This window comes from Pararhizobium sp. PWRC1-1 (genome assembly GCF_049897905.1).
In the GTDB taxonomy this organism is placed as follows: Bacteria; Pseudomonadota; Alphaproteobacteria; order Rhizobiales; family Rhizobiaceae; genus Pararhizobium.
Genome location: NZ_JAFCXE010000015.1, coordinates 1 through 55510 on the forward strand (window position 1 = coordinate 1; position 55510 = coordinate 55510).

The window sequence follows — 55510 nt, forward strand, 5'->3', positions numbered from 1 at the left end:
AACTAGTGTCCATCGTCGGTTCCTATGTTCAATCTAGCGTGAATAGAACGCGCCGGAGTTTGTTCCCCGGGATGGCTTGCGATCCACGTTTACTGTGGTGATACAGGACTTTAGCCCTAACAGTTCCGGGCGTTCGTCGTAGAGAAACCGGACTGTAGCCCTAGGCGGGAACAGCTTTCCACGGATGGCGTTGTACAGCTGCAAAAAGAAAAGGAGCCTGTAATGAAAACGAAAATCATTCTCGCATCAACCCTCGTCACACTCACGCTCGCAGGCACGGCCCTAGCCGATGACGCAAGCGGAACAGTCACTGGCGCCGCCGGTGGTGCCGTCACTGGTGCAATCGTCGGCGGTCCCGTGGGCGCTGCCGTTGGCGGCGTTGCCGGTGCTATCGCTGGCACGGCAATCGATCCTCCGCCAGCACGCGTGGTCACCTATGTTCAGCAGCAGCCGGTGCAAAATTCGGTCGTGGTCGAACAACCGATCGTTGTTGGCAAGCCTGTCCCCCAAGAGGTGGTTTTGATGCCGATCACGGACGATCCCCGTTATTCCTACACCATTGTCAATGAGCAGCGCGTTATCGTCGATCCGCAGACACGCACCGTCGTTCAGGTGATCCAGTAACGGGAGCTACCCCAGCAACACAGTCGCCGCGAAGGAGAAAACAATGAACAGTTTGATCTGGCTCGTTGGAGCAATTGTCATTATCGGCGCAATCCTGTCGTTTGTTGGGTTCGCCTGAATTTTACGGCAGGGCGGTACGCGACGTACCGCCCTGCCTCGTCTCGCCTGCCACTGAATGAGATCAACAAATGTCATATCAACAAGCGCCAAAGTCCAGTTCCTCACTAAGCGGGGTTTTTTTCTTTGTTTTTCTGGCGATGGCTGGACTGACCCTTGCAGTGGTCTCCACGAGCATGGCGGGACCGCCTAAACGACAGGTAACGGTGGTCTTGCCGGTTGGCAGCACTCAATTGGACCAGAAGAAATAGCCTGCCGTTCACAGCTGGCCCTCGCGCAGTCCGGGGCCCGCGTCGACAGTGGTTTCAACGACCCGACCCAGGAGCGCTGCCATGTGGCTTGAGCTGACATCTGAAACCGATGAAAAAATATACGTGAACGTTAATCAGCTCATCGTCATTTATCCGGTGGATGAGCACAAACTTACGCGGATTTTAACCTCTGGAACGCCGATCACGATCAAGGAGCCGATGGCATTTCACCAATCAAAACTTGAAGGCCCGATCGGCAAACTTGCTGCAATTGCCCGCGTTCGAGATCGCCGAATGTGTTTGAGACGCCCGTCATCAGATTCTAATGCAAAAATCTCAGACGGATCTCATCTGCGAAGGTGGCCTGACGGTTCACGATGGTGCGACCTTTGGAATCCTTCATGATATATCGCCCATTGCGCACAACCTCGCTGATCCCATCGCTATGGCGAACAGATAGTCCTGCAGAACCGATCTTCCCTTTCGAACCCTGATCCTTTGCGCCTTGAGAGTTTCCTCGCGTCTCGCTTTTGCCCGCGCCCTGATTGCCATTCCCGCCGCCGTTCCCGTTGCCCCCACCGTTCCCATTGCCGCCGCCATTTCCATTTCCGTTATTGCCATCTTTTGCAAAAACAGAATGGGGGGCAAGCTCAAGGGTAAAACCCGAAACCTTCATTGTGTATGGGGTTGCCGCAATCAATACGCTCAAAATAATGCCGAGTTGAGACTGAACAATTTTTCGGCCCGTCGTCATGTGGGACTCCTTGCGAGCGAAGCTATCCAGCACGCAGGCATGGCATGCGGTGCGATAGCGCTTTATACTCTGAATTTGACCGCGCCGATCGTCAACGGGACCTGATCGTATTACCCTCATCCCGACCTGTTCTCTATCGTCCAGCCATAGCCGTTCTCTGGTGGGGTTGAATCTCGCGCGATAACAAAAGCACCTGTCGTTTACACGGATTTGGGGCCAAAACTTGTTGTTTGCAACCTCGGCAGGACCTTTGCCTTGGTTTCATTCCAAAGGTCTTGGTTCGTTAGAGGGCCGAAGCCGGATGGAGTGATGATCCACAAGAGCTATATTTGATATAAGCCTGTCTCGCGATCAGCCGCTAGCGCTGAACAAAAAGTAGGCTACGTAACACGAGGTCTGAAATGCCCGACGGATTTACGATTTACGCTTACACCTTAGGAGCCGGGACTTCCTTGTCCTATGTGTCGGACGAAGTTCGAGCCTATGAAGAAGCGCGTAGTCATCGTCTCTTCCTCCTCGAGGATCCCACTCGAAAGCTTCCGGAGTATACAATTGTCTATAGGGTTTTGCTTCGCCCGGTGCGAATCGGAGCCCTCGTCGATATCTTGAATGACCGAGGGTGCTCGGTTGAAAGTTTGGTGGAAACCATGGAGCCGATCGGCAAGGTGGTTTGATTATGTATTACGTTTTCGTAGTTGAGCATCATTCGTCCCGAGACCGTCCCACCTAGGGAAGAGAAGGTGGCTGTTTCCAGGGACATGACCGCGAACACCTGCTCTGGCGCATCACGGTCACCAGCAATCAGTGGAAGATCTCTCATCGATAGCATGGCTGATGGTAAGCACTGCCTCGACACGTCTGGAAAGGAAACCGCACGATGACGCATTATGCCTGGACAATCAGAGCTAGCGGTTTGCAGGACGTCCAAAAGGTCACCACGCTCCCGGAGCTTCACGACGTTCTTCAGTTGTTGAAGCTACCCGGAATAGCACCTCCGGCATGGTTGACCATGGATCCCTGGCGCGAAGAGCTCTCCGGGGATGGCCGCTACGTCTATGATGAAGGCGGCTCGGATGAATGGTCCGTTGTCTGGACAAAAGTCTATTACGGGCCCGGTGACGTTACCTGACAGTTACGCAGTTTTATGTTTCCGTTGGAGATCACCCAACGGCCAGTGTCTCGGCTGGTGACGAGGCGGTCCGCTTCGCCTGGGGATCGGCCAGCCCTTTTCGCTGCGCAGTTCGCACTCTCCCATGGCTGCTGGCTGATCACCTATCCATTGGCCGGCTGGCTCGGGGCGACGGCTGGCATCGCGACAACCTACGTGGTTCTGGCTGCGCTCACGGCGCTGGGGGCATTTGCCGCGGCATCTCTTTGGCCGGCCGCCGAAGAGGACGATCGCCATGTCCATGCGGACCTCACTCCGGATCATCCGTATCTATCGGGATCAAAAGTCATACCGGGCGGGTACGAACATTCCCATTCCTCCAGAAAGGACCGGTATCACAGGTGACGGCCTACATCGGCCTTTTCATGACGGCGCTTGCCGCCGCCACGATCCTGCCCGCGCAGTCCGAGGCACATCTCGTGTACCTGATCGTCGATGGCGGCTACTCCATCGCCACCCTGGTCGAGAACGTTCTTGGGGCGGTCATGAACTGGATGCTTGGTCGTTACATCGAGCGATTCCGGTCGCGTCGTTGGTTTCCGGTGTCGCCGCAACGTATCGACAAGGCGCAGGATTGGTATCAACGTTACGGCAAGTGGTCTTTGCTGCGGAGTTGGGTGCCGATTATCGGCGACCCGATCACCATGGTGGCGGGAGTGCTGCGCGAGCCTCTGGCCACCTTCGTCATATTGGTTTCCATCGCGAAGGTCGGCCGCTATGTTGTTCTGGCATTGGCAACGACAGCACTGACCTGAAATGTGGCCGTGGATCATCGATGTTCAGCGGGACATCTATTTAGCGTTCGGGGAACACATAAAAGCATTTGCCAGCGGATCTGGCTGGGGTGCCTTCCTCGCTTTCCTGCCGATGAGTATCGCTTTCGGGGCGGTGCACGCGATGACGCCCGGTCACAGCAAATCGATCCTCGCAACCTATCTGGCGGGATCGTCCCTGAGCATGGTCCGCGGCCTTCTGGTCTCGCTCGCGCTTTCGTTCACGCACGTTGCGATGTCCGTCGTCATCGCGATGTTCTCGCTGCCCCTGGTCTCGATCATGTTCGGCGGCACGGGTGCGGGCTCCTCGCCGATCCTGGAATCCGTCAGCCGTGGGCTGCTCGGGGTTATCGGCATCTGGATGCTGTGGAGCGCCCTGTTCCGAGGACCCCATGGCGATCAGCAAGGCATCGTGGTCGGATTGTCGGCAGGGCTTATTCCGTGCCCGCTGACGCTGTTCGTGATGACCTTCGCAATCTCGCGCGGTGTCCCCGAGGCTGGCATCATGTTCGCGATTGTGATGATGATCGGCGTCGCCCTGACATTGTCGAGCGTGGCGTTGGCCGCGGTCTTCTTCCGGCAGCAGATGGTGCACCTGTTCGAGACGAGGCCGAAACTGATATCGCGGCTGACCAAGGGTCTGCAGGCGGCATCAGGCGCGGTGCTGGTTCTCGTCGCGGTGCACGAACTGTGGTGGCGCTAGGCGTCGTGCATAGCGGAACGGCATGCGGCTGACGTGGTGAGGAACAACAGCCATCTGGCAGACGTTTCCCATGTTACGTCTTCCGCCAGTGCGAGGTCAAAATGTCGACCTGCTTGAAACTCGCCTTGCTTGCTGCGATCTGGCCGACCTCAGTGGCGGCGACCATCGATGCCGACCCGATGTTGGACGTTTTCCAACGAATATGCCTCGCACCAGATTCCGGTTTCGAGGAGATGACGGTATCCGCGGCGACACTGGGATGGCCTCCCATCCCGGCAGGCGACTTTGCCCGTCTCGCTCCGCTCGAACATGCTGAGGCGATGAAGGGGTGGTGGGCCTCCAGCGAGACCGTTGCCGAGAAGATCATGGAGGTGTGACAAAGGCCTGGTTACATGAAACCCCGGTGGAGACATGCACTATCGCTGCGGCGAGTGTCCACATCAATGCATTTCTCAAAGAATTCTTCGTTCGCACAGACGCGGAGAAAATCTCGGAAGAACAAGCCGACAACTGGACGTCCAGGCTCTACATAGTGTTTGCAGGAGGGCGCAAACAGTTCGTCAAGCTGAAGTCTCCACCTCATCCGATGGCAGCGGTCCGATCGCTGCAAGCTCGATCATCGAGAAGTAGCGCAGCAAAGGGGGAACCCACATTTTCGCCGCCTCCGGAAACTCACAGCGCAGAATCCTCCTCGCAAGATGCTTGACAGTTCCCGGAGATCGCTCCAAAACAATTGCCATGGGGTTGCGATCACCCCACGAGGCGACAGCCGAAGTATCGCGTCCAACAACCGATTAACGGAAGGACGCGTCATGTCTTCACTATTGCATATATCTCCCGACAAGCTTGCCCGCCTTATCGGCACCCCCAAAAGCCCGGTGCTCATCGACGTCCGCATTGACGAGGACTTCGATGCCGATCCGAGGTTGATCCCCGGCTCCGTCCGGCGCGACTACCGCACCCTCGACAACTGGATCGGCGACCTCGTGGGAACCTCCGCAATCATCATATGCCAGCGCGGCCAGAAGCTCAGTCATGGCGTGGCTGCGTGGTTACGGCAGGCCGGAATTCCGGCCGACAGCCTGGAAGGCGGCTTCGAGGCGTGGAGCGCCGAGAAGCTTCCTGTCGTTCCCGTCTCCCTGCTGCCGCCGCGCAATGCCGCTGGGCAGACCGTATGGGTGACACGGGCGCGGCCGAAGATCGACCGCATCGCCTGCCCTTGGCTCATCCGCCGTTTCGTCGATCCGAACGCGCTGTTCCTGTTCGTGCCGCCATCGGAGGTCGAACTCGTCGCGGACCGCTTCGGCGGCGCACCCTTTGATATCGAGGCGGACATCCGGTGGAGCCACCGCGGTGAGCTTTGCACCTTCGATGTGATGGTCGAGGAATTCGGTCTTGCATCGGAACCATTGCTTCGGCTGGCGACGATCGTCCGCGGGGCCGACACATCCCGTCTCGATCTGGCCCCCGAGGCCCCCGGCCTGCTGGCGGCCTCGCTCGGACTGTCGCGGATGTTTGCCGACGACCACGAGCAACTGGAGGCAGGCCTCCTGCTTTACGACACCTTCCACCGCTGGTGCCGGGACGCCACCGACGAGACGCATACCTGGCCCGCAGGCAAGAAGGGAGCCTGACATGACCGAAATCATCGATCGGGCCGCCCCGCCTGCGGCCCCGAAAACTTGTGACCACGGCATACCGTTCGGCGAGGCCGTCCGCGTCTGGCTGCGGATCGCGGCGTTGAGCTTCGGCGGCCCGGCCGGGCAGATCGCCGTCATGCACCGCATCCTGGTCGACGAGAAGCGGTGGATCGGGGAACATCGCTTCCTTCATGCCCTCAACTACTGCATGCTGCTGCCAGGCCCCGAAGCGCAGCAGCTCGCCATCTACATCGGCTGGCTTCTGCACCGGACGGCGGGTGGCCTTGTGGCGTGCATCCTGTTCGTGCTTCCCGGCTTTATCGCCATCCTCGGCCTCAGCCACATCTACGCCGCCTTCGGTAACGTCACCGTCGTCGAAGGCCTGTTCTTCGGATTGAAAGCCGCCGTCCTCGCCGTCGTCGTCCAAGCCGTATTCCGGATCGGCAGCCGGGCGCTCAAGAACAGGCTGATGATCGGCATCGCGGCGGCGGCCTTCGTCGCGATCTTCGTGTTTCGGGTGCCCTTCCCGCTGATTATCCTGACGGCAGGCATAATCGGCTACATCGGCGGCCGCTCCGGCTCGCCGCTGTTCCGTGTCGGCGGCGGACATAAGGCCGGATCGGGACCGACATTGAAGGATGAGGACTCCGCGCTCGGCGATGAAACACCACTCCACGCCCGGCCAAACCTTGCCTGGTCGCTCAAGGTTTCGGCCGTCTTCCTCCTGCTCTGGCTCGTTCCGCTCGCGCTGCTCTACGTCTATCTCGGGCCGAACGACGTCTTCACCCAGATCGGCGTCTTCTTTTCGAAGATGGCCGTCGTGACGTTCGGCGGAGCCTACGCGGTTCTCGCCTATGTTGCCCAGGAGGCCGTCCAGCACTTCGGATGGCTCAAGCCCGGCGAGATGCTGGACGGACTTGGCATGGCCGAGACGACGCCGGGGCCGCTGATCATGGTCGTGCAGTTCGTTGGCTTCATGGGAGCCTACCGCGATCCTGGTTCGCTCGATCCGATGACAGCCGCGACGCTTGCGGCGATCCTGACGACATGGGTGACGTTCATCCCATGCTTCCTCTGGATTTTCCTAGGAGCGCCCTTATCGAAAAACTGCGGGGCAACGTCGCTCTGACGGGAGCGATGTCGGCGATTACGGCCGCCGTGGTCGGGGTGATCCTGAATCTCGCCGTCTGGTTCGCCCTCCACACGCTGTTCGCACAAGTCACGACCTGGCACTTCGGCGCGATTTCGATCGACGCTCCCGTCCTCGGATCGATCGTGTTTCCATCTCTCGTCCTCTCGATCGCTGCGGCCGTGACCATCTTCCGCTTCAAGGCATCGGTCATTGCCACGCTCCTGGTCTGCGCGCTCGCGGGAATGGCGTGGACACTCGCCACCGTCGGGGTGTGATTGGAAACGTTCCTCTCGCCGTCGTCTCGACAACGCCATTTTGCTCTGCTCAATTGGCGGCCAGAGAATCTTTGGAATCACCGATGAAAATAGTTGTCGCCTTCTGTGCAATGTCCCTGGCTGCTGCGATGCCCGCGACGGCTGACAACTACGACAGCGTGTATCGGGGTCTCACTACGGCCTCGTTCCGCCATCTGGAAGCGGCTTACCGATGCCGGAGCGCGCTGGGACCATCCGCATACACTCAGGCGCGGGTCGCGGCCGAAAACATCATGAGGCTTTCGGGCGTTCCGACCGACGTCGCGTTGCGGGAAGTGACGCGGATGGTCCGGAAGATCGAGGCGAGACCTGCTGCCAGCGCTGCCGCTATCGAGCTTTATCCCTGCATTGCCGACGTCCGTGACACGCTTTCCGAAATCCATGCCTGGCAGTCACGAGTCGAGGTCTACTGGCGGTAACCGGATCGGTGTCGGCAGAGGGCAATGAACAGCCCGCGCCTTTCAAGTCGCTTGGGCATCTCGGTCATCAAGCGTCGGAAATGCGCTTGGCCAGTATTTTGTCGATCCTACGACCGTCCAAGTCGATGATCTCGAAAGACCATAAGTCGTGCCGGAATGTCTCACCCACCACGGGCAGATGCTTCAACCTGTAGAGGGCGAAGCCAGCGAGAGTGTGGAAGTCGCCGTCGGAGGGACCGTCACCGAGGTTCAGACGCTGGAATGCCTCGTAGGCGGGCATCGATCCTTCCATCAGGAGCGATCCATCCGTTCTCTCCACGACATTGGGCAGCTCTCCTTCGGGACCTGGCAGGTCTCCGGCGATTGCCTCCAGTAGATCGGTCTGCGTAACGATGCCTTCCAGGCTGCCATATTCGTCGATCACGATGGCTAGGCGCACGGGTGACGCCTTGAAGTTGTCGAGGACGCGGAAGACGGGTGTGGATTCGTGCAGGACGAGCGGTTGCTTCAAGACCGCCATCGGATCGATCGTGCCGCCGTTGAGAACTTGGATTAGCAGGTCCTTCTTCAGGACCATGCCGATGGGTTCGTCGATCGTCCCGCGGGAGACGACGAGTTGGTCGTGTTGGGATTCCCGAATGGTGGCGAGCATGTCTTCGAGGCTGTCGTCGGCGTCGATCCAATCAACGTCCAGCCGCGGCGTCATGATGTCGGAGATGTGGCGGTCGCCGATGTTGAACACCCGCTCAACCAGTTGCTGCTGGGCGACGTCGAGCAGACCGCCTTCCTGGCTCTCGGCGACGAGAAGCTTCAGTTCGTCCGCCGAATGCAGCGACGACTCGCCCGTTCCCGGACGAAGTCCGACCAGTCTAAGGACAAGGTTGCCAAGACCGTTGAGCGTCATGATCGCAGGCTTGAGCAACACGAGGAAGAATCCGAGTGGGCGCACGACGGCGAGTGCTGTTCCCTCGCTTCTCTGGAGGGCGAGGCTCTTTGGTGCCAGCTCGCCGAGCACGATATGCAGCGCCGTGATGATGATGAAGGCGATTGCGACCGCGATGGCGTGGGAGCTGGCGGTCGCCCATGTGCCGGGCAGGAACGCCAATAACGGCTCTATGAGATGCGCCAAGGCGGGTTCGCCGACCCAACCCAGAGCAAGCGATGAAATGGTAATGCCGAGCTGGGTGGCGGCGAGATTGGCGTCGAGGTTGTCGACCGCACGCTGGAGTGCTGTTGAATTCATCCGGCCCGCGGCGACGAGTTCGGTCACCCTGCTCCGCCTAACCGAGACCAAGGAGAATTCCGCGGCGACGAAGAAGCCGTTCGCGGCAACGAGAAGAAAAACGGCGATGATGCCGACATAGTCGAATATACTGCCATCCTGGTCGGGCATGCGGTTGTGATGTCCTGTGCTGTTTATGATGGCAAAAGCGTAGCATGGGAAATCGAGACGATGTAACCCGTGGCCAAGCTTATTCGGCCAAGGTCGTCAGGAGTCTTCGGAAAACGCCCTTTGGGGCGCGGCAAAGTTGCGATGCCCATGGCACCGCTATGTCTGAATGCTGCTTGCCCCGCCCTCACCCGGCGAGGTTTCGTTGTGGTGCTGCGGCCGACATAAGCACTAGGATGAGGCGAGGGATTGGGGATTTTCGTTCCCGTTAACTCTTCCATTGGGTCTGAGGACTTAGTAAACCAAGCGCGGCTAGGTTCACCACCATTATGGCGGAACGAATCCTCATAGGCTCAATCGTGCTGTTGACGTCATACGCGATCGGCGGCCTGGTTACTGCGGTGCGGCTCAGCCATGAATAGAGCCTGCATTTATCCAACGGTGTACCCTAAACTTGACTTATGCCCAGCAAGCACCTCAACACCGGTCTCGACGTTCCCGCATAAGTGGTGCAGTCTCCTTCTGTCGATACTAAAATGGGTCAATGACATGATAAAACGCATCACATTCGCGACGAGCATAGTTCTCGTGGCTGCGGTTCTCATTTGGGTAACGTTAAGCTGGATGTGAGCGCGGCTGCAGATATTGAAGCTGCCCGGCATAGTGTGAACCAGAACCGACGGTTGCGCCGCTTGCGGAGCACAACACTTTGATTTTCAAACGGAATTCGACACTAGCTTTTTCAATTTTGGCAGCATTTCAAGATCTTGTCGCGGATCTCAGGGGCAACCGTTGGCACTATGCGACATGCCAAAGAGGAAGGTCGCCAACATTCGGCCTTGAGGCATAGAAGTTGATGCCGCTCATGGCGAAGATCTTGACAAACATTGTGTCTCAGTAACAGCTTAATAAACGGATTCGGCCGCGATCCGCGTCAGGGTCGGTCGCACCAGCAAGGATGGGATAGCATGCTGAACTCAACGGCCCCGAGAATGCCGCACCCCGTCGATGTCCATGTCGGCAGTAGAATCCGTTTCCAGCGCATGATGATGAAAATGAGCCAAACCGATCTTGGCGAGGCCGTTGGAGTGACTTTTCAGCAGATCCAGAAATATGAGAAGGGCACCAACCGCGTCAGCGCCAGCCGTCTGCAGCAGATCGCCGACGTGTTACGCGTTTCTGTTACCTTTTTCTTCGAAGGCAAGGGCGCGCAGGTTACAGTTTCTGGTGAAATATTGGAGAGCGACGAACTTTCACTTTTCCTGTCGACTTCCGAGGGGCTGACCCTCAACCAAGCCTTTGCCAAGATTGCGGATGACCAGGTGCGTCGGAAGATCGTCGGGTTGGTGAAAACAGCGGCGAAAACCAGCGACGGTTGAGGGAGCTTGTTTGCGATCGAAGCGCAGTTCGAGGGGTGGTCTGCCACCTCGTAGTTGCCACTTCCCAATCCAAAGTGATCCGGCAGGCCCGGACTAGGTGTTTGATGTTCTGCAGTTTGGACCAAAGGACCGTCCGAATCCTCCTCGAAGGGAAGGACCCCAATCGCCTCGATGCCCGAACCCGATATTGGGGCTGATTGGTTACTGCTCTGCTCCGTCGCTCTCGTTCGGTGTGCACGGTTCTGGCGTGGAGCGCCGTCGAAACAGGTTGGAGTTGCCCGTAGCCTCATGCCCGGCTTTTTATGCTGCACCGCCATTCCAACTATCTTCTCGCGGCTGTGGTCGTGATGTCGAGACTGGCGCCCAGATCCACGACGGCTTTTACGATAGCGGCGCATTCCTTCGAATTTCCGAGATCGCGAATGAAGGACTGATCAATCTTGATCTTATCGAATGGGAAAAGTCTCAGATAGCTCAACGAGGAATAACCAGTTCCGAAATCGTCCATTGCGATCCGCACACCCAGGCTCTTGATATGGTGCAAGGTTGCCAGGACGGCTTCGCTATCGGTCAGGAGGACGGATTCGATGATCTCAAGTTCAAGCCGGGAGGCTGATGAGCCGGAATCGGCGAGGGCAGAAACAACGGTGTGAGCAAGCGTCTGACTCCTGAACTGGAGAGGAGACAAAATCACGGCGATCCCTATATGGCCGGCGCCGATCTGGTACACGCCCACTCAGGAACTAAGGGCTGCAGCCAACATGGGAACCACCGTCGCCGACCTGAAGCAGAAGGGCGCCACCGCGCTGGACAACACCGCACTCACCGAGCTCATCGTCGGCAAGTCGAGCTGGGTCCGCAACAACGTCACGGGCGAAGTCTTCAGCATAGCGTGGACCACGTCCGGCCAGCGTCTCATCTCAAACAGCAACGGCGCGATCCCCCAGCCGAGTGAGGTTGGTGACATTCTGCATGGCGGCATGATGGGCGCGGGCACCGGCTATGCCATCAAGGATGGTGCCATCGTCACGACGCTCAGCTACGCGCCGTACGAAGCGACCGTCTACAAGCTCGGCGATAAGTACTTCGCGGCGCGGAGCAACGAATTCGGCTACGCAAACTATGAGGTCGTGCCGACACCCAAGATGCTCGACCCGCTCGCCCAGCAGAAATCGCCGTTTTAGGCAGTGTCCGCGAACACCGCGCGTTGGTTCATCCCGGCGCGCGTGCAGCTTGCTGGTGGAGTTCGACCCTGTGGAAACGATACGACCGACCCGACGAACATCGATTGGTGTGCTGCTCAGTTTGGTAATGCTACGGTGGCATTCACGAGCGGGGCCGAGGCCTGCACCATCTGCTTCTCCGGGCTGACGGTAACACCCGGCCAGAAGCTCGACGCGGCCGATCAAGTGGTTCTGGCTGCTCCCCTGCCCGGCGGCCGGCAGTTCCGCGTTATCGAAGTCATCAAAGGTGGCGACTCGGTCGGTGACGTGATCGCGCAGCCTGGTCTGGCGGCCCCGCTCGCCAAGACGGCTATGTCTGTCGATGGCCTGACCGTCGGTGACGACATAGCCGTGGCGCGGGATGAGAACCCACTGCTGATTCTTCGCGACCGGGTCTCCGAGAAGTGGTCGGCCATGGGAATGATGCGCGCCGCTCACGCCGACTGGCTGCGGCAACTGGTGCAGACAAAACGCGGCGGAGGCCTTCGTCCTGCTCGAACTTGGCCGCAGATGAGCCTCACATCCTCATATCTGACTGAATCAGAGTGGCGGGAGCGCATCGCCGTTGTTGGAAGCCAGCTCGAAAGCGCCGACCCACTCGTCGCGGAGATCGCCTATGGTGAGCTGTCACGTGCACCCTACGGCACGATGCGACTGATCCGATCGCAGATCAGCGACGAGAGCGTCCGTGGCTGGTTGGCCGATACCCGCCTCGCCTCCCGGCGTACGGCCTACACATTGCTGCTCGGCATTGTAGGCGGCCCTGGTGACGCTGGAGACCTCGAGTGGCAGATCGATGCCGCGATGAAGAAGCGGGATGCCACCAACCTGTCGGCCATGCTTGCTGCTGATCTGGAGCTGCGTGGAGAAAATCGTCTTGCATGGTTGGAGACCGCCTTTTTCGCCGACCACCAGCGCTCTCTGCAGGAAATCCAGGCAGCGCTGCTGGCGCTCAGCGTCCACGGCGGCGCGGCCGGAACGCTGCCCCGCGCCCGCATCGTCGAATCGTACAGCGCCGTCATCAAAGCGCGGCCCCGGATGGCCGGCTTCGTCGCAATGGTGTTGGCAGACTGGGAAGCGTGGGAGGCAACGCCGGACTTTGTCACCATCATGAGGTCGAACGTCGTCAAGGACCCCGCCGAACAGTTTGCAATCCTCAGTTACCTCAGGCGCAGCCCGCTCACCACCGCTGACGCTGCCGTGCGCGCGTCCGCCACTCAAAAACAGTAGGTGTACTCTATGAAACTTCTCCCGATAGCGCCGGAACCCTCGATGCCTGCGGAACCTGCACCTGTAACGATCTGGAAGCGGTTCCTCGGCGAACCCCTTCTGCACTTCGTCGTGGTGGGTGCGGTCCTGTTCGGTTCCTATTCCTTCCTCGCGCCCAAGACCGTGGAAAGCGTCGATACGCGCAGGGTCGAACTCACCAGGGACGACGTACGACAGCTCGCGAACGGCGCACCTAATAATATGGCACATTTGGTTTGGATTGCAATTCTTGGCTTCATCAACGATAAAGAATAACAGAATAAACTGGTACTTGCGAAAGCGATCAGCGAATCATTCACGAACAATCGATGATTGCGAATGAACCGCGTACCACTTTTGATGTAATGGGTATGTCTATTTTTAAACGTGGAACAAAAGCAATTGCTCGCGTTCTCTGACACACAATCGGGAAAGCGCGCATGCTACGCTTCTATTTTCATCTACGTGACGGCGAGCAATTCGAAGAAGACATTGATGGAATCGAACTACCAGATGTGGACAGCGCCCGAACCGAAGCCGTAGTTGCTGCGCGGGAAATACTGTTTGAACATATTGCACTCGGTGTACCTGTCGGCGGTCAAGTGTTCGAGGTGTGTGACGAAGAAGGCGTCATGTTCTTCAATATGCCATTGAGAAATATACTGCACAGCTGAAAAGCTGGTGTTTATTAGCAATCAGTGGAACATTGCGACCATAGTGGAGTTCTCCGGATACAAACGGAAAAGGACTTCAAGTGCCATTATTCTTCTATAATCTCCGCAGCGGCGACATCCTTGCTGAAGGTACGGTCGGCGTCCATTCACCCGACCTAGAATCAGCCCGAACCAAGGCCAAAGTTGCCGCGCGACACGTGCTAAGCCAAAGGATAGCGTTGCGCGTTCCCATTGAAGGTCAAGTCTTCGAGGTGACAGACGACGAAGGCTATATGCTCTTCAGCGTGAACCTGAGAGATGTAATGCACAGCTAAGGTACAATGCGGTCAGTCGCCTAAACCGTAACCGCCCGATTGTTACCGCGGAGATTTCGCTTTGATGCGAGCAACCAGCTTTTCGTCGTCGACGAAACTGTGGAGGAAGTCGTTCCATTCGTCGGGTGAGCGGCGAGCGTGTGAGAGCATCTGCTCCAGTTCTTCCATGCCATCGTCAGTGAGCGAGGTGACGGATACGTCGTCCCCGGTGTAGACGGTGATGAAGTTACCGTGCCTTAGATTATCGTCGTTGGAGACGATTGCCTGAAGAAGCTCCGGATCCTCCACGAGAACTTGCGCGACAAATTTAATTGTGCGGACGTAGGTAATTGTTGCCATCAGGCTGCCTCAGCGGTGTTTGCGGTCGAGCTCGTCGGCCAAGTAAGCCTGAGGATCGAGGCCATTCATCTTGGCCGTCTCAATGATCGTCATGGCCCGCGCCAAGGTCTCCGCTCCCGTGCCGGCTCCTGCGAAGTGCCAATTCCGTCTTCCGACGCCTATCGGACGCAGAGCCCGCTCGGCAGCATTGTTGTCGATCGCGACACGGCCGTCTTCGAGGAACAGGCATAACGAAGACCAACGGCTCAACCCATACCGAAAGGCTGCCAGATCGCCTTTGCCTGGAATGCGGGTCAGTGGGCTTCGGCCCAGAGACGGAATGCCTCAGCCCTGGGCTTGCTCTGCTTTTGACGCGCGGCGAGACGGATCTCGGGGGCTGACCGTCGATGCTCCGCTCTATATCGTACAGCGCACCGATACGATCGAGAGCTTCCCCCGCGATCTCGGATTTGTTCGATGTCCAGATATCGTGGAAGTCACGTCGCCAATGCGCCCAGCAGGCTGCTTCTTTGAAGCACCAGAGCCCATCCGCTCCAGGGGAGTATAGCTTCCCGTATCCCTTGTAGCCGTCGGCCTGAAGGATGCCGCTTGATCGCTTGAGATGGCGGTGGACGTGCTCCTCTTTCCAGCCAGGAGCAAAATACTAGACGGCACCAGGCCGGAAAGTGCCCGCCCATGGACGTTGATCGCGGACATATTTCCAGATCCTGCCCTTCTTCACACCCTTGCCCAGCCCTTTGTCTCGTAGCGAGCGATCCAACACCCGGATCGGAGTATCGTCCGAATGAAGCAGGTCGCTTGCCATGATCGCAGCTTCGATCCGTTCGATGAGAGGCTGAAGTACCTGCATGGCACGACCACACTAATCGACCATCGTGCTGTCGGGAATGTCGACGCCAATGGATACCAATTTCGCAAAGCAATTACATTGAAGGTTGATCCCGTTGTGCTCGCATCAAAGGTGTTCGTCAACAGGCTGTAGAGCGCCGCACGATTCCGCGCTAACATTGGGAAAGGGATTAAGGGGGAGAGATGCGCGTGGGCCTTTTTAATTTGTTCCGCGAAAAGCCAGCAATGAGACCTGAGATGACACCAGAACGGTTTCTGGAATATGGTATGTTTCTCAGCAAACTGAACAAGCGATGCGACGAACTTCAGATCAACCGCGATCATCCCGTTCTTTCCCGCACAACACAGTTCCTTATGTTCGGTGGCAATCTCGCACGGACCATTGCACGAGCAACCAGCATCACGCCGGAAACTGATCACCTTGAATGCGCCGCCTCTCTCAACCAACTATCGCAAGGTGTCCATCAATTCATGATGCAGAAGAACGGCGAAGAGAACAGAGGAACGCCAACCTTTAAGGGTGAATGGACGTTGTTTGGGAACGAGGATTAGCTCATTTCTTCGGATGGGATGTAAACTATTCCAACGTGCGCGGCGTGGCAATTATGGACTTGGGCGCACGTTTGAGGCGAAAGGCCAATGCGACTAATCCCGATCTACAACAGCGTTCGTGCGATGCATGGGCTGATTTACTCTCCGGAATAACGGATGACACAGCCACAGCGATGGGAAAATCTATTCCGACACATATGAGTGGGCGAAAGCTAATCAACCGCTGTAATCAGAATGAACTTGCGGTGACCACGTTTCCAGCCCGCCGCTCGGATCGCCCCGGAATTCCACCAGAAATGGATTGTTGAACAATAATCGATGTAATACTATTACATTTCGTTGTCGGGACTCCGGACTCGGATCGCTCCACACGCGCGCATAACTGTCGCATGGCTGACACCCATGGTCTTAGCCACCGAACGGAATGACGCCCCTTCCTTGACCGCCTGTCGTGCCTCGTCCTTCTGTCGCTCTGTTAGCCGAGTGTCTTGCCTTGTTCTTTGGCGCGTCTAACCCCTGCCCTCGTTCGTTCCGCGATCAATTCCCGCTCGAACTGCCGACCCAAGATCGAACCCGGCAAGCGGAAGGCAAGAACGTCAACGCCCATTCCTGTCTTCTCGTCAGATAGAAATCTTCAATGTGGTTTGAACATCGATGCTGTTGCGCCCCAGACGATCCAGCTTTGTGACTACGAGGCGATACCCCGTTCAAGCTTTGTGATGAGCTTCAGGAAGCCGGACCCCACGGCACGACTTAACGTTCGAACCGCACGAGCATGGTCTTGGGTTGAGCGTTCTGCACGCGAAGTTTGCCGATAAGCTTGCTGCGCAGGAGCTTTACCTCGTCATCGAGGCTGATGGCCTGAGGGGTGATGGTGCCGAGCTGGCGCCCGGCGACTGCTTCCCCATCTTTCTTCTTCTGTCGCCTTGGCGCAAGGACCGTGGGGGCGGGCGAGGACTGCTCAGTATCGGGATCTGCCGCGACACCATCGCCGCGACCGGAAACGGCAGGAGAAGGCGCATCAGTGGCCGTTGCCGCCGCGGGGCCCACCGCAATGTCGACAGCAGCTATCGCATTGCCAAACTCCCTGGCGACCGCTCCGGCTAGGGGCGGTTCGGTCACGGGAGCCGGGTCGTCAGGGACTACCTCGGCAGCCGGCAGTGTTTCGGCGCTTCGTTGCTCGGCGTTAGCTGTAGGCAGGCTCCGTTGCCGCTCCTGGCGCCGTCGACGTCAGACGCGCAACGAAATTCCATAAGGATGCCATTGTCATTAACCTCGTGTTCTACCCGCCTGCGCAACGCGGGAGCGAACAGGGCCGGCCGCCGCATCGACCACCTGCCTTCGCCGGTCAAGCGAGATTGAGCCGCTTCCGCAGACCTGCATTCTCGGCCCGCAGCTTATCGGAAAGTTGCTTGCGCAGGCTACGGTTTTCTTCTTCCAGCCGCAGGAGATCGGCCATGTCGTCGATGACAGCCATTGACGTGGCGGCCGGCGCTTGTGCCGTCTTTGTTACCCGGTCGACGCCTTGGGTTTTAGCGACGCTCGCCGCTGGGCCCGCCTTGGCTTTGTGGCCACGCCTTTGCGGGCCGGCCGTTGCTTCGGCGCCAGCCGGCGAACCGACGACCTGCTCAGGATCCGCTTCCGCAACAACCTTCTTGGCTCGGGGTTTGCGCTGTTTCACGGGCGCAGGGGTGACCGTCTCGGCGGGGAGTTGCGTGGTCGTTTCGGTCATCGTCTCGTTTTCGTCGGCCATGTCGATCTCCTTGGACACCGATGCATTGTTCTGCTGTGGAATCCCCGCTGTCAACACCGGCTGTACCGGACCATCCGTTCGCGAAAAATGACCGTCGCTAGACATTTTCTCTTTGGCGTTTTCCGGCAACAAAAAGGAGGTTGTCTCTCCATACTCTTGCCGAGCGACCGCCTTGAGATCCAGGTCTCCCCAGATAGAATTCGGCTTGCGATCTATCTTGCGCCGTCCGGTTTTGTACTCGACGGCGAAACTGCGGTTGGTCTTTTTCAAAGAATGACACCTCGATATCTGACGCTGCTTTATCAGCGATCCATGGGTGATCGCAAGACCGCATGGCGAGCACCTGCAGCAACAACCGGCATTCCAGCGTTTTTGTCGATGCCAACACGGTTGCGGCACATGTAAAGTCAGGCGCCATGCGGGAAGTCAGCACCGGTTTCGGCCAGATCGTCGTTCCAATCTTCCAGGCGCGGACGAAGTCGCCGGAAACCGCAATCCGCTCGCCCTGCAATGCGCCGCAACGTGTCGGCATAGGCCTCGCCCTGGCTGTTGTGATCGGTCGCTGCAACGAGGATCTCGATGCGACCGGCAAGCACCGCCAATTCCGTTGCCGGCGACCATCCTCCGGCGGTGCTGGCACAGAGCGTATCGAACCGCTCACGTTCGACCGCCGCAAGGTTGAGTGCATCGATGGCGGCTTCGGTGACACACAGGCGAGCCGCCGTCGGATTGCCAAAACGAAACAGGACTTTCGTACCCCCCGAGGAGAAGCTGCGCCATTGACGGCCGCGTTCCTCCCAGCCGCATATTTTCCCATCGCCGTCGTGATGACCAAACCATGCGCTGCCATGGGCCCCCTCCCGGATCTGCCCCAGGGCGATGGCACGCTGCAGGAGGCGGCTGGGTATAGCCCTTGTATCGTTGAGGTAGCAGCCTATTGAAAGTGTCGCCAATGTGCTCGCCCTGCTCGGCGAGTTCCGGCTGGCAATTGGCATTCTGGTTTACCTCTCCGAACGGATGGCTTGCCGGCAAGCGCCCGGTCGACGTGTTAAAGGACGGCGACGCCGTGATTTCCGCCGCAGCAAATGAGGGGGAAACCATCGCCGGAGGATCAGTACGCCTCCCTCACCGTTCACGGCTTCGAACTCTCATGAGATCAAGGCCGGGGCCAGGCTCCACAGGGTCCATGATCAGCGTTTTGGTAGCTGCACTTTCAATCCTGGAAAGGGCCGTCCCAGCCGATTTGCGCCGTTGCTCCTGGGCAGCGATCGAATCGCGACGCAGTATCTCGCAACGGACTACGAATGCGCGGTTCACGAGACGATCTTTCACGACGTGCCGATTGACGAGCCGAACAAGACCGTCGGCTTCGATAATATCAAACTTCTCGTCCATTCGGTCGTTGAACTGAAGCACGATCTTACTCTGGTGCCCCTCTTCGCCCCTGACCTGGCCAAGTGGGGCGTTAGCAGAGCAGACCTCATCGATACGACGGCCGCTGACTATCAAATCACCGCGCAGTGGGCCTTGGCCATTCATCAAAGCAGGCCGGACGCGCATTGTCTGATCTGGACATCGAAACGTTGTGATCCACCGCAGGCGGTGCTCCTGTTTGGGGATCGCGTCGCCGAGACCGATCTGACCGGAATGAGCACTGTTGGTGCGGCAGGTTGCTGCATTCGCCACACGTGTTGATATTACTCTCGTGCTGTAGTCGCAGGGCTGCTGGTTGCGCACTTCCCAGCGCATTGACTTCAACAGGAGGCCCCAGATTACTCATTCGCTTTGAAGGGCATCGAGGTCATCAAGCTCTACGTTGGGCATGTGCGTTATCGAGCATATAGCCGCCGACCCAACCGCCGAGTACTCTTCCGAGTTGATGACCCAGGACAACGATCGCAAACAAGGTTGCCTTAGCTCGACGCCGAAGAGTTCCGAAACGAGGCGGGATGTTAGCGGCACGAACACCACGCAGATAACCTCCGCGATATCTTCTTAACATCGATCGGAAGCGGGAACGTCGCTATCGGGCTTATTTTTGCGCAGGCACTGGGTAAATTTGCCTATATGCATTGTAAGCGGACCGTTGGTAACATCTGGGCGTTCCGAATATCCACCACGAATCTCCAAACAGAATGGAGATGACTATTCGTTTGATCGAATTCGCTTCAACATCACGAAAACACGAGAGCGCCTATGTCGAGCGCTACAACCGCACCGTCCGACATGAATGGCTCCACCAATACATCATCGAAAGCATCGAGGAGGCACAGGAATTCGCCACACAGTGGCTATGGACGTACAACAACGAACGGCCCAATATGGGCATCGGCGGCCTGACGAGGAGATCGTCAAGATCACCGCCCATATCGTTCTCAATCTCTTCACCAGCTACCTCAACGTCGCCCTCGACGTACCGGTTGACTTGCCAGGGTTCAAGCTGACGCGCGGCGCCGCTTGAGCCCTGGGGGCGGACCGTTCCCATTTTCGGTCCGCCCATTTGGATGAACCCATTTGACAACTTGTATTAACATCCATACAACTGCGTTTGCGGCTCGTACCGGTGTCGCGGGGAACAATGCAATTCGGTCGGTCGCGGGACCCTGTCAAACCGTGGACAACCGCAATCAAACAGGAGGTCTTGCATGAAGATGTCAATTACCCGGGCTTTGGCTGGAGGGGCGCTTATCCTGACGATGGCGTCATCGCCAGTCTGCGCCCAAACGACGTTGAACACCCTGTTCATGGCGCAGTCCGCCTATAGTGAAGCAGACGTACGCGCCATGGCCGCCGACTTCACAAAGGCAAATCCGGGCATCAAAGTTAACCTCGAATTTGTTCCTTACGAAGGCCTTCGCGACAAGACCGTCCTCGCTCAAGGCTCGGGAGACGGCTATGACGTCGTCCTTTTCGATGTCATCTGGCCCGCGGAATACGCGACCAACAACGTGCTGCTCGACGTAACGTCACGGGTTTCGGAGGAAGCGAAGGCCGGCGTGCTGCCGGGAGCCTGGACGACCGTCGACTACGACGGAAAGCACTACGGCATGCCCTGGATCCTCGACACAAAGTATTTGTTCTACAACAAGGATATCCTTGCCAAGGCAGGAATTGCGGCGCCTCCAAAGACTTGGGAAGAACTGACGCAGCAGGCGCAAATCATTAAAGATAAGGGACTCCTCGACACCCCGATCGCGTGGAGTTGGGCGCAGGCCGAAGCAGTTATCTGCGATTATACCACGCTGGTGTCAGCCTATCAGGGCAGCTTCCTAAAGGACGGCGCTCCGGCGTTCCAGAGTGGCGGCGGTCTCGACGCGTTGAATTACATGGTCGAAAGCTATAAGTCCGGCCTGACCAACCCGAACTCGAAGGAATTCCTGGAAGAAGACGTCCGCAAGGTTTTCCAGAACGGCGACGCGGCTTTCGCGTTAAACTGGACCTATATGTATAACCTCGCCAACGACCCAGCCCAGAGCAAGGTCGCCGGCAATGTTGGCGTGGTCCCGGCGCCGGGTGTTTCCGGCAAGTCTGAGGTCTCGGCGATGAACGGCTCGATGGGACTAGGGGTTACCAAGGCCAGCAAGCATCCGGATGAAGCCTGGACACTGGTTGAGTACCTGACCTCGCAGCCAGTCCAGAACAAGTATGCTAAGCTGAGCCTGCCGATTTGGACCTCCTCCTACGACGATCCGGCTGTAACAGCGGGGCAGGAAGTTCTGATCGCAGCGGCTAAGGTCAGCCTGGCTGCGATGTATCCGCGGCCGACGACGCCAAAGTACCAGGAGCTTTCTGTCGCCCTGCAGCAAGCCATCCAGGAAGCTTTGCTCGGCCAATCCTCTTCCGAGAATGCGCTGGCGACGGCGGCTGAGAACAGCGGTCTTTGATGTCTCCCCATCCGGACGGCATCGCCCGTCCGGATGACCCATGAAACCTGTCAAGGATGTAGCCCATGTCGAGCACTTGGCTGACCACTCGAGCGTGGCTGCTCATGCTTCCGTTGCTGATCGTGATGGTCGGCGTGATCGGCTGGCCCCTGGCTGAAACCGTTCGACTATCCTTCACAAATGCCAGATTGGTCGGCACTGGGGGCGACTACGTGGGCATCGCCAACTATGCAAAGATGCTTACCAGCAATGCTTTTCTAAAAACGCTTTGGTCGACGCTGTGGTTTGCGCTCACCTCGGTATCAATCGAAATGGTGGCGGGCGTGCTAGCGGCGTTGTTGCTGAACCAACGCTTCTACGGGCGTACTCTGCTGCGAGCCCTGATGATCCTACCCTGGGCTTTGCCGACGGTCGTCAATGCGACGCTCTGGAGGCTAATCTACAACCCGGAATACGGCGCGATGAATGCGGCGCTGACGCAGATTGGACTGATTGACGCCTATCGGTCTTGGCTTGGGGAGCCAGGTAGCGCGATGTGGGCGATCATCCTGGCCGATGCCTGGAAGAATTTTCCGCTCGTTGCTCTGATTGCACTCGCCGCCCTGCAGGCCGTACCACGCGACACAATTGCCGCCTCGCTGGTTGATGGCGCGAGTGCATTTCAGCGCTTTCGCCATGTCACGCTGCCGCATCTGGCCGGCCCGCTGATGGTCGCGCTCGTGTTGCGAACCATCGAGGCTTTCAAGGTGTTCGACATCATCTGGATTATGACCCGTGGCGGGCCTGCCAACACGACGCGGACGCTGTCGATTCTTGTCTACCAAGAAGGCTTTTCTTTTCAGCGAGCAGGCTCCGGCGCGTCGCTCGCTCTAATCGTCACCTTGATAGTGAGTCTGTTGGCCGTGACCTACGGCAGCCTGTTGCGCAAGACTGCCGGGAGCACTCAGTAATGGAACGGCAGAGCACACTGGAAAAGATCCTGCTACACGGGGCGGCATTTGCCCTTGCCGTAATCATCCTCGCCCCCGTTCTCTGGCTCTTTGTGATGAGCATTTCTCCAGCAGAAGCCCTTTCTGCGCGTCCGCTGCAGTGGTGGCCCGACAAGGTCGACCTCTCCCGCTACGCCACACTCCTCTCTCGCGTTGAAAACAGTGCCGGGGCGGCAGTCACCTCCTCGCTGTTTAATAGCGTTGCTGTCGCAGCCATGGCGACGCTTGCTGCAATTGCCGTTGCAGTTCCCGCGGGGTGGGCAGTATCGCGCACGCCATCTGTTGGATGGTCGCTTAATGCAGTAATTGCCACCTACATGCTGCCGCCGGTGGCCCTCGCAGTGCCGCTCTATATGGGGCTCGCTAAGCTTGGCATGCTCAACAGCGTCTTCACTCTGGCGCTGGTATACTTGACCATCCTGGCACCCTTTACGACTTGGCTAATGAAGTCCGGCTTCGACGGCATCCCCCGCGAGATCGAGGCGGCGGCAATGATCGATGGTGCCAACCTTTGGCAGACCTTGCGGATAGTCACTCTGCCCCTGGCGCTGCCGACGATCGGCACGGCCGTGCTATTCGCATTTCTGCTGGCATGGGATGAGTTCTTCTACGCCCTGCTTTTCACCTCCGACCTACGCGCCAAAACGCTCACAGTGGCAATCGCTGATATCGCCGGGGGTAGGGTTTCCGACTACGGGATGATCGCAACGGCTGGGGTGATCGCCGCCCTTCCGCCCGTTCTGATCGGCCTTCTCATGCAACGGGCCCTGATTTCGGGGCTCACCAGTGGCGGCGTCAAAGGATGAACATGACCCAAACACTTCAAAGACCGGCCGGACTGCTCGCTATCGACCGCGAAATGGCACGTCAGAACGCCGATGCTATCGCCTCCTTTGAACAATCCAGAAGTACCGCGCAGCAATTCGCCGAGGCGATCCGGCGCACTGGCTCGTTAGTCATGCTCGGAATGGGGGGGTCCCACGCGGTGGCGCGCGCTGTCGAGCCCCTCTACCGCGACCTTGGCATCAACGCACTTGCGCTGCCCCTCTCCGAACAGCTGGGTGCACCGCTTCCTTTGGAGGGGCGGACAGTTCTCGTCACCTCGCAATCAGGAGAAAGTGCTGAAGTAATCCGGTGGTTCGAAACGGGAGAACGTCCTGTTGATGTTTTTGGCATGACGTTGGAGGGTGGTTCCTCCCTTTCAAGACTGACCCCGTCGCTAGTGGGGCACGGCGGCACGGAACATGCGTTTGCCGCGACGCGCAGCCTTACTGTAACGCTGGCTCTTCATCTCGCTGTGCTCGCCGCCCTTGGTACCGATCCAACTAGCGCACTGGCGGCGCTTGAAGCGCCTGAACAACCAGACGTCACGCCCGCGCTCGCCGCCTTGTCTACCGTACGCGGCGTAGTAACATCTGGCCGTCGTCTGCAGGGTGTCGCCGAGGCGATGGCCCTCGGACTGACGGAACTGTCGCGTCGCCCATGCTTCTCGCTTGAGGGCGGGCAGTTGCGCCATGGTCCCATGGAGATGCTGGGTCCAGATCTGGGCGTCATCCTGTTTCGCGGTGATGATCCGACCGCAGGTCTGGTCACGGCCATGGGGCAGTCAGTCGCTGAAACGGAATCACCTTGCGTGGTGTTCGACTGCTCCGGTCTGCCGCCCATTGCTGGTATCGTCACGATTCCGTTTGCCCGGCATTCTGGCCTTGCCTCCATCTTCAGCATTTTGCCGACAGCGCAGAGGTTGATGATCGGCTTCGCTGCAGAGCGAGTGGCCGACGCTGGCACTCCGGTCAGGTCGACTAAAATCACGAGGGTTGAATAAATGCGCCCGCTTGCCGTCGTCGGAAATGTCAACGTCGATTTAATCTTGGGCCCGGTCGCACCATGGCCACAGCCTGGAACCGAGGTCATGGTCGCCCATGATGATTTACGGGTCGGCGGTGCAGCGGGCAATGCGGCGCTCGTCTGGCAGGCGATGGGGCTGCCGTTTCAATTTGCCGCCAACATCGGAGCAGATCACTACGGCAATTGGCTTGCCAATGCGTTCCCCGAACACGCGCCCCGGTGGCCGGTCAGCGCGCGCCGTACAACCCTGTCCGTCGGCTTGACCCACCCAGACGGCGAGCGCACTTTCTTCACAACGAACGGGCACCTACTTGATATGACGGCTTCAGCCGTCTGCGCCACGCTGGACGGCGCGGCTATGGGTCAAGGGCTGCTGCTCCTTTGCGGCTGTTTCATCACCGATGCGCTTGCCGCGAACTACGCAGCTCTCTTCGACTGGGCCGATCAGCATGACGTTGCGGTAGCACTGGATACCGGCTGGCCGCCGGAGGGCTGGACAGAGGCCGCCCGCGCCGACACCGCGGTGTGGCTGTCCCGCAGCAGGATTGCACTCTTTAATGAGATCGAGGCCACTGGTTTCGCTGGAGCGGAAACCGTCGAAAAGGCCGCGGAGACCATCAGTCACGGCATGTCTAGGGATGCTCTGGTCGTGATCAAGAGGGGCGCGGACGGGGCTGTGGCGCGGGACGCCGATGGCCATTTCTACCGCGCTGCTGCCAATCCAGTTGAGGTTATCGACACGATTGGCGCAGGCGACATCTTCAACGCGGCTTTTCTCGCAGCTTACGCCCATTCGCAACCCCTGCCCGATTGCCTGTACAACGGCGTTACCACGGCGTCGAAAGCCATCTCAACAAACCCGCGGCAGATCGCCCAACAGGACCAGTCGATATGAGCGCGCTTACAATCGCCAACCTATGCAAATCGTTTGGCAACTTACAAACGCTGAACGGGATTGACATAGCGCTTGACGATGGCGAATTCTTAGTTCTTCTCGGTGCCTCTGGCTGTGGAAAGTCCACGCTTCTAAGCATAGTAGCGGGGTTGGCCGAGCCAACAAGCGGCGATGTCCGGATCGACGATAGAACAATCCTCGGTGTGCACCCAAAAGACCGCAATATCGCGATGGTTTTCCAGTCGTACGCGCTCTACCCCAATCTGACCGTGCGCCGCAACATTGGCTTTGGTCTCGAAATGCGCAAGGTGCCCAAAGCCGAGCTGGACCGCGCAGTGCTGGAGGCCGCACGCATCCTACAGATCGAACCGCTTCTCGACCGCAAACCGAGCCAGCTGTCAGGGGGCCAGCGTCAGCGCGTTGCCATAGGACGCGCCCTGGTGCGCCACCCAAGGGTCTTTCTGTTCGACGAACCGCTGTCGAACCTCGACGCAAAATTGCGGATGGAAATGCGGACCGAATTGAAGCGTCTGCACCAAATGCTGAGGACAACGGTGGTCTACGTGACCCACGACCAGATCGAGGCCATGACGCTTGCCACAAGGATTGCGGTTATGCGAAACGGACGGGTGGAGCAGTTGGACACGCCGGAAGCCATCTACCATCGTCCGGCCACAAGTTACGTCGCAACCTTTGTCGGCGCGCCGCCGATGAACATGCTGACAGGCTCCTGGCGTAATGGTGGCTTGCAAATCGATGGGTCGGAACTTGTGCTGCCCGTTTCCCGACCTAGAGCTGCAACGGCCAAAAAGGTGATCATGGGTATACGCCCCGAAGCTTTGCAATACGGCTCAACCGGAGCAAGACTACCGGTGAAGGTAGACGTGGCAGAGTTGACTGGACCCGAACTGATCGTGACAGGCCGCATCGGCAATCAGCCAGTCGTGGCGAGCTTTTCCGCTCTTCAAAAGCTTGACCCGGGACATGAGCTTGTGCTGCATGTCCCCGACGAGCATACGCATTTTTTCGATGTCGAAACCGGTATGAGACTGAACGATGACAGCCACCACTGACGGAACGTCTTCAAGCGAGAACCACGCTCAGCCAGAATCGCGCCGGCGTCCGATCCGCCGCCACGGTGCTGCACCGATTTACATGCAGGTCGCGGAAATTCTGAGTGACGAAATTAGGACCAGAGAAGGCGAAAACTTCTCCTTGCCGTCCGAAAGCGATCTATCCCGCGAGTTCGGCGTATCCCGTGTTACCATCCGGCAGGCGCTGAAGCTGCTCGAAACCCGCGGTGCGATCTATAGCGAACAGGGACGCGGCTATTTTACCACCACTTCGCGCATGACAGGCGTGTCGGGATTTCACAGCTTCACCTCCGAGGTTCAGCGCCTGGGAGGTATCGCGGCCTCAACGCTAATTGACTTCGCCGCAGACGCCAGCTTGCCGGAAGCCTTTCGTAATCATCTGCAGGTTGCCGGAACCGAAACCTTTATCGCCCTTCGCCGGGTGCGCTCGATCGACGGTCGTCCTGTCGCATATGAGGAGGCCTACTTGCCTAAGGCGATGTATCCGAACGCCCGCCGCGAAATGTTCGACAATGGGTCGCTCTATGGATTAATGACGCAAAGCTGGGGTATAGTGCCTGCTTGGGCGGATGCACTGTTCGAGCCGCTCGCGGCCACCGACGAAGAAGCCCGGCACCTCCACATCGCCTCCGGCGCGCCAGTTCTGGCCGTCTGGCGCGTTACAGCAACCGACACCGACCAGGTGTGCGAATATGTCCGTTCCGTCTACTGCGGCGACGGCTTCATGCTGCACGTCAACCGTTACCGTCTCTAAAGAGGTTTATCATGTGGCATGCCATCGGAATCGACATCGGTGGTGGCAGCACCAAGATCGGCCTTGTGTCGGAGATAGGCGAAGTACTCGAACGAAGCAGGATACCGGCCAATCCGGGCGATCGTGGTGACGCCATCGTGGAAAGCTACGTGACCGCCATCCGCAAACTCGTACCCCTAGGAGTCCGCGTGAGCGGCGTCGGTATTGGCTATCCCGGGCCCATCCATGATGCCAACTTATCAGGCGGCGTGGGCAACGTTCCGGGCCTCATCAACTTTCCGCTGGCGACGTCCCTGTCAGCCGCGCTGAACCTGCCTGCACGCCTCGAGAATGATGCGACCGCTGCTGCGCTGGCGGAAGCCCGCTTCGGGGCGGGCTCAAAGGCGAAGCGACTGCTGATGATCACGGCAGGAACCGGCATCGGTGTCGCAATGATAGTCGATGGTCGGGCAATGGTCACATCGGGCGGTTGTCTCGGCGATGCGGGACACATGATCATGGATGCGCGCGGACAGCGCTGCCGCTTGGGCTGCATCGGATGCCTTGAAGCGCTCGCCTCTGGCGAGGCCCTCGACCTTATCGCTGCCGAGCGCTCAGCGCGTGACCCAGACGGCGCTATCGCACGCCAGGCGAGAACCGAACACACACAGGCGTCAGCCGCCACCCTCGTTATCTGTGCCCTTGCCGGCGATGCTGATGCCCGCATTATCCTCGCCAACGCGGGACGCTGGATGGGGCGCGCGGTCGCCTCATGGGTCCACACCTTCGCACCAGACACAGTCGTGATTGGTGGAGGCCTTAGCGCCGCCGGCCAATTTTTGCTGGCGCCCCTTGAGGACGAGGCACGTCGCTGCGGGCTGCCCGGCTACATGGGAGAGCTGCGCTTTGTGCGCGCAAGCTTGGGAAATGATGCCGGCATCGTCGGCGCAGCAGCCCAGATGCTCCCACCGTTGGATAACGCCACTGGCGGCCTTCGTTGACGACAAAACCGAGGCGTCGGCGCTTCCTGCTATTTTTGTCAGGTGCTGAGCAGGATGCGGCGTATCTCGCGAAAGTTCTGAACATCTAATTGCGGAATCTACTGCCTTTGAAATCATCGGCAATTTCCTTCCGATTTACCTCGGCAGGAGCATGCTCCGACGGAAGAGCGGGCGCGACCTGGCCAGAGACTGTTTGACCATTGCATCCAGATGCACCGCCTTCAGATACGTGACGCATCACCATCTGTCGCATACACGAAATGTCGTCGGCGCTGAAGACGGCTTTTCGACACTCATTCGCTGACACCCATCGCAAAGTCAGTTAGCACTTCAGCGCCAGTCGCCGTCACGCGGAGCATATGTTCACAGCGCAAGCCCCCGACGCCGGGGACATAAGCGCCAGGTTCAACCATTAGCACCATGTTTTCTTCAATCAGGCCATATTCATGCGGCACAATACGAGGCCATTCATGCACGGATGTGCCGATGCCATGTCCCGAATGATGTGGGTAGACCAGCCCTACTTTTTGCATGTTTTCACGGAGGCTGGTATCGAAGGCGTGAACTGTAATTCCCGGTCGCAGTGTCGAAATAGCAAGCATAAGGGTCTCATGAACGGTCGTGTAGATTGTCCGCCATGCTTCGGACGGCGCGCCCAAGGTGAAGCTATTACAACTATCGCCCCAATAGCCAGCAACACGAGGTGCCAGATCGCACAGGACAGGGTCACCCTCCAGAAGGCGACGTGGCCCCGGCTTGGTTCCCAATGTAGCGGAGTGGTCTATTCCCCCGAGATACTCCCCCGCCAACGCACATCGTTCCCCTGCTTTTTGCTCCATAACACCACGTATGGCGTTAAGCGCCTCAATTTCCGAAATGCCCGCGCGCGACACGTTGCGCGCGGCGATTTGACCTGCGCTGGCCACGGTTGCGGCTGCGCGTAAAGCGGCGATCTCAGAAGGCGTTTTGATGGCGCGAGCGCGCTGAAACATGTTATCGATCGGGATTGTAATTGGGATCAGATCGTGAAGGCAGGCCGGGTGTGAACCCATTTGGATTGCGACACGCCCATCCACATTCAAATGCCGGACGATGCGCTGAACAGCCGCCCGGTAGTTGGTTATCTGGTCGACAACATTTCCCGCAAATCCTGTATAGATTTCGGCGTCGAGAGTGGCCGGCAGGTCTGTGGCCTCGACATTCGAGCAGACGAGACCTGTTCCGCCCTGGCGTCCAATAAAGGCGAGTGCTGGCCCGCCGGTAAAGGGCGACGGTCCTGTCTCAATCGGAATGACCTGACCTGTCGCATAGCATACTGCATCAGGAGTGCTCAGTAGGGCCCAGTCCGCTCCAAGCTCAGAGAGAACGTCCCGGATGCGGTCTTGACGGTCCTTGGTCATGGAGCGGATCCTATGGTGGCAGGCACTGCGAAAGATGTGCCTGGTCTCGATTGCCACGAATTGCGGTGTCCATGGCCTACCACTCTGCCACCGACCCGTCCTTATGCCGCCAGACCGGAGCACGCCAACGATGGCCGGTTTGGGTAGCATCGACAACGCGAGCCTCATCGATTTCGATACCGAGGCCGGGGCCGGTGGGTATGAGCAAGTGGCCATCCTTCAATGTAAAGCCACGCTCCGGAAGCGTGTAGTCGGCCAGGTCGCCTTTTTGATTGTAGTGAATACCAAGGCTTTGCTCCTGGATGAAGGCATTGTGGCACACCGCATCGACCTGCAAACAGGCGGCCAGCGCGATTGGCCCCAGAGGGCAATGCGGAGCAAGTGCCACGTCGTATGCCTCGGCCCAATGACCGATCCGGATTGTCTCCGAAATCCCGCCGACATGGGCGGGATCAGGGTTGATAACCTGCGCAGCTCGGCGTTCGAACACTGGCTTGAAATCATATCGCGAATGCAGACGTTCTCCGATGCACAGTGGAATCGAGGTCGCACGCGCCAGATCGGACATCGATTCGACCATCGTCGAAACCACTGCGTCCTCGACAAACAGCGGCCGCAATGGCTCCATTTCTTTCAAAAGGACCCGGGCCATCGGTAGATGCACGCGGCCATGGAAGTCGAATGCGAGATCCATCGTGGGGCCAACGGACGCGCGCAGATCGAACAGTCGCTTCAGGATCGTATCGACCGCAGCATAGGTATCGACGATCCGTAATTCCTCGCAGATGTTGAACTTGACCGCATCGAAGCCACGATCTCGCATTGCCTGTGCGCCTTCGATCAGACGTTCCGGCCTGTCTCCGCCGATCCAGCAATAGCTACGGATGCGGTCGCGCACGGGACCTCCAAGAAGCTCGTATATCGGTACGCCCAGCGCCCTGCCCTTGATATCCCAAAGAGCGGTATCGATGCCGGCAATCGCGCTCATCAGCACCGGGCCACCGCGATAGCAGCCATTGCGGTAGAGCATCTGCCAGATATCCTCGACGCGTCTGGGATCAAGGCCGATGACGAAATCGGCGATCTCAGCAATTTTAGCCGCCAGCGTTTCAGCATGCCCTTCCAGTACCGGTTCACCCCAGCCAGAAATACCCTCGTCTGTTTCGACCTTCAGAAATAGCCAGCGGGGAGCAACCAGAAACGTTTTGAGCGCCGTGATCTTCATCTCAGGCATCCAATGCGACTATAGTGCCACGGGCGATGAGCGCGTCAATCTGGACTTCGCCAAAGCCTTCCGACCGCAGGATTTCACGGCTGTGGGCACCATAGGCGGGAGCGGACGTCATTTTTTGCGGGCTGACGGCGGGAAAGCAGATGCCGGGCGCGACGGTGGTATAGGTTCCGCCTTTGGGATGGTCGAGCTCGATCAGCATTTCGCGCGCTTGGGGATGAGCAAGGAAAGATGCGTAGTCGTTGGCAACCATGCACCAGACGCCAAGCGGTGAGAGCAGCGCATCCCATTCGGCGGCAGGGGCGTGAACCAGTCTGGCGGCAACAGTGCCGACGATCTCATCGCGCCATGTGGTCAACGCCGCGACATCACCCTGCGGTGGACGCGTCGCCTTCAGTGTCGAAAGGGCGGGCAGGTCAAGCGCCCGTGCCAGCACGTCGAGATCGGCCTGCGCTATAGCGAAATAGCCTTCCCCGCACTTATAGAGCCCATAGGGCGGTTCCTGATAAATCGACACCTGGGGCTGGGTTCCGCGGACTGGCGGTGCATCGGCCGCCAGAAAGCTCGTTACCTCCTGGCACTGCATTTCCATGATGGCCCCCATCATCGAGACCTTCACCTGCTGGCCTTGGCCGGAAACACCGCGCGCGACAAGCGCGGCCAGCACGCCTTCGCACACCATATGGGAGGCGGTGACATCGACCATGTAGAGCGGCGACGCCGCTGGCAGTCCATCGGCGGTTCCGCCATTGAAGGCCAGGCCCGTGAAGCTTTGCAGCAGCAGATCCTGGCCAGGACGATCTTTCATCGGCCCTTCGTCGCCATAGCCGGTAATCGAGCCATAGACGAGACGCTGATTGCGAGCTGATAGGCTCTCGTAGTCGATCCCCAGCTTTTTTGCCACATGCGGGCGGTAGTTCTGGACCAGAACATCGGCACCCAGAACCATTTTGTTCAGAACATCGCGGCCTTCCTCGGATTTGAGATCCAGCACGAGGCTGCGCTTGTTGCGATTTAATGTCACGAAGCACGTGGCATCGCCAAAGCGGGTCACACCGGCCATCGGCGCATGGCGGGCGAAGTCCCCACCACCCGGCGCCTCGATCTTGATCACGTCGGCGCCCATTTCAGCCAGTCGCTGCGTACACAGCGGACCTGCCATTGCGATCGTCAGGTCCAGAACGCGAAGTCCAGTCAAGGGGCCTTTTTGAACGTTGTTCTCGGTCATTTCATTTGTCCTTCAATCCGTTTGCCCTAACGCCCGCGAAACACGGGGTCGCGCTTTTCGCTAAAGGCAGCCATCCCTTCGCGTGCGTCCTCAGTCATCATGCAAAGCGTGTACCCGTCATTTTCCCATGCTAGTCCCTGCGCGATCGATGTGCCTTGGCTTTGCTTTATAATTTGCTTAGCTGACTGGACCGCAATCGGCGGGTTGAGGGCCAGTCGCGCTGCGATCTTCCGCGCCTCGGACAGCAGTGTGTCAGGATCAACAATCCTTTGAACCAGCCCGACGCGATAAGCCTCTGCTGCGTCGAAACGGTCACCCGTCAGGATCCACAAAGCCGCGTTGCCGTAGCCGATTAGCCGGGGCAGGATCGAGGTGTTGCCGGAGCCCGCATGCCAGCCGCGCTGGACTTCGGGCGCGCCGAAAGAGGAGTTGGGGGTCGCGATACGGATGTCGCAGCACATCGCCACCTCGAGACCTCCGCCAAGACAATAGCCGTTGATAGCGGCAATCGCAGGCTTGCGCAGGCCGAGAAGAGGCGCGATGTAGTCGCGGTCGTAGTCGGCCCGGTTGCGTCCGTCCCATGGCGTGCCGAGATCATCCAGCGCGTTAACGTCGGAGCCCGCAGAAAACGCCCGCCCGCCGGCGCCCTCGATGATGAGGACCTTGATACTGGCATCGGTGTCGATCCGGCGCGCCAGTTTAGCTATCTCGCCGCCCATGGCGGCGGTGATCGCGTTGTGTTTGGCCGGCCGGTTCAGCGTGATAAAGGCTATGCCCTCTTTGACCCGAAACAGGATGTGATCTTCGCTCAATTTTGTGTCCTCCGATTGGGGGCGGTCAGCGTCACGCGAACGGACCAGCGGTGGGTGGCGCGTGGCTCAACAGTTTTGGCCTGACCGATTGCCTCGGCGGCGACAAGGTGATCGGCAGCAGCCGTCGCCGGCTCCAGCGCCACCTGGTGAACGGGATCATCGGCAGGCCAGCCGCCGAAGGACTGCCAAAGGCCGAAGGCGGGAATGCCGTCCCAGCAAAATCGTATGCCGCCATCCGGATTGACGATCTCTGCGGACGCAACGGCTGGCGTCATAGCGTATGATTTCAGCGCAAATCCGTCGGATGCCGTACCGATTCGGCTAAGATCGCGTCGGGGATAATCCGGCCAGTCATACGGCAATTCATCCGCCGTCAAGTTGTCGCATCCGCATAGCGCGATCCTGTCCTCTGGTGTGACAGCGAGCAGGCAATGTTGGCTCCAGAGGTACGCGAGTGGCGCGGCAGCTCGGTTTGTCACGGCATAATCCGCCGTCAACGTCGCGTCATGCAGACTGAGCCTGCGTACAAAACGAAAATCGGGAGAGACATACTGCGTGTCGATGCAGTCGACCGAAGCCTCCACGACGTCCCAGGCGGTGCCCCAAAGGACGCCGTGATCGCGAAGGATGCCCCAGGACGGGTGCTTGCATGGCGCCACTGTGGGGAAGCATTCGTCCCAACCGCGCGCTTGGTCCGCTCCATAAATTGCATCCGAGCCGGTGTCGGTACTAAGATCGCCCGGTATCAACCATTGCCGCCCGGTCAAGCGATCCCGAAGTCCCGTTATTCTCGCGCCATACTCGGGCACGAGTGTGAGACTCATCCGGTCGTTGGCGAGTGTGAGCGTCATCATGCCCTTCCTGACGTGGTGAGTTTGGCCTGACGCTTTTCCGCCATTGCCATCCGCCATTGACCGATCGCCACGGCGAGAACGAGAAGCAAACCTTTGGCAACGAGCTGGTAGAAGGTAGGAATGCCCAACAGGTTCATCCCGTTCGACAGTACGGCCAACAGCAGAACCGCCAGCATCGTGCCAACGATGGTTCCCTTGCCGCCAGCCAGCAACGCGCCGCCGAGGAAAACGGCAGTGATCGCCTCAAGCTCCAATCCCTGCGTGCCCGATGCAGGCTGTCCGGAGGACGTGCGCGCCGTGACAATAACCCCCGCCAGTCCAGAAAGTCCGCCGGAGACCGCGTAGATCCAGAGCCGCATACGATTGAGATCGATGCCTGCGAGGCGCGCGGCAGCAGGGTTGCCGCCCATTGAATAAATCGACCGGCCGAAGACCGTCGACGACATGATAAAATGCGCGACGACCGCAACGCCGACCAGAATGGCGAAAGCAATGGGAAATCCCGGGAACCCGCCAACTTCGAAAAATCGACCGGAACCCAGCAGGGCAAATGTCGGATCGAGTACGCCGACGGGACGCCCGCCAGGAGCGATCAGAAAGGCGACGCCGCGGAAGGCTGACATCGTTGCTAGAGTCGCCACCACAGCATTCACCCGCAAATAGTTGATGATCATCGCGTTGACGATGCCAAGCACCAGGCCGATGGCGATGCCACCAGCCAGCCCGCCTGACACCGCGCCTGTACTCGCCACGACCATCGCACAAACCACTGAGGCACAGCCGGCAATGGACCCAACCGAAATATCGAGCCCGGCAGAGACAATTACCAACGTCATGCCGACGGCGATCAACCCTACGACTGCCATGTTCTGCGCGATATTAAAGAGATTGCGCGACGAAAACAGGAACTCAGTCTGGCTGGAGACCGCCGCCACCAGCAGGATCAGGGCAATGATCAGCGACAGGTTCTCTGCTCCGATAAACCGCGTCGCCCGTACCACAAAGCCTTCCGATGGACGGCTGTTCATTTGCAACTCTCCCGTAGTCATGCAGCAGCTCCTGTACCAAGCGCGTGGGCGACAATGACTTCCTCTGTCGCGTCTTTCTTTTCAATTGACCGCGATAACCGGCCATCTCGCATTACGACGATCCGGTCCGACAGGGCCAATAGTTCAGGCATCTCCGAAGAAATCATCATGATCGCCATTCCCTGTTTTGCCAGGTCATCGATCAACCGATAGATTTCGGCCTTGGCGCCCACATCGACGGCTCGCGTCGGTTCGTCCAGAATGAGCAAGCGAGGACCAGCAGCCAGCCAGCGGGCCAATACGACCTTTTGTTGGTTTCCGCCGGAGAGTTTGCCGACATCTTGATTGAGCGACGGCGTCTTCACATTGAGCTGCCGTATGACCGGCCCGACCGCGTCAATCATCCAGGTATTGCGCAAGACACCCCAGCGGGCGAGACGCGAATAAATCGCCATCGACGCGTTCTCAATAACCGAACGGACCAGAATAAGACCCTCTGCCTTGCGGTTTTCAGGCGCGAACCCAATGCTCGCCCGGATCGCATCGGCAGGCGAGCGGATGTCTACGTCCATGCCAAGCAGCCTGACACGGCCCGCAGTTCGGGGGTATTCGCCAAAGAGAACCTTGGCGAGTTCCGTGCGCCCCGCGCCCACCAAACCGCCGAACCCAAGAATCTCTCCAGCCCTGATCTTGAACCCGATGTCGCGGTGCCAACGGCTGGATAGACCATCGACCTCAAGTACAACCTCATCTCGCGTTGTCTCAAGGCGCTTGAAGCCATGAATAAGCTCTCGTCCCACCATCAAGCTTACGATCCGGTTTTCCGTCGTCTCGCTGGTTACAAGATCGCCTGTCGGCACGCCGTCTTTTAGGACAATCACCCGGTCGGAGATCGCCATGACCTCTTGCAGACGGTGGGAAACATAGATGATACCGAGCCCTTCCGCCTTCAACTGCCGGATCAGGGCAAAAAGCCGATCGACTTCGTCCGAGGTTAAGGACGACGTCGGCTCGTCGAAAGCCACAACTTTCACACCGGGCTTCAGCGCCCGCATGATCTCGACGATGTGCATTTGCGCGGGCGAAAGACTACGGCCATCGGCATCAATATCGATCATGCCAGCGAAACCGTACCGGGTGAGCAATGCCATTACTTCCGCGCGCACGGCTCCAAAATCAACCCGGCCAAAACTGCGGCAGGGATATTCGCCGATGAACACATTCTCGGCAACGGATATATCTGGAACGATTTCCGGCTCTTGGCGCACCAACCGAAAGCCTGCCCGCCGCGCCTCCAGAGGCGATGCGTGCGAGACTTCGACCCGGTCCAGCAACACCTGCCCTTGATCCAGACGATAGTCGCCGGACAGAATCTTCAACAGCGTGGATTTGCCCGCGCCGTTTTCACCGACGAATGCCACCACCTCGCCCGCGGCTACTGTCATCGAAAGGCCAGACAGCGCCCGGACACCGGGGAAGGACTTACCCACTGCTTTAATTTCGAGCATGGTCATGGTTTGAATTCCGAGAGAAAAGGACGGGCCGCCGCAACGACCCGTCGGGCTTGGGAAGATTTATTTGCAGGGCATAATATTTGCGTAGCTGGTCGGATCGACTATAGTGGTATTAGCCACAGTTTTTTCCGGCAGAGGTTCGCCGGTCTCGATGGACTTGATCAGTGCGCGCGCAGCCGCATCGCCAACATCAGTTCCGCTAATATAGAGCGCGGCCTTAAATCCTGTCTCGATGCCTTCCTTCCAGGGCCGGCATGCTTCATACGCGCCAAGTCCGACCGCAATAACGTCAGATGCGGAAAAACCGGCATTTTTCAGCGCGTTGACGCCGCCCAAAACGCCTTCGTCGTTGCATGATACGACGACCCACTTTGCCACGTCCGGGTTTGCCGTAATCACGGGGCCGGATGCGGAAAGAGCGACATCGGTGGTGCCGTCATAGGAGACCGGGATGACGTTCGCCTCTGTCGAACCCGCAGCGAGCAGTTGCGCTTTCGCGGCATCAGTGCGGTCGTTGCAAACCGAAAGCGTATCGAGGTTGATGCTCAAAATGCCGTACTTCGTGCCGCCCAACCAGCCGGACTGCTTCAGCAGATCTCCCGCTCGCTCGCCGACCTTCGTTCCCATGGCAACGCCATCGAAGCCTGCAAAGGGAACGGGCTTGCCGTCGCTGTCTTTAAGCGGGTCGTCGGTGGCGATCAGCGGAATGCCGGCCTTGGCGGCAGCAGCAGCAGCGGCAGCGCCCATTGCCTGATCCGGGGCGGTCAGTCCAATACCTTTTGCACCAGCGGCGATAGCATCAGACACCGCGCTGATTGCAAGGTTGGCGTCGAGTTCGACATTGATGATCTGAGCCTTATAGCCCAATTCCTCCGCGGCTTTGGTGAAGCCCGCGGCTTGATCGAGAAAGTACTGTTGGGTGCCGCTCTTATATATAGCAACCACCAGCTTGTCGGCACCGGAAGCGGTACTGGCGAGCAAGGTAACCATTGTCGTGGCAACGAGAAACGTTTTGGAAATGTTCATTGCATCCTCCTCCTCAGAATGTTTATAGTATTGTCACTTAAACTGTTTATCAGACAAACGCAAGCGCCCGAAAGGATGGAATTGAAAATGAGTAGGTTGCAAGGAAAAACCGCAATCGTCACCGGCGGTGGTCGCGGAATTGGCGCCGCAATTGCACTTCGCTTCGCACAAGAAGGAGCGTCAGTGATGATCGCTGACATCAACGAGGATCAAGCCCGTGCGACCGCTGTTGAGATCTCTCAACAAACAGGGATGAGGGTTGCCGCGCATCGGTGCGACGTTGCCGACCCGGAGTCCGTTATTACGATGGTTGAAGCGACCCGGCACCATCTCGGCCCCGCCAATGTATTGGTCAACAATGCCGGAATTGCCGTGTTCAGGGAGCCGCTTGAGATGACCCCTGCAGATTGGACCCGGTGCATATCCGTAGATTTGGAAGGCGCTTGGCACTGCGCGCGAGCCGTCCTGACTGACATGCTGTCAAAACGCGACGGTGCGATTATCAATATTATCTCGAATCATGCCTTTACAGTGATCAAAGACACGTTCCCGTATCCGGTCGCCAAGCACGCACTTTTGGGACTGACCCGATCACTGGGTCTCCAGTATGCAGACAAGGGCATTTCCGTAAATGCTATCTCGCCGGGCTACACGGATACGCAAATTGCGCAGGACGATTTTAATCGCCACCCGGACCCGGCGAGAGCCCGGGCCGAAACCGAGGCGAAGCAACCACCAGGCAGACTTTGCCAGCCTGAAGAGGTGGCCGCCGTCGCCGTGCTTCTTGCATCTAACGAAGCGCGATTCATGATCGGGGAAAATATCGTGATAGACGGCGGGGTCAGCATCCGGATGTACGAATAACCTGCCCCCCACATCCTGCCTGGCTATTCGCTCTGCGCTTGCCATATGCGGCGAGCAGCCGCAGCCGTCAGCGCAGGACCTTGCCCCCATGGCACGATCCGGTCCAAAGGGACGTGCCAGTAATGCTGTTGTACCAATGCCGACATCACGGCCGCCGATACCCCGAGCAAATTACCCTCGGCATCCAGATTGGCCTCCATTGCGCGATAGGCGCGTTCAGCCGCATTCGTAAATTCCTCATACGGCAACAGGCCAAGGCGCATACCTCGAAAAAAAGCCGTCGCCATGAAGGCGGCGGTAGAGCTTTCAGGCCCACTTTCGGCTTCGTGCACCATGCAGTGCCAGTTGCCGTCTGGCAGTTGGTAATCCAGCATCCGACGTGCAAGGCGCAAAGCTTCTTCGCGAACATCGGTGGCACCAGAGATCCCCTCTGGCAGGTGTTCTGCCACGTCGATCAGGCCTAGAAGGGCCCAGCCCTGCCCACGACCCCATCCTTGAGTGTATGAGCACTGCGCCTTTTCAAGCCAGAAGTGATTATACAGACCCGTCGAAGGATCGAGGAGTAGGTCCCTATAGCCAAGGATTTCCGCTGCCGCCGTCTCAGCCCAACCTTGGTCAGGATCGATTTTGTCGAGATGCGCAAAGAACGGCGGGTCGAAATGCATGCAGTCGAGCCAGATCCCTGGTCCCGGAGACTTCATTTGTTCGGCTTCAGCAGCCGAAAGTTGCACGCCACCATAGGGGGTGCGTAGAGATCGAAGAGAGTCCTCGAACGTAACCGAGACGGACCCCACCTTCCGCCGCGCACGCAAATCGCGGGCCAAGGCAATAACGGCATCCCGCAAGACAGCATCTCCGGTGCGCTCCACCACAACACACATCGCATGACCAGGGGCCGTGTTATCGTCAGGCATAAAGGGCAACATGCGCGTTGCCCACGCCCGAAAGAAACCGTGGCTGAAGTTGAACCAACCAGGCTGCCCCAGCATGTCGGATGCAGCGATCAGTCCTTCAAAACCCACGGAATCGCCGTAGAACCAACATTTGAAATCGTGCGCGCCAAGGCGTGCAGCGACCGCACCGATTAAAGAATCGGTGAGTTTTATATCCATCATATTTTATCCTCAAGGGGTTTTTTGCTTGAAACCATCATGCGCGTCGCTGATCGCGCGTTCGATGAGCCGACGCATTGCCGCCTCTGCTGCAACGGGGTCCCGGCGCTCGAACTCTACGAAGACCGCTTCGTGCAAAGCTTGGCTTTCTTCCATTCCGATCATCTGGGTGGTGTATCCGCGCGCGCTCATCTGCATGTCCAGGAGAAGGCCGAGCGCTGCCTCGATAACGGCGAACAACTGCGACAAGAGGTCAGACTCGACCGATGCCAGAAAGGATCGGTGAAACTCAAGATCAGCTAGAATAAAGCGTCGGCGACGCTCGGCGTAATCCGGATCCGGCGTAGTGTAGACATGCACCTTGACTTCCCAGGCGCGGCGAACCCGTGCTCTGGCCTCCGGCGACGCCATCAATGTCGCGGCATGGACCACCCCCGGCTCGAGCACCAGCCGCACCTTCAATAGGTCATGCAAGAGAGAATTCGTGTCCCCCGCCTTGATCCGCCAGTCCATGACGTCGGGATCGAGAAGGCGCCATTCGCTGCGGGGCTGGACCCTTGTTCCATCAGACGTACGGCTACGGATCAAACCCTTTGCTCCGAGGATGCGAAACGCCTCGCGAATGACCGATCGACTAACCCCCATCTCGTCGCAAAGATCGGCTTCCTTGGAGATTGTCTTTCCCGGCAGCCACGTACCCCCGACGATACGTGTTCCCAGCTCAGAAACTGCCTCTCCCAAGACACCTCTGACCTCGATCACGCCAGCCAAGCTCTCGCTGCGACGACCGCCAAAGACAGGTTTGACAATGTTCGACATCAATCAGTTCCATCGTTTATCTGATTAACAGACTAACAATCTTTGCGAACTGTCACAAGCGATTATGTGTGGAGATCTTTGTTTTCGATAGAGCTCAGAGATTTCGACGCTCCTTCCAAACTTAAGTATCTTGAATTCAGCGGCTTAATCGATTTTCCATTAATGTCGTTCGCCCCCATTGCCACCGGAATACCCGGCCCTAGCCCTAGCTCGTTTGCAATGCGAGCAAGGAGAGGGTCTGTGCGGCCCACCGGCGCAAGTTCGGGAAGCAGGCGGGAGTGTTAGATCACCCCGGTCAATTCGAAAAGCCGCTCGCTCCAAGCCCGGGTACGAATGTCGAACGGTGCGTATGAAGCGTCGCTCTCCTCGCTCAGCCGCCGTGATGGACGGACGACAGGTCTGTTTCGAAAGGCACAGCCATGAAACGTTTTCCATCGGCGTGATCACGCATGGGCAGACCAACTACTTGAACAGCGGCATCACGAGGCAGATTTCGCAGGGTTCCGCCACCATCATGAACCCTGGTGACGTTCATGCCTGCAACTCCATTGCAGGAGCGGCGTGGTCTTACCGGATGTTTTACGTCGAGACGGAATGGTTTGGAAAGATTCAAGCTGATCTCCGTGGCTGCGGCGACGGGAGGTTCCTCGACATCGAGCAAATAGTCTATGATGGTCACGCGCTCTACAGTGGCCTGAACGCGCTCTATGTCGCCTTGAAATCCCCTGACGCCACGACGCTCAGTCGAGAGGTCGCAGCCACTGAAGTTTTCGCGGACGTTTACGAGACGCTGGGCGGCAACCTCAGAAGACAGCCACCCGACAGCGACCGGATTGCCATCGCAGCCGATTTCATCCGGGATAACTGGAACGTAAAGCTTGGGCTCGGCGACATATGCGAAGCTTCCGGCCTCTCTGGCTCGTATCTTATACGCTCGTTCAAAAGGCGATTCGGCCTGACGCCGTACTCGTATCTCATCAACTTCCGCATCCAAAAAGCACAAAGGATCCTTCGAAACGGCGCAAGCGTTCTGGATGCGGCTCACGAAACAATGTTTTTCGACCAAGCTCATTTTCAACGCACCTTTAAACGGCTTACAGCGGCCAATCCCGGTTTTTATATTAGGGCATTTAGGGAGCTAGGCGCTGGCGAGTGCCAGATAAGCCGCGGTTGCAGCCACCAGCGCGGCAAGAAATCTGTTCATTATTCGAATCCTCGAGGAGTTCGTGACCCATTGGCGAAGAGCCATTCCGGCCATCGCCCAACAGCTCACGGAGACGTAGCAAACAACAAAATAAATAGCCGCGAAGATAAGGAGCCGAGGAAGATCTGTACCTGCCGCAAAGACCCCCATTCCCGCAGTCGATGCAAGCCAGGGCTTGGGGTTGAGCCATTGAAGCAAGGCGCCATCGATCGCGGACGGCGCCGCGGGCCTCGTGTTTGCTGACAATCCACCGCCATCGGCCGCGAGCGCAATCGCCATATAGGCGAGGAACAGAACACCCGCCCAGCGGATGCTAGCCAACAGATTTGGCAGCCAGTTGACGGCGGCACTCAAGCCAAGCCCGATGAGAATAAGCAACACTGCGAATCCGACGCTCGCGCCGGTGAACCGCATCGACCGGCCGAGTCCATGTCGCATGCCAGTTGACATAGCGACAATGTTGACGGGCCCGGGTGAGATAGAAGCGGCAAGCGAGAAGGTTGCCATGGAAAGCAGCAATGCGGTCGTCATAGTCCCGATCCTTGAAGGTTCGGGCGTTCTTAGTTTTTCGCAAGGAATAGATATTGTAGAATATTGACCTTGGCCTTGTGAAAGGTTTCACGGCCAATTTTGGAATCATGATCGAACAAGTGGAGAAAAATGCCGCCTCATTCTGAAATCAAAGTTTAATCCAGTACAGAAGCTCGCTCGCCTATCTCGGAGCAGACAATGATCAGCACATGACAAGCGAACAGGTGGCGACCTCCCAGCGATGAGCCGCGAGCTGACTGCCTCTATCACCTCCTTTGTATTGCTGAATTTAAAGACACTCCGGGACGTCTACGGGAAACAAGTCTGACGCAGGCGACGACATCAAGATGCGTCTCAGCACAATCGGCTATAATCTGAGCGGGCCGCGCGACCGGACAATCCTGCCCTTGGGCTTCGAGGGAGGGCTGCGCCGCTCGGAAATCGTTGGTCTCGAAGTGGTCCGCGATGATCACAGCGACGGCAATGGCTGGATCGAGATTTTTCCCGAGTGATGCAATCTGGTGACGCTGCCCGGCAACACGGGATGGCGCGAAGTCGAGGTCGGCCGCGCGGCGCCTAGGCCAAACTTCCCCGTTGTTGCCCGCAAGACCTGGATCCTTTTCGGTTGTATCGCGGGAAGCCAGCTCCTCCGCCGCAGATCCAAGGGCAACAAGATTGTCGATATCGAACAGCTCTCCGACAAGCATGTCGCTTGCCTGGTCAAGTAGATCGCACTCGCGGCCGGCGTCCGTTCCGACCTTCTGGGATCAATTTTTTTGCGTTTCAAAAGCCCTTCACGATTGTGTCGCCGTTGAGGCGTCGCGGGCGGCCAAACCGCGTGAGAATGGGCGCGGGTTTCATTCAACTGCCGAGTTGCGCGTCGAGAAACGCCGTGATCTCACCGAACATCTCGACGGTCTCCGGCGCAACCGGATCGAACAGGTACTGCGCGTGCGAGAACCCCTCGAAAAGCTGAAGGTCGGCAACTACGCCGGCCTGCCGGAGCTTGCGTTGGACGCGGACGGAGTCGCTGAGGAATAGATCGCGCGTGCCGGAGATGAGCAGTGTTGGCGGCAGCCCCGCGAGGTCGCCGAACAGCGGCGAGACACCGGGATCGGCAAGGTCCGCAGCTCCGGCATAAAGCCGCGCAGCATCGTCAAGGTAGCCGTTGTAGCTGACCACCACGTTGTCGAGCCATTCGTTTGCGCGGTAGCTGTCGCCCGATCCCGTCAAGTCGGCCCAGGGCGTGTTGGCGATCAACGCACCGGGCTGGGGCAGCCCTCCGTCCTTCAGTCGCAGAAGCATCGCGGGCGCCAGCCCGCCGCCCGCCGAGGTGCCTGTCACAGCGATGGTCGCAGGGTCTGCGCCGTCTTTGATCAGCGCGCGCCAGACCGCTTCTGCGTCGTCCACCGCGGCGGGGTAGGGCGCGTAGGGGGGCACCCGGTAGTTTACCGCGATCACGCGGTAGCCCCCGTAGGCCGCCATCAGCGCAGCCTCATAGGTGCCTGCCGCGCCGGAGCCATAAACGTAACCCCCGCCGTGGAAGTTCAACACCGTTTGTCCAGCCTGGCCCTTGGGGATCGCTTTGGGCGTGAGGATCAGCACCGGCACGCCGCCGATCCTCGACTCCTCCATCGTCACGCCAAGCGCCGTGCGCAGGTCGGCGAACCGCGGCTCGGCCGCAGTGGCTCTATCGCGCGCCATTCCTCAGGCGTCCTGCCTGTGGCGGCCCAGAACAGCGAGTATGGTGCAGCGATCAAGGCCTGCGCGGCGGTGCTGACGCCGGTGGGCACGGGCACGACCCGGCCCGGAACCTGCCGGGGACCGGCTTCGGCGTTTGCTGTGCTTTGCTGAGCTGCAAGCGCCGCAGCGTCCGGGCTACCGGTTTCCTGCGCTACCGCACCTCCCGCGACAAGGGCTGCGATCCCCGCCGCGAGGGTGGAGGTGCGAAGCAGCCCCCAAAAGCCGGGGGGTGAGATCTTGGCGGTCATGGTGTCTCCGTTCGTCGTGGGATGGGCAGGCCCCGGCCCATGTCATCCGGGCGGCGCGACCACGTACAGGTATCGGCCGATGTCGACCGGGCATTGGGTCAGGGTCACATCAGGCGAAGTAGCCGTTCTCGCGCATGTCAGTAATGAGCTCGGGTCCGGTAGGCACCCACCCGAGTGCAGAGCGGGTGATCACGCTAGACGCGGGCGCGTCGAGGCCCGCGAAGCCCGCAAGCCAGCCGAAGTGCGCGACCGCCTCGTCTGGGGTGACGGACCGGACGGGCACGCCCAGCCCGGCGCCGATCGCCTCGGCGATGGCACGCACCGGGATGCCCTCCTCCGCAACACCATGGAACCGCGCACCAGCCGCGCCCTTCTCCAGTGCCAGGCGGAACAGCCGCGCGGCGTCGGACCGGTGAACCGCCGGCCAACGGTTCTGACCGTCGCCGACATAGGCCGAAACGCCTTTGTCACGGGCGATGCGGATCATCATCGGCACAAAGGCCATGTCACCCTTGCTATGAACGCTGGGTGCCAGGCGCACCGCGCTAACCCGCACACCCCGGTCCGCCCAGGCCAGCACCAATTCGGACTTGGCACGGGTCTGCGTGGTAGGCGGGTCCGTTTCTACCCCCACTCGGCCCGTCGCCAGCACCGCGGTACCGGACGTCACCACCAGCGGCTTGCCCGTATCGACCAGCGCCTCGGCGAGTGCTGCGGTGGCCAGGCGGTCGGTTTCGGCGTTGGCCTCGTACTGCGAGAAATCGTGGATAAAGGCGAGGTGGACCACTCCGTCCGTATCGCGCGCGCCGGCCGCAAGGCTGTCGAGGTCGTCGAGCGCACCGCGGTGCACCTGCGCGCCCGCCTGGGCGAGCTTGGCCGCCGCAGCGTCGCTCCGAGCGAGGCCGAGAACCCTATGCCCGGTGCCGAGAAGTTCCTGAACGACGGCTGAGCCGATGAAGCCCGTGGCTCCGGTGACAAAGATGCGCATGACTATGACCTCTTTCAGAATTCGATCATCATCGACCGGCCGCTTTAACATTTAGGGGAAGCGGAACGCACAATCTATGCGCTACAGTCCGGATGTCTTTTGCGATCGTCCGGAAACTTTCATGGATCCCTTGTCCGACATCCTCTCATTGCTCCGACCTCGCAGTACTATTTCCGCGTGCCTCGACGCGGGAGGAGACTGGTCAGTCCGGTTCCCAGATCAGGAGGACGGCATCAAGTGCGGAGCGGTTTCCTCAGGTGCCTGCTGGCTAGCGGTCGACGGGGAGACCGTCCCGGTTCGGCTCGAAGCGGGAGACTGCTTCTTGCTTCCGACCGGACGCCCGTTCCGCCTTGCCAGCGACCTGCGCCTGCCGTCCCAGGACGCCAGTTTGATATTCTCATCTGCGCGCGACGGCGTCGCCACCTGCAATGGCGGTGGTGCGGCGTTCCTCGTAAGCAGCCGGTTTACACTCGCCGGTCGGCAGGCAGCTTTGCTTCTCGACCTGCTGCCGCCGGTCGTTCACGTTCAAGACGGACAGGGCCACTCGGCCTTACGATGGTCGATCGAACGGATGGCAGAGGAACTGCGCGACCAGCGGCCGGGCAGCCTTCTTGTGGCAGAGCACCTCGCACACATGGTACTTATTCAGGCGCTTCGACGACACCTGGACGAGGGTGTGCGGGGAGGCGTTGGATGGCTCTTCGCGCTGGCGGATCGGCGGGTTAGTGCTGCGATGGCCGCATTCCACGCCGATCCTGCCCGGCGCTGGACCTTACAGTTGCTTGCTGAATGCGCTGGGATGTCGCGCTCGATCTTCGCCCTGCGCTTCCGGGAGGCGGTAGGAGAACCGCCGATGGACTATCTCGCGCGCTGGCGCATGACCCTCGCTGCCGACCGTCTAACTAAACCGGGGGTGTCGGTTTCGACCGTCGCTTGGTCGGTCGGCTATCGGTCTGAGGCAGCCTTCAGTACGGCTTTCAAGCGCGTCATGGGCCATTCGCCTCGACGGCAGGTAAAAGGACAGAACACGACCGAGTTGCACCAACCACCGGCAGGTCGGCGAGTAGACGTCCTTGATTTTGCGGAACATGCGGCCGTTGAACATTTCGTGCAGCCAGCGCAGGCGTATGAACCTCGATAGCGTTATGGGCGATTGAGACATCGGCTTCGGTTTCCGGCGGATACTGGCCGAGCAGACGGCGGTTTTCGCCGATGTCGAGCGACAGCAGGCCCATGTTGTTGGTTTCCACGTGGAACTGAGCCACTTACAACTTTAACTCTGATACACCATTACGCTTCGCCATTCTTTTTGCGCTGTTTCACGCTCTCTGAGTTTTCTTTTGCGCGAGTAGTACCAACCCCGCGATGAGCACCGTCCCTACAATGAAGAGGAATGCTGCGGCCGCGATTGCCGGACTGATATTTTCTCGAATTGTCGAGAACATTTGACGCGCTACAGTTCGTTGAGCGGGACCGGCAACAAAAAGCGTCAGCACAACCTCGTCGAGCGAAGTGGCGAAAGCGAACACTGCACCAGAAACGACGCCTGGCATTGCCAATGGCAACGTGACCCTTTGGAGAACTACTAATGGTGAGGCCCCAAGACTAGCCGCCGCGTTTTCCAGGCGGCGATCAATTCCCTGTAGTGCGGCAGTGACGTTGACGACTACGAACGGGATTGCGATGACCGTGTGGGCAATGATGACACCCAAATAGGAGTTCGCGAGGCCGTATTGGGCGAACATCAGCTGCATACCGACGCCAAGAACTACGGCCGGGACGACCATTGGCAGCAAAAACATTGTTCGAAAGAAACTGAAAAGAAGCCCTGCAGAGTTTCCGCGAAGTCCGAGTGCAGCGACCGTACCAAAGATAGTCGCGAGCACGGTTGTACCAGTGCCAATGAGCAGACTGTTCATAATCGACCGACGCCAGGCATCGGCGGTAAACAATTCGCGGAACCACCGGAGCGAGTATCCCGGGATCGGGTAGTTCAGGAAGATGCTGTCCGTGAACGCCAGAGGAAGGATTGCGAACAAGGGGGCCATCAGGAAGATGACGCCTGCTGTTCCAAAGACTGCCTTGGTGATGGGAAGCGTTCTCATGCGCGAACCTCCTCAGAAGATAGGCGTAGGTAGACGACATAGAGGATCATGGTCGCGGCAAGAAGAACGATACCGAGAGCCCCGGCCATACCCCAGTTCGCGGCTCCGGTCGCATAGTACGCGATCACCGAGCTGATCATCTGATCCTTAGCGCCGCCGATGAGCGCAGGCGTGATGTAATAGCCAAGAGCGCTCATAAAGACGAGCAGCGCTCCAGAAACAACACCTCGAAGGCTAAGCGGAAGCAGTACCGATAAGAAAGCCCTGATAGGCGGTGCGCCGAGTGATGCAGCAGCAGGCATCAAATTTTTTGGAATGCCGATGAGGACACTGAAGATAGGCAGCACCATAAACGGGAGCAACACATGGGTCATCGCAATCACAACACCGAGCCTGTTGAAGATCAAAGGCACGGGACCGTCTGTTATACCAAGTGTTTGAAGCGTTGAATTAATTAGGCCATTGTCTTGAAGAATAATGTACCAGGCAGCGGTACGCACCAAAAGCGATGTCCAGAGGGGGAGAAGCACGGCTCCAAGAAGAAGCTGGCGTTTCCAACCGGTCGTTGATGCGGCGACCATCGCAAATGGAAGACCAACGGCGATGCAGCAAAGGGTCACGACGCCAGCCATAATCATGGTTCGAATAAGCGTGGTACGGTTGGCCGAAGTTCCTTCGGGCGCATTCACAATGAAGCCGCCTGCATCGCGCTCCAAATCGACGGCCGCCAATAGGTTTCTGTCCGTGAGCGGTGAACCAGCCGCATCTTGTATTGCTATCCAGAATGCGGGATCGCTCCACCGCTTGTCGACAGATACCAGATCGGTAAGCCCCTGATCCTCAGTGACGGCATTGCGCGTCTTCGTCATCAAGGTGCGGAAACCAGACTTCGCACTGTTCAAGCGACGCACCAAATCACCGAAAAGCTCGTCATCGGCGACATTGCGAATATCATTGGCAAAAGCCTTTTGTGCCGCCGCTGGCGGAGTGCTTGAGCGATCCCACCCCTCCAGTGCCTCCGACACAGTTGGCAGAACGCTTGACGCGACCGGATCAGAGACCGCTGTTTTCATCATGGTGAGAAGCGGAGCCATGAAGAAAAAAACCAGGAAAATAGCGAGTGGCGCGATCAGCGCGAACGACTTGATACGTTTGGAGAGCCACCGTTGCTGGGTCATGAAACGATCCAGCACTGTTCGGGGCTGAACGATGCAACGATCTCCTGCCCTATTTCGGGTGTCATTGCCTTTCGTGTGGCCTTGATCACGATGGAGCGGCCTCCTGCGTCTACCTGCACTTGAAGGTGATCACCGTGGTAAATAATGTCGGTCACCCGGACCTTCAGCTCATTCTGCCTTTCGGCGGATGGACCAATCTCCATACGTTCCGGCCGAACAGAGACTTTTACGTGCTTTCCAGGCTCCAGGCCGCCGTCAGAGCGCACCTTGATTGCTTGGCCACCATCTAATGTGACGTTAAGCAACCCGTTGGAACATGAGATTACCTTGCCGCTGAGCAAGTTGGTTTCGCCGATGAACTCGGCGACGAACTGGGTCTTGGGGCGATCATAAATATCAGACGGGCCACCGATCTGCTCGATTTTACCGTGATTGAAGATCGCGATCCGGTCCGACATCGTCAGGGCCTCGGTTTGGTCATGGGTCACGAAAACGATGGTGAGACCCAAGCGACGATGAATGTCGCGAATGTCCAATTGCATCTGCTCGCGCAGCTTTTTGTCGAGAGCACCCAGTGGCTCGTCCATCAGGACGACCTCCGGTTCAAAGACGAGAGCACGAGCCAGCGCGACACGCTGCTGTTGGCCACCTGACAATTGGATTGGCCGACGCTCGTGAAATGAGCCCAGCTGAACCATGTCGAGGACCTTGGTCACCCGCTCAACGATTTCGCTCCGAGAAGCGCCTCGCATCTTGAGGGGGAAAGCAACGTTGTCCACAACAGACATATGAGGAAACAATGCATAGTTCTGGAATACAACGCCCATGTTCCGTTTATGGGGAGGCAAGGCATCTACGCGCTTTCCACCGACGGAAATGGCACCGCTCGTTGGGTTCTCAAACCCCGCAAGCATCATGAGGAGGGTCGTTTTGCCGGAGCCAGACGGGCCCAACATGCTGACAAATTCACCCTTGGCGATGGACAGATCGAGATTGTCAACGACGGTCATAATGCCGAAGGCTTTGCTGACCTTGTCAAATTTAATAAACGCGTCGCGCATCATGACCTACGTTTGTTTGAATGACGCAACCTACCCCTCTCACATCCGAGGGACGTTCCGTTGCCCAGTTTGAGCAACGGATATTGGGGCGTGAAAACGCTGGCGTTACTGGGCGAGCCAGGCGTTGAACCGCTGCGTCAGCTCTTCCGAGTTGTCGGTCCAGAAGTCCACATCGAGCGCGATAGCACCGCTGATATTTTCTTCAGTAGTCGGCAATTCTTTCTGGAACTTCTCAGGAACCAGCTTCGTCGCGCCGAGGTTCGGGAGGCCGTAAGCAATAAACTCCGGAAGCTTAGCCTGATTTTCAGCCTTACTGGTGTAAGCAATGAAGTCCATCGCAGCGTCTTTGTTCGGGCTGTCCTTTAGGATGACCCAGCTGTCAATGGCGTAGACGCTGCCCGGGAAAACGAAGCCAAACTTCTTACCCTCGGTACGATTGATACCACTGATACGGCCATTGTAGGCGGAGGTCATAACGACCTGGCCGGAAGATAGAAGCTGGAGTGGCTGTGCGCCAGCGTCCCACCAAATGATGTCCGCCTTTAGTTCATCAAGCTTTTTAAATGCGCGATCGACTCCCCCCTCACCGCTCAGAACTTCGTAGACCTGGTCGGCCGGAACGCCGTCGGCCATCAGAGCAAATTCGAGAGCGTATTTCGGGCCCTTGCGCAGACCACGCTTGCCAGGAAATTTCTGGGTATCCCAAAAGTCTGCCCAGGTCTTGGGGCCTTCGGCCAGCTTTTCGCCGTCATACGACAGGCCCGTTGACCAAACAATGTTGCCGATGCCGCAATCGCTGACAGCAGCGGGAAGATAAGCGTTCTTACCACCGAGCTTGTCCCAGTCGAGCTTCTCATAAATGCCGTCGGCGCATCCGAGGGCCAATTCTTCTGCTTCAACTTCGACGACATCCCAGTTCGGAACGCCTGCCTTCACCTTGGCCTGCAGAACGCCATAACCACCATCCCAGCTTTCATCGAGAACCGGCTTACCAATCTCGGCTGCGAAGGGTTCAAAGAAAATTTTGCGCTGAGCATCTTGGAAATTGCCGCCCCAAGACACAACTGTCAAATCACGTGCCTGGGCACTAATACCGCCTGCCATCAGGACGGTGGACACAACGATAGTAGCTTTGAAGATATTCATTGGACGTTCCCCTTAGTGTTATCGACCGGGCAATAGGAAAGCACGTTTCATAATTTTGGGAAGCGGGGCCAACCACCCTGGTCACTATAATCACCAGACTTGGGCGCTCCGCGCTGGCTTAATATGTTGGTGGCGTAATTGCGCTGAGGATCTCACTTTGGCCATCGTGAACATTGCGAAAACGATGCGGTAGGCGGCTGTCGAAATAATACCCATCCCCAGGCTTCAATACCTTTTTCTGGTTTCCTACGGTGATCTCAACCATTCCGGACAGCACCATGCCAGCTTCTTGCGCCGCATGTGTAAACTCCTCACCCGTGTCTGCGCCAGGCGCGTAGCGCTCATGCAACATCAGCAGTTGACGGTTAGGATGATCTAGGCCGACGACCCGATACGAAATTGTGTCAACCTTTCCAATCTCAACCAAGTCTGCAGCAGTATAAAAGGGTGAGTACGGGAGGCTTGATTGGAGGTCTGAGAAGAAGCCAGGGAGGGTTGTTCCTAACGCATCCAAGACAGCGCCCAAAGTGTCGACCGAAGGGCTCATTTTATCTCGCTCAATTAGCGAAATTGTTGAATGGGAAATGCCCGAACGGGTCGCAAGCTCCCGAACTCCAAGGTCTCGGCGTCGGCGCAACTCACGAAGCTTGCTTCCAATTTTTGGCATGTACCTGCTGCATCCTCTATCAAGCGATCAACTAACAATGACACCCTCATCCCAAACGGGACACCGGAAGCAAGCTAACACTAATGGAAGCGGTGATTATAATGAACGAGTGGTTTGTGGGCAATTGCCGGAAAGCGAACCTTAGAAGATGCTCAGGACGATGATCCCACACAGGAGGTTTTGATGACGTCTCGTCTCGATGCGCTGAAAGGCAAATTTATCCAGATCAAGAAACCGACCCGAGACGCAGTCTCTGATACGGCCCCGGTCGAAAAAACAGTTAAGGACATCATCGCGAATGTCCGCGAACGTGGCGACGCTGCCGTTCGTGAATATTCAATTGCCTTCGACAAGGCTGATGTAGCGAATTTCGAGGTTACAGAAGAAGAGAAGCTCAAGGCCATTGCCGATCTCGATCCGCAGACCCGAGAAGACACCGAGTTCGCCATCGCAAACGTACGTCGTTTTGCCGAAGCTCAGCTCGGCACGATTCTTCCGCTGGAGATCGAGGCGCTTCCAGGCCTCCACCTCGGTCATCGAGTAATCCCTATTGAAATCGTCGGCTGCTATGTTCCCGGTGGTCGCTATCCCCTTCTCTCCGCACCGGTCATGACGATTGTCCCAGCCAAGGTTGCTGGTTGTGACCAGGTCATCGCTTGCCTACCGCCAAATGCCCATCCTGCAATGATCGCTGGCTGCCACCTTGCTGGTGCAGACCGAATCTTCCGAGTCGGTGGAGCCCAGGCCATTGCTGCAATGGCCTACGGTACTAAGACTATTCCTGCTGTCGACAAGATCGTCGGCCCAGGCAATGCCTTCGTGAATGAAGCAAAGCGTCAGGTGTTCGGACAGGTCGGTATCGATCAGCTGGCAGGCCCAAGCGAAATATTCATCATCGCCGACGAGACCGCCAACCCTGCAACCCTCGCGACCGATATGCTGGCTCAGGCAGAGCATGACGTCCGTACCCGTGTAGGACTGGTTACGACCGACCGCAAACTTGGAGAAGAGACGATCAAGGAAATCGAAAAGCAACTCGAAACCTTGTCTACCGCTCCGGTCGCCAGCGTTGCGTGGAAGCATTATGGCGAGGTCACAATCGTTGATGATGAAGAGACGATGATCGCCTACTCTGACTACATCGCGACTGAGCATCTTCAGGTACACACGCGTGATCCCCAGGCAACCGCCAAGAAGCTCCGCAATTACGGTTCGATCTTTATCGGTGAACTGGCGAGTGTGGTCTATTCAGACAAGTGCTGCGGTACGAACCATACCCTGCCTACGATGGGAGCTGGCCGGTACACTGGTGGCCTCTGGGTTGGCTCGTACGTCAAAATTGCTACTCACCAGTGGCTCGACGAGCGTGGCGTTGCTGCGGTAGCACCGGCAGCCGTGCGCCAGAGCGCGACTGAAAAACTGGAAGGCCATCGCCGCGCCGCTGCGTTGCGCCTTAGCCCGCAGCAGTTCGCCGCAGAGTGATCTGATCATCCCAAAAACATCTTCATTAAATGCCGCTAGAGTTTCTAGCGGCATTTTTTTGGCTCCATGGTCCGCGCAAGAGTTGAGAAGACCGAAATACGATTGATCGATTTGAGGAAGTACGGAGGCCCGCCGTTAGGCGGACCCGTCATGGGGCAAGGCGAACGGATTTTAAGTTTAGGTTCCTGCGAATTCCACTTTCCTTGGAAACCGCCCCTTAAGGGCCGCAATTTAACTGCTCAACCCCGTGGCCTGTGACGGCCGATAATGCTTCGGCCTGACCAGCGAGCCGGCAATAACCATGATATCGTCACGCGAAGCTGTCGGATCCTCCATACCGCCAATAAAATTCGGAAGTAAGCCCAAGGCTGATCATCACGGCGGACAGCGAGGTGCCCGCCTTTAGTTATGGCGTCTGAAAGACCGACTTGGCCAAATCCAGTCCGATTGTGATAATCTTCTCCATGGAACGGTTCCTCCTGTCGTGTGGCGATTGGCGTCGCCACGATAGGCATCTTGGATGCCGGTGCGAAGGGCCGTTCCACACCATCAGTTTTGATGCAATTGTGACGATGCTGCCTTGCTGGTTTCCAAAGAGGGAAATAGCCCGATGAGCAACTCCAGCAGAGGGAGGAGCGGCTTGGCAAGATCTCGAAGCGCGGAAACAAGCAGTTACGAACGCTACTGATTGTCGGCGCGACGTCGATCCTGAAACAGGCTCGCAGAGGTTCAAAGTTGCCCGGTTGGGTGGTATCATTAATGGCACGTCGCCCACACAAGGTGGCAGCGGTGGCGCTGGCCAACAAGATGGCCCGCACAATATGGGCGATCCTGGTTAAGGGCAGCATATACCAAGCGCCGGCGATGGCAACGGCAACGGCAACGGCGTAGGAACAGGATTCCCGGCGTCTCTGCGTCGGGATCAAGCGGCAAGGTACGAAGCGTGATGAACCCGAGGGGCGATACTTCGATGTTGATCAAACCGTCTGACTCACTGCGCCTTTAAGCGCGCAAAATTGATTAGGCGATCGACTTCGCGGATCTCATCGTGGCCAGCGCTCAATCACCGCGCTCACAGGCCGGACATATGACTGCACTGTCCGCAGGCGATTTGCGCTGAAAACCCCTGCCAACCGGGCCGTTCCACATATGAGTCAGAGCAATATTCCACGCCGAAATACAGCCCGTCACTTCATTCCGGTCATCGCCATGCCAGAGATGAAATACTTCTGCGCCATGAAGAATGCGATGACGACCGGCGCCATTGAGATGACCGAGGCTGCCATCATGAGGGTCCAGCGGCCGGAATATTGCTGCTGAAACAGTGCCAGCCCGACCGTCAGCGTCGTCTTGTCGACATCGGACGGCAGATAAATTAGCGCCGAGAACAGGTCGTTCCAGGAGACCATGAAGGCGATGATGGCGAAGGCCGCGAGCGCCGGCTTGGCGAGCGGAAGATAGATCGTGAAGAAGATGCGCGCCAGCGAGGCGCCATCCATTCGGGCGGCTTCGGCAAGTTCCAGCGGAATGGTGCGGAAATATTGCCGCATCAGGAAGGTTCCGAAGGCGCCGCCGAGGAAAGACGGGATGTAGAGCGGCGCCTGCGTGCCGTACAGGCCAAGCGTCTTGAAGATGATGAATTGCGGGATCGCAGTCACCTGCGCGGGCACCATCAGCGTGACGAGCAGCAGCGCAAACAGGAGGTTGCGCCCGGGAAAGCGGACGATGGCGAACATGAAGGCTGCCATGGAGCAGGTCAGCAACTGGCCGAGCGTCGAGATCAGCGAGATTTTCAGGCTGTTCCAGATCATCAGATGGAAAGGCATGATCTCGAACAGGCGGGTATAATTGCCAAGCGTCGGCTGCTGCGGCAAAAGCCGCATGTCGAACTGTTCCGCCATCGGCTTGAGGCTGGTCGAAAGCAGCCAGATGAACGGCCCGAACATCGCGAGCGCCCCGAGGCAGAGAGCGAGAAACGCGGCCCAGTCGTTTCGGCGCATGCGCGTCATTGCTCGCCCCATTTCGTTTCGATACGGAAATAGATAAGGGTCAGAAGCATGATCATCGCCGTCAGAAGGATCGCCTGCGCGGCGGCGTCTCCCATGCGGAAGAAGCGGAAGCCGTTGCGATAGATGGAGAAGACCAGCGTCGGCATGGTGGAATTGCCGTTACCGCTGCGGGTCAGCACGAAGATGTAATCGAAGGCCTGGAAGGCATTGATGGTCGTCAGCACACCTTGGAAGAAGATGCTCGGCGCAAGTGCCGGCAGCGTCACGAAGCGCAGCCGCTGCCAGGCGGTGGCGCCATCGAGCCGCGTCACCTCGTAGAATTCCTTCGGGATCGCCTGCAGCCCGGCGAGAAAGATGATCATGCCGCTGCCGATCGCACCCCAGACATTGACGATGACGACGGAATAGAGCGCCATGCGCGGCCCCAACCAATTGACGGAGTCCGCTCCGACCAGCGACAGTCCGGCGTTGAGCACGCCGCTATCCGGCGCATAGATCCATTGCCACAGAAGGCCTGTCGCCGTCGGCGAGCAGACGGCCGGCAGGAAGAACATGACTCGGAACCAACCGATGCCGTTGATCGGACGATTGAGCCCCATCGCGATGAGCATCGACAGGATCACCGTCAGGGGAACGTAGAGCGCCGCGAAAGCGAGTGTGTTCCACAGCGCCTTCATGAACAGGCGATCCGACGGCAGGTCGGCGTAATTGCTCAGGCCAGCCGAAACCGGCGGCGTCAGCGGGTCCCAGTCGGTGAAACTGAGAGCGAGCGTCGCCAGGATCGAGCCGAAACTCGCCAGCAAGAGCCCGGCGAGCGTCGGCAGGAGGAACGCCAGCACCCACCAGCGTTCCGATCCCATCGGCCGGAGCGAACCCATGTTACTTGTTCCGGGCGAGCACGTCGTCGCCGTTGGCGACCGCCTCGGCAAGCCCGTCGGCCACCTCCATCTCACCCAACCAGATCATCGTTAGTGCATCGCCGACCGCGCTCGACCATTCCTCATATCCCTTGAAGACGGGCTTCGGCTTGGCATAGTCGAGCGCCTTGACGAACAGCGAATGGTCGATCTTGGTCGCCTGCTGCAGGTAGGCGGGGCTTTCGGCGATCGCCTGACGCACCGGGATCGCAAGCCCGATCTTGGCAAGCTCCGTCTGGCCCTTTTCGCCGAAGGCATATTTCACAAAAGCCCACGCCTCGTC

Annotated in this window: 57 protein-coding genes and 7 pseudogenes (1 of these 64 cut by a window edge); 33 read left to right on the forward strand and 31 right to left on the reverse strand. The window is 58.4% G+C overall.

The features are described from left to right. Nucleotides 1-222 precede the first annotated feature (222 nt). A complete protein-coding gene (locus ACP7E0_RS21575) occupies nt 223-624 on the forward strand; it encodes a DUF1236 domain-containing protein (RefSeq protein ID WP_426127680.1) in 402 nt (133 codons plus the stop codon). A 690-nt stretch (nt 625-1314) separates the two neighbouring features. Here the strand turns inward: ACP7E0_RS21575 and ACP7E0_RS21580 are convergent. Beyond that, nucleotides 1315-1746, reverse strand: a complete 432-nt coding sequence (locus tag ACP7E0_RS21580) for a hypothetical protein (protein ID WP_426127681.1) — start codon at nt 1744-1746, stop codon at nt 1315-1317. Nucleotides 1747-2623: 877 nt separating this feature from the next. Here ACP7E0_RS21580 and ACP7E0_RS21585 point away from each other — a divergent pair. The 7 genes and pseudogenes from ACP7E0_RS21585 to ACP7E0_RS21615 all read left to right on the forward strand — a co-directional run bounded on the left by ACP7E0_RS21585 (nt 2624) and on the right by ACP7E0_RS21615 (nt 7895). Beyond that, nucleotides 2624-2875, forward strand: a complete 252-nt coding sequence (locus tag ACP7E0_RS21585) for a hypothetical protein (protein ID WP_060511140.1) — start codon at nt 2624-2626, stop codon at nt 2873-2875. 404 nt (nt 2876-3279) lie between these two features. Beyond that, nucleotides 3280-3669, forward strand: a complete 390-nt coding sequence (locus ACP7E0_RS21590) for a YqaA family protein (RefSeq protein ID WP_426127976.1) — start codon at nt 3280-3282, stop codon at nt 3667-3669. Between the two features lies 1 nt (nt 3670). Next, entirely contained in the window at nt 3671-4390 is a 720-nt protein-coding gene (locus ACP7E0_RS21595; protein ID WP_426127683.1) for a nickel/cobalt transporter, read from the forward strand. A gap of 101 nt (nt 4391-4491) precedes the next feature. Continuing rightward, nucleotides 4492-4767 (forward strand): hypothetical protein, encoded by a 276-nt coding sequence (locus ACP7E0_RS21600; RefSeq protein ID WP_426127684.1) that lies wholly within the window; start codon nt 4492-4494, stop codon nt 4765-4767. Nucleotides 4768-5202: 435 nt separating this feature from the next. Then, nucleotides 5203-6024: a chromate resistance protein ChrB domain-containing protein gene (locus ACP7E0_RS21605; RefSeq protein WP_426127686.1), complete on the forward strand. Its 822-nt coding sequence runs from the start codon at nt 5203-5205 to the stop codon at nt 6022-6024. Nucleotide 6025: 1 nt separating this feature from the next. After that, nucleotides 6026-7437, forward strand: a pseudogene (gene chrA / locus ACP7E0_RS21610) (chromate efflux transporter). A gap of 83 nt (nt 7438-7520) precedes the next feature. Next, the gene (locus ACP7E0_RS21615; RefSeq protein ID WP_426127688.1) at nt 7521-7895 is read left to right on the forward strand and encodes a hypothetical protein; all 375 of its coding nucleotides are present in this window, start codon (nt 7521-7523) and stop codon (nt 7893-7895) included. Between the two features lie 67 nt (nt 7896-7962). Here ACP7E0_RS21615 and ACP7E0_RS21620 read toward each other — a convergent pair whose 3' ends face one another. Continuing rightward, entirely contained in the window at nt 7963-9288 is a 1326-nt protein-coding gene (locus ACP7E0_RS21620; RefSeq protein WP_426127689.1) for a hemolysin family protein, read from the reverse strand. 965 nt (nt 9289-10253) lie between these two features. On the opposite strand from ACP7E0_RS21620, the gene ACP7E0_RS21625 reads away from it, so the two are divergent. Further along, the gene (locus tag ACP7E0_RS21625) at nt 10254-10664 is read left to right on the forward strand and encodes a helix-turn-helix domain-containing protein (protein ID WP_426127691.1); all 411 of its coding nucleotides are present in this window, start codon (nt 10254-10256) and stop codon (nt 10662-10664) included. 334 nt (nt 10665-10998) lie between these two features. Here ACP7E0_RS21625 and ACP7E0_RS21630 read toward each other — a convergent pair. Further along, nucleotides 10999-11370, reverse strand: a pseudogene (locus ACP7E0_RS21630) (EAL domain-containing protein); the annotation flags it as partial. A 55-nt stretch (nt 11371-11425) separates the two neighbouring features. Here ACP7E0_RS21630 and ACP7E0_RS21635 point away from each other — a divergent pair. From ACP7E0_RS21635 to ACP7E0_RS21655, 5 genes are all read left to right on the forward strand, one after another. Continuing rightward, a complete protein-coding gene (locus ACP7E0_RS21635; RefSeq protein ID WP_426127693.1) occupies nt 11426-11848 on the forward strand; it encodes a hypothetical protein in 423 nt (140 codons plus the stop codon). A gap of 135 nt (nt 11849-11983) precedes the next feature. Then, entirely contained in the window at nt 11984-13117 is a 1134-nt protein-coding gene (locus tag ACP7E0_RS21640) for a hypothetical protein (RefSeq protein WP_426127694.1), read from the forward strand. Nucleotides 13118-13126: 9 nt separating this feature from the next. Continuing rightward, nucleotides 13127-13411, forward strand: coding sequence for a hypothetical protein (locus tag ACP7E0_RS21645; RefSeq protein ID WP_426127696.1), 285 nt, complete (start codon nt 13127-13129; stop codon nt 13409-13411). Nucleotides 13412-13575: 164 nt separating this feature from the next. Next, nucleotides 13576-13809 carry a DUF6894 family protein gene (locus ACP7E0_RS21650; protein WP_426127698.1) on the forward strand — a complete coding sequence of 78 codons (234 nt, stop codon included), beginning with the start codon at nt 13576-13578 and terminating at the stop codon, nt 13807-13809. 80 nt (nt 13810-13889) lie between these two features. Then, nucleotides 13890-14123 (forward strand): DUF6894 family protein, encoded by a 234-nt coding sequence (locus ACP7E0_RS21655; RefSeq protein WP_426127700.1) that lies wholly within the window; start codon nt 13890-13892, stop codon nt 14121-14123. A gap of 42 nt (nt 14124-14165) precedes the next feature. Here ACP7E0_RS21655 and ACP7E0_RS21660 read toward each other — a convergent pair whose 3' ends face one another. Together ACP7E0_RS21660 and tnpC are read right to left on the reverse strand one after the other, a co-directional pair. After that, on the reverse strand, nt 14166-14462 hold the full coding sequence (locus tag ACP7E0_RS21660; protein ID WP_426127702.1) for a hypothetical protein: 297 nt from the start codon (nt 14460-14462) through the stop codon (nt 14166-14168). Between the two features lie 15 nt (nt 14463-14477). After that, a pseudogene (gene tnpC, locus ACP7E0_RS21665) lies at nt 14478-15360 on the reverse strand (IS66 family transposase); the annotation flags it as partial. A 140-nt stretch (nt 15361-15500) separates the two neighbouring features. Between tnpC and ACP7E0_RS21670 the strand changes: the two are divergent. Further along, a complete protein-coding gene (locus ACP7E0_RS21670; RefSeq protein WP_426127704.1) occupies nt 15501-15863 on the forward strand; it encodes a hypothetical protein in 363 nt (120 codons plus the stop codon). A gap of 329 nt (nt 15864-16192) precedes the next feature. Here ACP7E0_RS21670 and ACP7E0_RS21675 read toward each other — a convergent pair. From ACP7E0_RS21675 to ACP7E0_RS21695, 5 genes and pseudogenes are all read right to left on the reverse strand, one after another. Then, nucleotides 16193-16333, reverse strand: a pseudogene (locus ACP7E0_RS21675) (hypothetical protein); the annotation flags it as partial. 5 nt (nt 16334-16338) lie between these two features. After that, nucleotides 16339-16470: a recombinase family protein gene (locus tag ACP7E0_RS21680; RefSeq protein ID WP_426127705.1), complete on the reverse strand. Its 132-nt coding sequence runs from the start codon at nt 16468-16470 to the stop codon at nt 16339-16341. A gap of 146 nt (nt 16471-16616) precedes the next feature. Next, entirely contained in the window at nt 16617-16985 is a 369-nt protein-coding gene (locus ACP7E0_RS21685; RefSeq protein ID WP_426127706.1) for a hypothetical protein, read from the reverse strand. Nucleotides 16986-17211: 226 nt separating this feature from the next. After that, the gene (locus ACP7E0_RS21690; protein ID WP_426127708.1) at nt 17212-17886 is read right to left on the reverse strand and encodes a transcriptional regulator; all 675 of its coding nucleotides are present in this window, start codon (nt 17884-17886) and stop codon (nt 17212-17214) included. Nucleotides 17887-18023: 137 nt separating this feature from the next. Further along, on the reverse strand, nt 18024-18569 hold the full coding sequence (locus ACP7E0_RS21695) for a DUF3991 domain-containing protein (protein WP_426127710.1): 546 nt from the start codon (nt 18567-18569) through the stop codon (nt 18024-18026). 202 nt (nt 18570-18771) lie between these two features. Here ACP7E0_RS21695 and ACP7E0_RS21700 point away from each other — a divergent pair, with 202 nt between their 5' ends. The 11 genes and pseudogenes from ACP7E0_RS21700 to ACP7E0_RS21750 all read left to right on the forward strand — a co-directional run bounded on the left by ACP7E0_RS21700 (nt 18772) and on the right by ACP7E0_RS21750 (nt 28060). Next, a complete protein-coding gene (locus ACP7E0_RS21700; RefSeq protein ID WP_426127978.1) occupies nt 18772-19311 on the forward strand; it encodes an RES family NAD+ phosphorylase in 540 nt (179 codons plus the stop codon). Between the two features lie 497 nt (nt 19312-19808). After that, nucleotides 19809-19958: pseudogene (locus tag ACP7E0_RS21705) on the forward strand (integrase core domain-containing protein); the annotation flags it as partial. Continuing rightward, nucleotides 19904-20077 carry a hypothetical protein gene (locus ACP7E0_RS21710; RefSeq protein ID WP_426127991.1) on the forward strand — a complete coding sequence of 58 codons (174 nt, stop codon included), beginning with the start codon at nt 19904-19906 and terminating at the stop codon, nt 20075-20077. The pseudogene ACP7E0_RS21705 and the gene ACP7E0_RS21710, both read left to right, overlap by 55 nt. Before the next feature lie 184 nt (nt 20078-20261). Continuing rightward, nucleotides 20262-21500, forward strand: a complete 1239-nt coding sequence (locus ACP7E0_RS21715) for an extracellular solute-binding protein (RefSeq protein ID WP_426127712.1) — start codon at nt 20262-20264, stop codon at nt 21498-21500. Nucleotides 21501-21565: 65 nt separating this feature from the next. Further along, nucleotides 21566-22450 (forward strand): carbohydrate ABC transporter permease, encoded by an 885-nt coding sequence (locus ACP7E0_RS21720; RefSeq protein WP_426127714.1) that lies wholly within the window; start codon nt 21566-21568, stop codon nt 22448-22450. After that, complete coding sequence (locus tag ACP7E0_RS21725) at nt 22450-23295, forward strand: carbohydrate ABC transporter permease (RefSeq protein WP_426127715.1); 846 nt, start codon at nt 22450-22452, stop codon at nt 23293-23295. The genes ACP7E0_RS21720 and ACP7E0_RS21725 overlap by 1 nt, the downstream gene beginning before the upstream one ends. Beyond that, nucleotides 23292-24314: an SIS domain-containing protein gene (locus tag ACP7E0_RS21730; protein WP_426127716.1), complete on the forward strand. Its 1023-nt coding sequence runs from the start codon at nt 23292-23294 to the stop codon at nt 24312-24314. The genes ACP7E0_RS21725 and ACP7E0_RS21730 overlap by 4 nt, the downstream gene beginning before the upstream one ends. Further along, entirely contained in the window at nt 24315-25232 is a 918-nt protein-coding gene (locus ACP7E0_RS21735) for a carbohydrate kinase family protein (protein ID WP_426127718.1), read from the forward strand. It begins immediately after the preceding gene. Next, nucleotides 25229-26305 carry an ABC transporter ATP-binding protein gene (locus ACP7E0_RS21740; protein ID WP_426127719.1) on the forward strand — a complete coding sequence of 359 codons (1077 nt, stop codon included), beginning with the start codon at nt 25229-25231 and terminating at the stop codon, nt 26303-26305. The genes ACP7E0_RS21735 and ACP7E0_RS21740 overlap by 4 nt, the downstream gene beginning before the upstream one ends. Beyond that, nucleotides 26289-27080: a GntR family transcriptional regulator gene (locus ACP7E0_RS21745; RefSeq protein WP_426127721.1), complete on the forward strand. Its 792-nt coding sequence runs from the start codon at nt 26289-26291 to the stop codon at nt 27078-27080. Before ACP7E0_RS21740 ends, ACP7E0_RS21745 begins: the two co-directional genes overlap by 17 nt. 11 nt (nt 27081-27091) lie before the next feature. Next, nucleotides 27092-28060: an ROK family protein gene (locus tag ACP7E0_RS21750; protein WP_426127723.1), complete on the forward strand. Its 969-nt coding sequence runs from the start codon at nt 27092-27094 to the stop codon at nt 28058-28060. A 293-nt stretch (nt 28061-28353) separates the two neighbouring features. On the opposite strand, the gene ACP7E0_RS21755 is transcribed toward ACP7E0_RS21750, so the two are convergent. The 8 genes from ACP7E0_RS21755 to ACP7E0_RS21790 all read right to left on the reverse strand — a co-directional run bounded on the left by ACP7E0_RS21755 (nt 28354) and on the right by ACP7E0_RS21790 (nt 37153). Further along, nucleotides 28354-29460 carry a M24 family metallopeptidase gene (locus ACP7E0_RS21755; protein WP_426127726.1) on the reverse strand — a complete coding sequence of 369 codons (1107 nt, stop codon included), beginning with the start codon at nt 29458-29460 and terminating at the stop codon, nt 28354-28356. 76 nt (nt 29461-29536) lie between these two features. Then, nucleotides 29537-30685: a galactonate dehydratase gene (gene dgoD / locus ACP7E0_RS21760; RefSeq protein WP_426127728.1), complete on the reverse strand. Its 1149-nt coding sequence runs from the start codon at nt 30683-30685 to the stop codon at nt 29537-29539. 1 nt (nt 30686) lies between these two features. Beyond that, a complete protein-coding gene (locus ACP7E0_RS21765; RefSeq protein ID WP_426127730.1) occupies nt 30687-31919 on the reverse strand; it encodes a CaiB/BaiF CoA transferase family protein in 1233 nt (410 codons plus the stop codon). Nucleotides 31920-31945: 26 nt separating this feature from the next. Continuing rightward, nucleotides 31946-32731 carry an enoyl-CoA hydratase/isomerase family protein gene (locus tag ACP7E0_RS21770; RefSeq protein ID WP_426127732.1) on the reverse strand — a complete coding sequence of 262 codons (786 nt, stop codon included), beginning with the start codon at nt 32729-32731 and terminating at the stop codon, nt 31946-31948. Next, a complete protein-coding gene (locus tag ACP7E0_RS21775) occupies nt 32728-33585 on the reverse strand; it encodes a hypothetical protein (protein WP_426127734.1) in 858 nt (285 codons plus the stop codon). The genes ACP7E0_RS21770 and ACP7E0_RS21775 overlap by 4 nt, the downstream gene beginning before the upstream one ends. Next, on the reverse strand, nt 33582-34613 hold the full coding sequence (locus tag ACP7E0_RS21780) for an ABC transporter permease (RefSeq protein ID WP_426127736.1): 1032 nt from the start codon (nt 34611-34613) through the stop codon (nt 33582-33584). The genes ACP7E0_RS21775 and ACP7E0_RS21780 overlap by 4 nt, the downstream gene beginning before the upstream one ends. Nucleotides 34614-34630: 17 nt before the next feature. Further along, on the reverse strand, nt 34631-36127 hold the full coding sequence (locus ACP7E0_RS21785) for a sugar ABC transporter ATP-binding protein (protein WP_426127738.1): 1497 nt from the start codon (nt 36125-36127) through the stop codon (nt 34631-34633). A gap of 60 nt (nt 36128-36187) precedes the next feature. Continuing rightward, nucleotides 36188-37153 (reverse strand): substrate-binding domain-containing protein, encoded by a 966-nt coding sequence (locus ACP7E0_RS21790; protein WP_426127740.1) that lies wholly within the window; start codon nt 37151-37153, stop codon nt 36188-36190. An 87-nt stretch (nt 37154-37240) separates the two neighbouring features. Between ACP7E0_RS21790 and ACP7E0_RS21795 the strand changes: the two genes are divergently transcribed. Further along, a complete protein-coding gene (locus ACP7E0_RS21795) occupies nt 37241-38017 on the forward strand; it encodes an SDR family oxidoreductase (protein ID WP_426127742.1) in 777 nt (258 codons plus the stop codon). Nucleotides 38018-38040: 23 nt separating this feature from the next. Here the strand turns inward: ACP7E0_RS21795 and ACP7E0_RS21800 are convergent, their stop codons facing one another. Beyond that, nucleotides 38041-39132 (reverse strand): glycoside hydrolase family 88 protein, encoded by a 1092-nt coding sequence (locus ACP7E0_RS21800; protein ID WP_426127744.1) that lies wholly within the window; start codon nt 39130-39132, stop codon nt 38041-38043. 9 nt (nt 39133-39141) lie between these two features. Beyond that, entirely contained in the window at nt 39142-39948 is an 807-nt protein-coding gene (locus ACP7E0_RS21805) for a FadR/GntR family transcriptional regulator (RefSeq protein WP_426127746.1), read from the reverse strand. A 382-nt stretch (nt 39949-40330) separates the two neighbouring features. On the opposite strand from ACP7E0_RS21805, the pseudogene ACP7E0_RS21810 reads away from it, so the two are divergent. Further along, nucleotides 40331-41014 (forward strand): annotated as a pseudogene (locus ACP7E0_RS21810) (AraC family ligand binding domain-containing protein); the annotation flags it as partial. A gap of 72 nt (nt 41015-41086) precedes the next feature. On the opposite strand, the gene ACP7E0_RS21815 reads toward ACP7E0_RS21810, so the two are convergent. After that, nucleotides 41087-41683 (reverse strand): LysE family translocator, encoded by a 597-nt coding sequence (locus tag ACP7E0_RS21815; RefSeq protein WP_426127748.1) that lies wholly within the window; start codon nt 41681-41683, stop codon nt 41087-41089. 347 nt (nt 41684-42030) lie between these two features. On the opposite strand from ACP7E0_RS21815, the gene ACP7E0_RS21820 reads away from it, so the two are divergent. Both ACP7E0_RS21820 and ACP7E0_RS21825 read left to right on the forward strand, forming a co-directional pair. Then, nucleotides 42031-42195, forward strand: a complete 165-nt coding sequence (locus ACP7E0_RS21820) for a hypothetical protein (protein ID WP_426127749.1) — start codon at nt 42031-42033, stop codon at nt 42193-42195. A gap of 9 nt (nt 42196-42204) precedes the next feature. Next, nucleotides 42205-42411 (forward strand): hypothetical protein, encoded by a 207-nt coding sequence (locus tag ACP7E0_RS21825; protein WP_426127751.1) that lies wholly within the window; start codon nt 42205-42207, stop codon nt 42409-42411. Between the two features lie 133 nt (nt 42412-42544). Here the strand turns inward: ACP7E0_RS21825 and ACP7E0_RS21830 are convergent, their stop codons facing one another. Both ACP7E0_RS21830 and ACP7E0_RS21835 read right to left on the reverse strand, forming a co-directional pair. Further along, nucleotides 42545-43387 carry an alpha/beta hydrolase gene (locus tag ACP7E0_RS21830; RefSeq protein ID WP_426127753.1) on the reverse strand — a complete coding sequence of 281 codons (843 nt, stop codon included), beginning with the start codon at nt 43385-43387 and terminating at the stop codon, nt 42545-42547. Between the two features lie 396 nt (nt 43388-43783). Further along, complete coding sequence (locus ACP7E0_RS21835; RefSeq protein WP_426127755.1) at nt 43784-44662, reverse strand: SDR family oxidoreductase; 879 nt, start codon at nt 44660-44662, stop codon at nt 43784-43786. Between the two features lie 121 nt (nt 44663-44783). Between ACP7E0_RS21835 and ACP7E0_RS21840 the strand changes: the two genes are divergently transcribed. After that, nucleotides 44784-45803 carry an AraC family transcriptional regulator gene (locus ACP7E0_RS21840; protein WP_426127757.1) on the forward strand — a complete coding sequence of 340 codons (1020 nt, stop codon included), beginning with the start codon at nt 44784-44786 and terminating at the stop codon, nt 45801-45803. Between the two features lie 178 nt (nt 45804-45981). Here the strand turns inward: ACP7E0_RS21840 and ACP7E0_RS21845 are convergent, their stop codons facing one another. The 5 genes from ACP7E0_RS21845 to ACP7E0_RS21865 all read right to left on the reverse strand — a co-directional run bounded on the left by ACP7E0_RS21845 (nt 45982) and on the right by ACP7E0_RS21865 (nt 50819). Beyond that, nucleotides 45982-46767, reverse strand: coding sequence for an ABC transporter permease (locus ACP7E0_RS21845; protein WP_426127759.1), 786 nt, complete (start codon nt 46765-46767; stop codon nt 45982-45984). Then, the gene (locus ACP7E0_RS21850) at nt 46764-47945 is read right to left on the reverse strand and encodes an ABC transporter permease (protein ID WP_426127761.1); all 1182 of its coding nucleotides are present in this window, start codon (nt 47943-47945) and stop codon (nt 46764-46766) included. The genes ACP7E0_RS21845 and ACP7E0_RS21850 overlap by 4 nt, the downstream gene beginning before the upstream one ends. After that, the gene (locus ACP7E0_RS21855) at nt 47942-49006 is read right to left on the reverse strand and encodes an ABC transporter ATP-binding protein (RefSeq protein WP_426127980.1); all 1065 of its coding nucleotides are present in this window, start codon (nt 49004-49006) and stop codon (nt 47942-47944) included. The genes ACP7E0_RS21850 and ACP7E0_RS21855 overlap by 4 nt, the downstream gene beginning before the upstream one ends. Before the next feature lie 105 nt (nt 49007-49111). After that, nucleotides 49112-50152, reverse strand: coding sequence for an ABC transporter substrate-binding protein (locus tag ACP7E0_RS21860; protein WP_426127763.1), 1041 nt, complete (start codon nt 50150-50152; stop codon nt 49112-49114). A 118-nt stretch (nt 50153-50270) separates the two neighbouring features. Then, complete coding sequence (locus ACP7E0_RS21865) at nt 50271-50819, reverse strand: cupin domain-containing protein (protein WP_426127764.1); 549 nt, start codon at nt 50817-50819, stop codon at nt 50271-50273. 183 nt (nt 50820-51002) lie between these two features. Between ACP7E0_RS21865 and hisD the strand changes: the two genes are divergently transcribed. Both hisD and ACP7E0_RS21875 read left to right on the forward strand, forming a co-directional pair. After that, the gene (gene hisD / locus ACP7E0_RS21870) at nt 51003-52301 is read left to right on the forward strand and encodes a histidinol dehydrogenase (RefSeq protein WP_426127766.1); all 1299 of its coding nucleotides are present in this window, start codon (nt 51003-51005) and stop codon (nt 52299-52301) included. A gap of 636 nt (nt 52302-52937) precedes the next feature. Continuing rightward, nucleotides 52938-53192, forward strand: a pseudogene (locus tag ACP7E0_RS21875) (IS110 family transposase); the annotation flags it as partial. Nucleotides 53193-53488: 296 nt separating this feature from the next. Here ACP7E0_RS21875 and ACP7E0_RS21880 read toward each other — a convergent pair. The 3 genes in view from ACP7E0_RS21880 to ACP7E0_RS21890 are tightly spaced (at most 1 nt apart) and all read right to left on the reverse strand, a layout consistent with a single transcriptional unit that may run on beyond the window. Continuing rightward, the gene (locus ACP7E0_RS21880; RefSeq protein ID WP_426127768.1) at nt 53489-54310 is read right to left on the reverse strand and encodes a carbohydrate ABC transporter permease; all 822 of its coding nucleotides are present in this window, start codon (nt 54308-54310) and stop codon (nt 53489-53491) included. Then, a complete protein-coding gene (locus ACP7E0_RS21885) occupies nt 54307-55188 on the reverse strand; it encodes a carbohydrate ABC transporter permease (RefSeq protein ID WP_426127770.1) in 882 nt (293 codons plus the stop codon). The genes ACP7E0_RS21880 and ACP7E0_RS21885 overlap by 4 nt, the downstream gene beginning before the upstream one ends. Nucleotide 55189: 1 nt before the next feature. After that, a protein-coding gene (locus ACP7E0_RS21890) for an ABC transporter substrate-binding protein (RefSeq protein ID WP_426127772.1) crosses the window boundary here: on the reverse strand, nt 55190-55510 show its 3' end. 927 nt of this gene lie beyond the right edge of the window; the window shows 321 of its 1248 coding nt (coding positions 928-1248); the start codon falls outside the window, past its right edge; the stop codon is at nt 55190-55192.

Excerpts from the sequence above, each read along its gene's own strand:
- ACP7E0_RS21835 (WP_426127755.1), bottom strand. The coding sequence starts at position 44,662 with ATGCGCATCTTTGTCACCGGAGCCACGGGCTTCATCGGCTCAGCCGTC.
- ACP7E0_RS21720 (WP_426127714.1), top strand. The coding sequence starts at position 21,566 with ATGTCGAGCACTTGGCTGACCACTCGAGCGTGGCTGCTCATGCTTCCG.
- ACP7E0_RS21585 (WP_060511140.1), top strand. The coding sequence starts at position 2,624 with ATGACGCATTATGCCTGGACAATCAGAGCTAGCGGTTTGCAGGACGTC.
- ACP7E0_RS21715 (WP_426127712.1), top strand. The coding sequence starts at position 20,262 with ATGAAGATGTCAATTACCCGGGCTTTGGCTGGAGGGGCGCTTATCCTG.
- ACP7E0_RS21800 (WP_426127744.1), bottom strand. The coding sequence starts at position 39,132 with ATGATGGATATAAAACTCACCGATTCTTTAATCGGTGCGGTCGCTGCA.
- ACP7E0_RS21845 (WP_426127759.1), bottom strand. The coding sequence starts at position 46,767 with ATGAGAACGCTTCCCATCACCAAGGCAGTCTTTGGAACAGCAGGCGTC.
- hisD (WP_426127766.1), top strand. The coding sequence starts at position 51,003 with ATGACGTCTCGTCTCGATGCGCTGAAAGGCAAATTTATCCAGATCAAG.
- ACP7E0_RS21595 (WP_426127683.1), top strand. The coding sequence starts at position 3,671 with ATGTGGCCGTGGATCATCGATGTTCAGCGGGACATCTATTTAGCGTTC.
- ACP7E0_RS21740 (WP_426127719.1), top strand. The coding sequence starts at position 25,229 with ATGAGCGCGCTTACAATCGCCAACCTATGCAAATCGTTTGGCAACTTA.
- ACP7E0_RS21725 (WP_426127715.1), top strand. The coding sequence starts at position 22,450 with ATGGAACGGCAGAGCACACTGGAAAAGATCCTGCTACACGGGGCGGCA.
- ACP7E0_RS21735 (WP_426127718.1), top strand. The coding sequence starts at position 24,315 with ATGCGCCCGCTTGCCGTCGTCGGAAATGTCAACGTCGATTTAATCTTG.
- ACP7E0_RS21855 (WP_426127980.1), bottom strand. The coding sequence starts at position 49,006 with ATGCGCGACGCGTTTATTAAATTTGACAAGGTCAGCAAAGCCTTCGGC.
- ACP7E0_RS21590 (WP_426127976.1), top strand. The coding sequence starts at position 3,280 with ATGACGGCGCTTGCCGCCGCCACGATCCTGCCCGCGCAGTCCGAGGCA.
- ACP7E0_RS21650 (WP_426127698.1), top strand. The coding sequence starts at position 13,576 with ATGCTACGCTTCTATTTTCATCTACGTGACGGCGAGCAATTCGAAGAA.
- ACP7E0_RS21755 (WP_426127726.1), bottom strand. The coding sequence starts at position 29,460 with ATGACCAAGGACCGTCAAGACCGCATCCGGGACGTTCTCTCTGAGCTT.
- ACP7E0_RS21635 (WP_426127693.1), top strand. The coding sequence starts at position 11,426 with ATGGGAACCACCGTCGCCGACCTGAAGCAGAAGGGCGCCACCGCGCTG.
- ACP7E0_RS21785 (WP_426127738.1), bottom strand. The coding sequence starts at position 36,127 with ATGACCATGCTCGAAATTAAAGCAGTGGGTAAGTCCTTCCCCGGTGTC.
- ACP7E0_RS21775 (WP_426127734.1), bottom strand. The coding sequence starts at position 33,585 with ATGATGACGCTCACACTCGCCAACGACCGGATGAGTCTCACACTCGTG.
- ACP7E0_RS21790 (WP_426127740.1), bottom strand. The coding sequence starts at position 37,153 with ATGAACATTTCCAAAACGTTTCTCGTTGCCACGACAATGGTTACCTTG.
- ACP7E0_RS21580 (WP_426127681.1), bottom strand. The coding sequence starts at position 1,746 with ATGACGACGGGCCGAAAAATTGTTCAGTCTCAACTCGGCATTATTTTG.
- ACP7E0_RS21840 (WP_426127757.1), top strand. The coding sequence starts at position 44,784 with ATGGATCCCTTGTCCGACATCCTCTCATTGCTCCGACCTCGCAGTACT.
- ACP7E0_RS21830 (WP_426127753.1), bottom strand. The coding sequence starts at position 43,387 with ATGGCGCGCGATAGAGCCACTGCGGCCGAGCCGCGGTTCGCCGACCTG.
- ACP7E0_RS21765 (WP_426127730.1), bottom strand. The coding sequence starts at position 31,919 with ATGACCGAGAACAACGTTCAAAAAGGCCCCTTGACTGGACTTCGCGTT.
- ACP7E0_RS21820 (WP_426127749.1), top strand. The coding sequence starts at position 42,031 with ATGCGTCTCAGCACAATCGGCTATAATCTGAGCGGGCCGCGCGACCGG.
- ACP7E0_RS21745 (WP_426127721.1), top strand. The coding sequence starts at position 26,289 with ATGACAGCCACCACTGACGGAACGTCTTCAAGCGAGAACCACGCTCAG.
- ACP7E0_RS21680 (WP_426127705.1), bottom strand. The coding sequence starts at position 16,470 with ATGGGCGTTGACGTTCTTGCCTTCCGCTTGCCGGGTTCGATCTTGGGT.
- ACP7E0_RS21620 (WP_426127689.1), bottom strand. The coding sequence starts at position 9,288 with ATGCCCGACCAGGATGGCAGTATATTCGACTATGTCGGCATCATCGCC.
- ACP7E0_RS21660 (WP_426127702.1), bottom strand. The coding sequence starts at position 14,462 with ATGGCAACAATTACCTACGTCCGCACAATTAAATTTGTCGCGCAAGTT.
- ACP7E0_RS21575 (WP_426127680.1), top strand. The coding sequence starts at position 223 with ATGAAAACGAAAATCATTCTCGCATCAACCCTCGTCACACTCACGCTC.
- ACP7E0_RS21645 (WP_426127696.1), top strand. The coding sequence starts at position 13,127 with ATGAAACTTCTCCCGATAGCGCCGGAACCCTCGATGCCTGCGGAACCT.
- ACP7E0_RS21605 (WP_426127686.1), top strand. The coding sequence starts at position 5,203 with ATGTCTTCACTATTGCATATATCTCCCGACAAGCTTGCCCGCCTTATC.
- ACP7E0_RS21860 (WP_426127763.1), bottom strand. The coding sequence starts at position 50,152 with ATGAATATCTTCAAAGCTACTATCGTTGTGTCCACCGTCCTGATGGCA.
- ACP7E0_RS21600 (WP_426127684.1), top strand. The coding sequence starts at position 4,492 with ATGTCGACCTGCTTGAAACTCGCCTTGCTTGCTGCGATCTGGCCGACC.
- dgoD (WP_426127728.1), bottom strand. The coding sequence starts at position 30,685 with ATGAAGATCACGGCGCTCAAAACGTTTCTGGTTGCTCCCCGCTGGCTA.
- ACP7E0_RS21750 (WP_426127723.1), top strand. The coding sequence starts at position 27,092 with ATGTGGCATGCCATCGGAATCGACATCGGTGGTGGCAGCACCAAGATC.
- ACP7E0_RS21815 (WP_426127748.1), bottom strand. The coding sequence starts at position 41,683 with ATGACGACCGCATTGCTGCTTTCCATGGCAACCTTCTCGCTTGCCGCT.
- ACP7E0_RS21850 (WP_426127761.1), bottom strand. The coding sequence starts at position 47,945 with ATGACCCAGCAACGGTGGCTCTCCAAACGTATCAAGTCGTTCGCGCTG.
- ACP7E0_RS21795 (WP_426127742.1), top strand. The coding sequence starts at position 37,241 with ATGAGTAGGTTGCAAGGAAAAACCGCAATCGTCACCGGCGGTGGTCGC.
- ACP7E0_RS21885 (WP_426127770.1), bottom strand. The coding sequence starts at position 55,188 with ATGGGTTCGCTCCGGCCGATGGGATCGGAACGCTGGTGGGTGCTGGCG.
- ACP7E0_RS21615 (WP_426127688.1), top strand. The coding sequence starts at position 7,521 with ATGAAAATAGTTGTCGCCTTCTGTGCAATGTCCCTGGCTGCTGCGATG.
- ACP7E0_RS21780 (WP_426127736.1), bottom strand. The coding sequence starts at position 34,613 with ATGAACAGCCGTCCATCGGAAGGCTTTGTGGTACGGGCGACGCGGTTT.
- ACP7E0_RS21880 (WP_426127768.1), bottom strand. The coding sequence starts at position 54,310 with ATGACGCGCATGCGCCGAAACGACTGGGCCGCGTTTCTCGCTCTCTGC.
- ACP7E0_RS21805 (WP_426127746.1), bottom strand. The coding sequence starts at position 39,948 with ATGTCGAACATTGTCAAACCTGTCTTTGGCGGTCGTCGCAGCGAGAGC.
- ACP7E0_RS21730 (WP_426127716.1), top strand. The coding sequence starts at position 23,292 with ATGAACATGACCCAAACACTTCAAAGACCGGCCGGACTGCTCGCTATC.
- ACP7E0_RS21865 (WP_426127764.1), bottom strand. The coding sequence starts at position 50,819 with ATGCCAAAAATTGGAAGCAAGCTTCGTGAGTTGCGCCGACGCCGAGAC.
- ACP7E0_RS21625 (WP_426127691.1), top strand. The coding sequence starts at position 10,254 with ATGCTGAACTCAACGGCCCCGAGAATGCCGCACCCCGTCGATGTCCAT.